We start from the raw sequence: 57,245 nt of genomic DNA on the forward strand, positions 1-57,245 counted from the left end.
CACGCGAAGGAATTCGGCGGGCAGGGTGTATTCCTCGCCCGACGCATATTTCAGCGACAGGGTTTTCGAGGCTTTGTGCAGTTTGATGTCGGTGGGGATCATGACCGGGTATCCGTCTGTAGGCGTGTGGTCAGCCCCCTGTAGGAGCACGGCTTGCCGGCGATGGCGATTTCAAGTGCGCCATCGCCAGCAAGCTGTGCTCCTACAGGAGGTCACATGGCTTACAGGATATAACGGGACAGGTCTTCGTTCTGCGCCAATTCACCCAGGTGGCTGTTGACGTAGTCGGCGTCGATCAGGATCACCTTGTCGTCATGGGCGCTGGCCAGATCACCGGCGCTGAACGACACCTCTTCAAGCAGTCGCTCAAGCAAGGTGTGCAGGCGACGGGCACCGATGTTCTCGGTCTTCTCGTTAACCTGCCAGGCGATCTCGGCAATGCGCTTGATGCCGCTCGGCTGGAACTCGATGCCCAGGCCTTCAGTCTTCAGCAGTGCACAATATTGCTCGGTGAGCGAGGCATGCGGCTCGCTGAGAATGCGCTCGAAGTCTTCAGGCGTCAGCGCCTTGAGCTCGACACGAATCGGCAGGCGGCCTTGCAGCTCTGGCACCAGGTCGCTCGGCTTGCTCAGGTGGAACGCACCGGAGGCAATGAACAGGATGTGGTCGGTCTTGACCATGCCCAGCTTGGTGTTGACGGTGCAGCCTTCGATCAGCGGCAGCAAATCGCGCTGTACGCCTTCGCGGGACACATCGACACCGCCGGAATTGCCGCGCTTGGCCACCTTGTCGATTTCGTCGATGAACACGATGCCGTGCTGCTCGACCGCTTCCAGTGCCTTGGCTTTCAGCTCTTCATCGTTGACCAGGCGGCTGGCTTCTTCGTCGCGCACCAGTTTCAGCGCTTCCTTGACCTTGAGCTTGCGGCTCTTGCGTTTGCCCTTGCCCATGTTGGCGAACAGGCTTTGCAGCTGGTTGGTCATTTCTTCCATGCCAGGTGGCGCGGAGATGTCGACGCCGGACACTTCGGCGACTTCGATTTCAATTTCCTTGTCGTCCAACTGACCTTCACGCAGACGCTTGCGGAACAGCTGGCGGGTGTTGGAATCGGCCGAGGGTGCTTCATCGTTGTTGAAACCCATGCGTGCCGGTGGCAGCAGGGCGTCGAGAATGCGCTCTTCGGCAGCGTCTTCGGCGCGGTGGCGCACCTTGGTCATTTCCTGTTCGCGCAGCAGTTTGATGGCTGCGTCAGCCAGGTCACGAATGATCGATTCCACATCGCGGCCGACATAGCCGACTTCGGTGAACTTGGTCGCTTCAACTTTGATGAAGGGCGCGTTGGCGAGTTTGGCCAGGCGACGAGCGATCTCGGTTTTGCCGACACCGGTCGGGCCGATCATCAGGATGTTCTTGGGGGTGACTTCAACGCGCAGCTCTTCAGGCAGCTGCATCCGGCGCCAGCGGTTGCGCAGCGCAATGGCGACGGCGCGCTTGGCATCGTCCTGGCCGATGATATGGCGATTGAGTTCGTGGACGATTTCACGGGGAGTCATGGACATAGTATTTAGCGGACCTCAAGCAAGAATGAGCCGTGGCGCGATGGCCAACACGGGCTTACTCGGCGCAGTCCTGCTCCTCAATGGTCTGGGTGTGATTGGTGAATACGCAGATATCGGCAGCAATGCCGAGGGCGGTTTCGACGATTTCCCGGGCCGACAGATCGGTCTTTTTCAGCAGTGCGCTGGCCGCGGCCTGGGCGTAACCGCCGCCGGAACCCATGGCGATCAAGCCTTCTTCGGGTTCTACGACATCGCCATTGCCGGTAATGATCAGGGAGGCGTCTTTGTTGGCAACGGCGAGCATGGCTTCGAGGCGGCTCAGGGAGCGGTCGGTGCGCCATTCTTTGGCGAGCTCGACGGCCGCGCGAACCAGGTGACCTTGATGTTTCTCAAGCTGGCCTTCGAAACGCTCGAAGAGGGTGAAGGCGTCAGCGGTGGCCCCGGCAAAACCGGCGATCACCTGGCCGTGGTACAGGCGGCGAACTTTCTTCGCGTTGCCTTTCATCACGGTATTGCCGAGAGAAACCTGGCCGTCGCCGCCCATGACGACTTTGCCGTGGCGGCGAACTGAAACGATGGTGGTCAAGGGAAGAGTCTCCACGCAGCGGGGCGAAAATGCCTTATGCCAACTCATATGGGGGTGGTGGAGGATTTTTCAACTGCGGGGCGGGAGAGGGGACGAGTGGTGTGAGTCAGATGGGATGTGTGGTGTTTATCAGAACGCTTTCGCGGGCAAGCCCGCTCCCACAGGGATAGCGCATATCCTGTGGGAGCGGCGGTGCGACGATTCGACTTGCCCGCGATGAACGATGACGCACAGATCCTGCCGGGAAATCAGCGGCTCTGGCGTTGTTGTAACAACAGGTTGCTGAACCCGGCACCCGACAGTTGTTTCTGTGCGGTGGTCAGTTGTTCGCGGTTGCTGAACGGCCCGACCAGAACGCGATACCAGGTCTCATCCTTCACCGTGCCGGACTCAACCGCCACGGCCTGGCCCAGCAGAATGATCTGCGCACGAACCTTGTCCGCATCAGCCTCTTTGCGGAACGAGCCCGCCTGCAGGAAGAACTTGGTCACCGGCGCGGCTTTGGTGACGGGCGGCGGTGGCGGTGGTGTTATCCCGGCCAGGGCAGCCTGCGCGCGCGCCGTGTCGATCTTCGCCGCTTCCGCCGGTGTCACCGGGGTGGTCGGAATGGCTGGCACCTGTGGCGTCGGCAGGGTTTTTTCCGGCACGGCATCCGGCGGTACGATCACTTCCGATTCCGGCAGCAAGGTATAGAAGTCGTATTTCGGCTTCACCGGTTGCGTCGGGCTCGGCGGGGTCTTGTTGGCCTCGGCGATCTTGGTGGCTTTCTGTTGCTGCTCCACCTTCTCGCGCTTGACCGTGTCGCTGCCCTTGCCCGGTTCCAGTTTCATCAGGAAAACGATGAACGCGCCGACCGTCAGGCCGATGGCCATCCACAACCAACCCGGGATCGGTTGCTTTGCTGGAGCTTGGTATCGGCTGGCGCCACGCTTGGGTGCAGGTTTTTTCTTGGCAGCCAACTTACATACGCTCCAGAGTTTCCAGACCCAAGAGTTCCAGGCCTTGCTTGAGTGTGCGACCGGTCAGTGCGGCGAGGCGCAGACGGCTTTGCATTTGCGCCGGGGTGTCGGCGCTCAGGATCGGGCAGTTCTCATAGAAACTGGAGAACAGGCCGGCCACATCGTACAGGTAGGTGCACAGGATGTGCGGCGTCCCTTTGTCGGAAACGTTGTTCAGTATTTCGCCGAACTGCGCCAGTTTGGCGGCCAGTTCATGTTCGTGCGCCGCTTCCAGCACGATCTGGCCTTCGACTTCGGTGAAGTCCTTGCCCAGCTTGCGGAACACGCCGGCAACGCGAGTGTAGGCGTACAGCAAGTAAGGCGCGGTGTTGCCTTCGAAGTTCAGCATCAGCTCGAAGTTGAAGCTGTAGTCGCTGGTGCGGTGCTTGGACAGGTCGGCGTATTTGACCGCTGCAATGCCCACCACTTTGGCGATATTGCGCAGTTCCTCTTCAGCCAGGTCAGGATTCTTTTCCTTCACCAGCGTATAGGCGCGCTCTTGCGCTTCGACCAGCAGATCGATCAGCTTCACGGTGCCGCCGTCGCGGGTCTTGAACGGCCGGCCGTCCGGGCCGTTCATGGTGCCGAAGCCCATGTGTTCCATTTCCATCGGGTGCGTCACGAAGCCGGCCTTGCGCGCCACGGCGAACACTTGCTGGAAGTGCAGGGCCTGGCGCTGGTCGACGAAGTACAGCGCGCGATCGGCTTTGAGCTTGCCGCTGCGATAACGCACGGCCGCCAGGTCGGTGGTGGCGTAGAGGTAGCCGCCGTCCGCTTTCACGATGATGACTGGCAGCGGATCGCCGTCGGCGTTCTTGAACTCGTCGAGGAACACACACTGGGCGCCGTTGCTTTCGACCAGCATGCCGGCGGCCTTGAGGTCGTTGACCACGTTGATCAGGTCGTCGTTGTAGGCACTTTCGCCCATCACGTCGGCCATGGTCAGTTTGACGTTCAGCAGTTCGTAGATTTTCTGGCAGTGCGACAGCGAGATGTCTTTGAACTTGGTCCACAGCGCCAGGCAGTCCGGGTCGCCGGCTTGCAGCTTGACCACCAGGCCACGGGCACGATCGGCAAACTCTTCGGATTCGTCGAAGCGCTGCTTCGCGGCACGGTAGAAGTTTTCCAGGTCCGACAGCTCGTCGCTGGTGATCGGGTTTTCCTGGAGGTACGCCATCAACATGCCGAACTGAGTGCCCCAGTCGCCCACGTGGTTCTGACGGATCACTTCGTCGCCGAGGAATTCCAGGACTCGCGCGACACCGTCACCGATGATGGTCGAGCGCAAATGGCCGACGTGCATTTCCTTGGCGAGGTTCGGTGCCGACAAGTCGATGACCGTGCGCTGTGCCGGGCCGGCCTTGCGCACGCCAATCTGACTGTCGGCCAGTGCGGCGTCCAGGCGCGAGGCCAGGGCCTGGGTGTTCTGGAAGAAGTTCAGGAAGCCCGGGCCGGCGATTTCGGTTTTGGTGATGTTTTCATCAGCCGGCAGCGCGGCGATGATTTTCTCGGCCAGGTCGCGCGGCTTCATGCCGGCCGGTTTGGCCAGCATCATGGCGATGTTGCTGGCGAAGTCGCCGTTCTTCTTGTCGCGGGAGTTTTCCACCTGGATCGCCGGCGACAGGCCTTCAGGCAACACACCTTCGTTGACGAGTTGGGTGATGGCTTGTTGGATCAGCTGGCGAATGGTGTCTTTCATGGTCTTCTCTTTCGACCGCAAGCGCGGCGGCGCTTCGATGCGCTGGTGGAAAAACTGGGCATTATCCGTTGCGAAGGCGGGCTTGCCAACCTTAGCAGGCAGGATGTGGATATGTGGTGACAAATGTCTTCGTTTGTAGGAGCAAGGCTTGCCTGCGATGGCGCCCTTGAGATCGCTATCGCGGGCAAGCCTTGCTCCTACACATTCAACGACGATCTTCAGGTCAATACAAATCGACGGGATCGACATCCAGCGACCAGCGCACCGCCCGTCCGCTCGGCATCTGCTCCAGCACCAGCAACCAACTGGCCAGCAACCGATGCAGCGGCGCCCGCGCCGTGGCCTGCAATAATAGCTGTGCACGATAACGTCCGGCGCGGCGTTCCATCGGCGCAGGCACCGGCCCCAGCAGTTCGATTCCGCCCAGATTCTGTTCGTCCACCAAACGTTCGGCCTCGCTGCATGCTTCATCCAGGAAACTTTCGGCCTGCCCCGGCTTGTGCGCTTCGGCCCGCAGCAGCGCCAGGTGTGCGAAGGGCGGCAGGCCCGCCGAGCGACGTTCGCTCAAGGCCTGTTCGGCGAATGCGAAATAGCCCTGCTCCGTCAACTGCACCAGCAGCGGGTGGTCTGCCAGGTGCGTCTGGATGATGACTTTGCCCGGCTCTTCCGCCCGCCCGGCCCGCCCGGCCACTTGAACAATCAACTGCGCCATGCGTTCGCTGGCGCGGAAATCACCGGAGTACAACCCGCCGTCGGCGTCGAGAATCGACACCAGCGTCACCCGTGGAAAGTGATGCCCTTTGGCAAGCATTTGCGTGCCGACCAAAATGCACGGCTGGCCCTTTTGGATGGTGGCAAACAGCTGATTCATCGCGTCCTTGCGTGACGTACTGTCGCGGTCGACCCTCAGCACCGGGTAGTCCGGGAACAGAATCGCCAGGCGTTCCTCGGCGCGCTCGGTGCCAGCACCCACGGGGCGCAAATCGACTTTGCTGCATTTCGGGCAGCGCCGGGGCACGCGTTCGACGTAGCCGCAATGGTGGCAGCGCAACTCACCGGAGCGCTGGTGCACGGTCATCCGCGCATCGCAACGCTGGCATTCAGACATCCAGCCGCAGTCGTGACACAACAAAGTCGGCGCAAAGCCACGACGGTTGAGGAACACCAATACTTGCTGGCCGGCTGCCAGCGTCTGACCGATGGCTTGCTGCATCGGCCCGGAAATACCGCTATCCAGCGGGCGACTTTTTACATCCAGGCGCAGGAAACGCGGCTGCTTGGCACCACCCGCCCGCTCGTTCAGGCGTAGGAGGCCGTAACGGCCGGTGTAGGCGTTGTGCAGGCTTTCCAGTGAAGGCGTGGCGGATCCAAGGACAATCGGGATGTTTTCCTGCCGGGCGCGGACCAACGCCAGGTCACGGGCGTGATAACGCAAGCCTTCCTGCTGTTTATAGGAGCCGTCGTGCTCTTCGTCGATGATGATCAGACCGGGGTTTTTCATTGGCGTGAACAGCGCCGAGCGCGTGCCGATAATAATGTCGGCGTCACCGTCCCGAGCGGCGAGCCAGGCTTCGAGCCGCTCGCGATCATTGACCGCCGAGTGAATCAGCGCGATGCGTGCATTGAAGCGCTGCTCGAAGCGCGCCAGGGTCTGCGGGCCGAGGTTGATCTCCGGGATCAGCACCAGCGCTTGTTTACCGGCTTCGAGGGTTTCGCGGATCAGCTGCAAATAGACTTCGGTCTTGCCGCTGCCCGTGACACCGGCGAGCAGAAAGGCGTGATAACTGTCGAAGCCGGCGCGAATGGCTTCATAGGCGGCGCGCTGTTCCGGGTTGAGCGGCAATTCCGGTTGCGCCAGCCAGTGTTCGTGGCGTGCGCCGGGGGCGTGCTTGCGAATCTCCACTTGCACCAGATCCTTGGCCAGCAGCAAGTCCAGACTGTCTTTGCTCAACATCAGTTTGCTCAACAACTGATGGGCGACGCCGTGGGGATGCTGGGCCAGTGTCGCCAAGGCTTCGCGTTGGCGCGGGGCGCGGGCGATGCGAGGGTCATCGAGGCTGGCGCCGGGCGCCGCGGACCAGAAGCGTTCCTGGCGCGCCTCGGCCAGTTCACCCTGACGCAACAATACCGGCAACGCCCAGCTCAAGGTGTCGCCGAGGCTGTGCTGGTAATACTGGGACGTCCATAAACACAGTTTGAACAGCGCCGCCGGTAGCGGTGGCGTGGCGTCCAGCAAGGCCAGGGCCGGTTTGAGTTTTTCCACCGGCACTTCGCTGGTGTCGGTAACCTCCACCAGTATCCCGATCATTTCTCGACGACCGAACGGTACCCGCAAGCGCATGCCCGGTTGCAGCTGGGCGCGCAGGACCCCGGCCGGGGCGCGGTAATCGAACAGGCGGCGCAGGGGCGAAGGCAGGGCGAGGCGCAAAATGGCGTCGGGCACGCGGGGGGATCTCGATCAACTAACAAAAAAGGGCTTGGTACATACATCTGTAGGGGTCGCGTAATGGGTCGGGAGCCTAGCAGACGGTCGGTAGAAGCGACAGCTTGCGCGATTGCAAAGGTCTGGTAGAATCCGCGGCCTAATTACGTGCGGTATTCAACAATAGTGTTGAGTGGCGGCACGCTAGCCTGAGGAATCATCATGAAAGCCGATATCCATCCAACATACGAAATCACCGCAGTTACCTGCAGCTGTGGCAACAAGTTCGAAACTCGTTCGAACCTGGCCAAGCCTCTGGCGATCGACGTATGCAACGAGTGCCACCCGTTCTACACCGGTAAGCAGAAGACTCTGGATACTGGCGGTCGTGTACAGCGCTTCGCAGACCGTTTCGGCGCTTTCGGCAAGAAAGCTCCAGCTGCTGCAGAGTAAGGTTGAAGGGCCCGATGGGCTTTTCCTTGCTGTTGAAAAAGGCGTCCCTCGCGGGCGCCTTTTTTGTGTCCGCGATTTGGCTGTCAGGCGCCCAGGCGTTCTGCTCGACGCCGAGCGAGCTGGAGTCGGTCACCGTGCAGCGGGTCGTGGATGGCGACACCTTGCGCCTGAGCGATGGCCGCAGTGTGCGCATGATTGGTTTGAATACGCCTGAGCTGGGCAAACAGGGCCGCTCCGACGAGCCGTTTGCCGTGGTTGCGCGCAAACGCCTTGAAGCGCTGGTGGCTGCCAGCGATGGCCGCGTCGGTTTGCTGCCGGGTAAAGAAAGCAAGGACCATTACGGTCGCACGCTGGCCCATGTCTATGGCGCCGACGGTGCCAATCTTGAAGCACAGATGCTCGCCGAAGGCCTCGGTTTTCAAGTGGCGGTGGCACCCAATGTTGATTTGGTCAGCTGTCAGCAAGCTGCTGAACGCAATGCCCGTCAGGCCGGGCTTGGTATATGGCGGCAATCCCCTGTACTGAAAGCGGAGCAGATCGAGGCTTCCGGGTTCGCCGTGCTCAGCGGTCGTGTGAGCAAGGTTCAGCGCAATCGCGGCGGGGTTTGGATCGAGTTGCAGGATTCGGTTGTATTGCGCGTTGCACCCAATATGCTCAACAGGTTCGATGTCGCGGCGCTGGAAACGCTTCAAGGCGCGCAAATTGAGGCGCGTGGCTGGGTCCAGGACCGCTCGCGTCGCGGTGGATTGAAACCCGGGCAAGCACGCTGGCTTCTGCCGCTGACGGATCCTTCGATGCTGCAAGTGACGCCACAATAAAAATTGTAGACATTTTTTCTAGCGATTGTGAACAGTCTACCCCTTGTGTTCCGTGGCTCTTGGCCCAAAGTCTTAGGGCTGGGCGCTTGACAGGGGTGACCGGTCAGTCTTGTGGGGATTTTGCGAGGCGCGTATCCTCGCTGACCAGTCTGTCCAACAGTAAAAGCGGAATGCCAAAATGTCTGATCTGAAAACTGCCGCTCTCGAATATCATGCCCATCCTCGTCCAGGTAAGCTGAGTGTCGAGCTCACCAAGGCCACCGCTACCGCCCGCGACCTGTCGCTGGCCTACAGCCCCGGCGTAGCCGAACCAGTACGCGAAATCGCCCGCGATCCTGAACTGGCCTACAAATACACCGGTAAGGGCAACCTGGTTGCAGTCATTTCCGATGGCACCGCCATTCTTGGCCTGGGTAACCTCGGCCCATTGGCTTCCAAGCCAGTAATGGAAGGTAAAGGCGTGCTGTTCAAGCGCTTCGCCGGCATCGACGTTTTCGACATCGAAGTCGATTCCGAAAGCCCGCAAGCCTTCATCGACACCGTCAAGCGTATCTCCATCACCTTCGGTGGCATCAACCTGGAAGACATCAAGGCACCAGAGTGCTTTGAGATCGAGCGCGCTCTGATCGAGCAGTGCGACATTCCGGTGTTCCACGATGACCAGCACGGCACTGCGATCGTTACCGCAGCCGGCATGATCAACGCCCTGGAAATCGCTGGCAAAACCCTCGCTGACGCCAAGATCGTCTGCCTGGGCGCCGGTGCTGCCGCCATCTCCTGCATGAAATTGCTGGTGAGCATGGGTGCCAACATCGAAAACATCTTCATGGTTGACCGTACCGGCGTGATCCACTCCGGCCGTGACGACCTGAACCAGTACAAGGCTGTCTTCGCTCACGCGACTGACAAGCGCACCCTGGCTGACGCGCTGACCGGTGCTGACGTGTTCGTAGGCCTGTCCGGCCCGAACCTGTTGAGCGCTGAAGGCCTGAAATCCATGGCGGCCAACCCGATCGTGTTCGCGTGCTCCAACCCGGATCCGGAAATCTCCCCGGAACTGGCCCACGCCACCCGTGACGACGTGATCATGGCGACCGGCCGTTCGGACTACCCGAACCAGGTCAACAACGTACTGGGCTTCCCGTTCATCTTCCGTGGTGCCCTGGACGTTCGCGCCAAGCGCATCAACGAAGAAATGAAAGTGGCTGCCGCCAACGCCCTGCGCGAACTGGCCAAACTGCCAGTGCCTCAGGAAGTGTGCGACGCCTACGGCGGCATCAAGCTGGAATTCGGTCGTGAGTACATCATTCCGAAACCAATGGATGCCCGTCTGATCACCCTGATCTCCGATGCCGTGGCCAAGGCCGCGATCGAGACCGGCGTAGCGACCCTGCCGTATCCGAAGAACTACCCGCTCAAAAGCGTGGATGACGTGTTCAACGGCTAAGCCGTTGTAGCGCTTCAACCGAAAGCCCTGGCTCGTGAGAGTCGGGGCTTTTTTTTGCCTGTAGGTGATCGTGGTGATCGTTCCCACGCTCCGCGTGGGAATGCCTCTACGGACGCTCTGCGTTCGGCTCTGGATGGGACGCGGAGCGTCCTGGGCGGCATTCCCACGCAGAGCATGGGAACGATCAGTGCAACAAAAAGCCCCGCGCTTCTCACGAAGGCGGGGCTTTTTGTTGGCGCTGCGATCAGAACAAATCGATCGGCGCCGCTTCGTCCGCTGGCAGTGGGCTGCCCGGCGCATTGCCGTTACCCAGTTCATTCATCGACGGAGGTGTGTCCTCGGCCTTGAACAGTTCGAAGTAAGCGCCTGGCGTGCCTGGCGTCGCCGCACGACCGCTGATCGGGTCAACCCGCAGGCTCAGGATGCCTTCGGGCTCTGGCTGCGTATGCGGCGGCTTGTCTTTGAGGGCGGCGGCCATGTAGTTCATCCAGATCGGCAGCGCGACAGTGCCCCCGAATTCCTTGCGGCCCAGGCTTTCAGGCTGGTCGAAACCGGTCCAGACCGTGGTCACGTAGTCCGCGTTATAGCCGGAGAACCACGCGTCCTTGGATTCGTTGGTCGTGCCGGTCTTGCCCGCAATATCGCTACGGCCCAGGGCCAGCGCGCGACGGCCGGTCCCGAGTTTGATCACGTCCTCCAGCATGCTGTTGAGGATGAAAGTCGTGCGGCCATCGACGATGCGTTCGGCTACGGCTGGCGCCTGCGGCGCAGTGCCTGGCGCGGCTGGAACCTCACCCGGGGTGGCGTTGACCGTGAAGGTTTGCGCGGCAGGTGCGGCAATACCGTCGGTGGCCGTATCGCCTTTTGGAACGCTCGCCGGGTTGGCGACGAACAGCGTGTCACCGTTGCGGCTTTCGATCTTGTCGATGATGTACGGGGTGATCTTGTAGCCGCCGTTGGCGAACGTGCTCCAGCCGGTGGCGATCTCCATTGGCGTCAGGGTCGCGGTGCCCAGTGCCAGCGACAAGTTGGGCGGCAGGTCCTGCTTGTTGAAGCCAAAGCGGGTGATGTAGTCGATGGTCTTGCCAACGCCCATCGCTTGCAACAGGCGGATCGACACCAGGTTGCGCGACTTGTAGAGCGCCTCGCGCAGTCGGATCGGGCCGAGGAAGGTGTTGGTGTCGTTCTTCGGACGCCAGACCTTGTCCAGGTATTCGTCGACAAACACGATCGGTGCGTCGTTCACCAGGCTGGACGCGGTGTAGCCGCTATCCAGCGCGGCACTGTAGACGAAGGGCTTGAAGCTCGACCCCGGCTGACGCTTGGCCTGCAAGGCGCGGTTGTAGTTGCTCTGTTCGAAGGCGAAACCGCCGACCAGCGAGCGAATGGCGCCATTCTGCGGGTCCAGTGAAACCAGCGCGCCTTGTGCTTGCGGGATTTGGCTGAATTTCAGCGAGTTGTCCGGTTGACGCTGCACGCGAATCAAGTCACCTACCTGAGCCACGTCCGAAGGCTGTTTCGGGTTGGCGCCCATGCTGTTGGTGTTCAGGAATGGTCGCGCCCATTTCATGCTGTCCCAACTGATGTGCCCGTCACCGGTGCGGGTCATCACCTGCAGGCCGTTTTTATCGACCTGAGTGACGATGGCGGGCTCAAGGCCGCTGATGGTGCGTTGTTTGGTCAGCTCGGCGGCCCAGGCTTCGCGCGTCTTGCCCGGCAGGCGTGACTCAGGGCCGCGATAACCGTGGCGCTGGTCATACGTCATCAAGCCTTCGTGGACCGCTGTGTTAGCCATTTCCTGCAGGTTGCTCGGCACGGTCGTAGTAACGCGGAAACCTTCGGTGTAAGCATCGGCGCCATAGCGACCGACCATTTCGGCCCGGGCCATTTCGGCGATGTACGGCGCGTTCACTTCCGGCGTTGGCACGTGATAGCTGGCATTCAGCGGCTCGTTGATCGCCGTGGTGTAGTCGGCTTCGGTGATTTTTCCGAGTTTGTACATACGCCCCAGGATCCAGTCGCGGCGTTCTTTGCTGCGGGCCGGATTGGCCAGCGGATTGAAGCGCGACGGTGCTTTCGGCAGGCCGGCGATCATTGCCATCTGGGCAAGGCTGACATCGCGAATCGATTTTCCGTAATAAACCTGCGCCGCCGCCTCGATACCGTAGGCGCGGTTGCCCAGGTAGATCTTGTTGACGTACAGCTCAAGGATTTCGTCCTTGGTCAGCTGCCGTTCGATTTGCAAGGCCAGGAGAATTTCGGTGGTTTTGCGCGAGAAGCTGCGTTCGCTGGTCAGGAAGAAGTTCTTCGCCACCTGCATGGTGATGGTGCTGCCGCCGGACTGAATGTGCCCGCTTTTGACCAATTGGGTGGCGGCACGCATCAGGCTGCTGGGGTCGACGCCGTAGTGGTTGGCGAAGTTGTCGTCTTCAGCACTTAGTAACGCATTAATGAAATTGGGGGGAATGTCGGCGAAACGGATCGGTGTGCGGCGCATTTCGCCAAATTCTGCGATCAACTTGTTGTCGCTGCTGTAGACCCGCAATGGAATCTGCAACTGGATGCTTCTGAGAGCCTCCACGGACGGTAATCCGGGACTAAGGTAAAGATACGCGCCACTCAGACCCAGAAGCAGTCCGCAGAAAACGGCGACGATGGACCAACCGAAAAATTTCAGCAGACGAATCAAGGCTTTTGGACATCCAGGGCAAAGAATGAATTAGGCATCAGGGTTCAGAAACAGGGAACGACCCGCGCTTGAAGTAAAAACCGGAAAAAAACGCTGGGCATTATAAGCATTTTTCGGCGAGGAGCGTCATTGGCGCTTCTGTCAAGACGGGGTGAATGAACGCAATGGATATTACAGAGTCCGTAAGACACGGATAGTCATAGGGAATTGGTAGTGCTAGGACTCTTCAATAAAAAATCCAACTCGTTGTTGGGGATCGACATCAGCTCGACATCGGTAAAGCTTCTGGAACTCAGCCGCCAGGGCGATCGCTATCGGGTCGAGGCCTACGCGGTAGAGCCGTTGCCTGCCAATGCCGTGGTCGAGAAAAATATCGCCGAACTCGAAGGTGTCGGGTTGGCGCTCTCACGGGTGCTGCTCAAGGCCCGGACCAGCCTCAAGAGCGTGGCGGTGGCCGTGGCCGGTTCGGCGGTGATCACTAAGACCATCGAGATGGACGGCGGACTTTCCGATGACGAGTTGGAAAACCAGCTGAAGATCGAGGCCGATCAGTACATCCCCTATCCGCTGGATGAAGTCGCCATCGACTTCGAAGTCCAGGGCGTCTCTGCGCGTAACCCCGAGCGCGTCAGTGTATTGCTGGCGGCCTGTCGCAAGGAAAACGTCGAGGTCCGTGAAGCGGCGCTGGCCCTGGCCGGCCTGACTGCGCGCGTAGTCGATGTCGAGGCCTACGCACTGGAGCGTTCTTTCAGTTTGCTGTCGACGCAACTGCCCGCCCCTCGGGAGCGCCTGACGGTCGCGGTGGTGGACATCGGCGCGACCATGACCACCCTCAGCGTGTTGTACGACGGGAAGATCATCTATACCCGCGAGCAATTGTTCGGCGGTCGGCAACTGACTGAGGAAATTCAGCGGCGTTATGGTCTGACGGTCGAGCAGGCAGGGCTGGCGAAGAAGCAGGGCGGTTTGCCGGACGACTACGTCAGCGAAGTCTTGCAACCGTTTCGCGAGGCGCTGGTGCAACAGGTTTCGCGCTCGTTGCAGTTCTTTTTTGCCTCCGGTCAGTACAACGCGGTCGACCACATTCTACTGGCCGGTGGCACGGCGGCGGTGCCGGGGCTTGACCGGTTGATCGAGCAGCGCCTGGGCACTTCCACTCAGGTGGCCAACCCGTTTTTGAACATGACCTTGAGCAGCAAAGTTAACGCCGGTGCCCTGCTCAGTGATGCGCCAGCCCTGATGATTGCGTGCGGGCTCGCCCTCAGGAGTTTCGACTGATGGCGCGGATCAATCTTTTACCCTGGCGCGAAGAACAGCGAGAAGAGCGTCGCAAACGCTTTTTGCTGGCGTTGGTCGGTGTGCTGGTTTGCTCCGTAGGGGGGGTACTGGTCGCGGACCAGGTCATTAGCGGCGCCATCGATCGGCAAGCTGCCCGTAATGGGTATATCGCCAAACAGATTGCAGTAGTCGACGAGCGGATCGCCCAGATCAGTGACCTCAAAGCCCGCCGTCAGCAACTGGTCGAACGCATGCGAATCATTCAGGACCTGCAGGGCAACCGACCGATCAGTGGCCGGATCTTCGATCAATTGGCTCGCGCGCTGCCGGACGGCGTGTATTTCACCGAAGTGAAAATGGTCGGCAAAACCTTGTCCATCACCGGCGCTGCCGAGTCAAACAATCGCGTGTCGGATCTGATGCGCAATCTGGATGCGTCCGACTGGTTCGATGCCCCAAGCCTCACCGAGGTCAAAGCGACAACCGCCGGTCAGCTGGATCAGGCCAACGTTTTTCAACTGACCGTTCGTCAGACGCAGCCCGCAGCCGTGGAGGGCGATCAATGAGTCCGTCCCAATGGTTTGCAGGCCTGCGCAATGTTGATCTCAACGATCTGGACACCAGCAACATGGGGTCCTGGCCTCCGGCGATCAAGGCGTTGGTGGGTGTTCTGTTGATGCTGCTGGTGTTGGCACTCGGGTACACCTTTTACCTCAGTGACCTGCAAGACCAGCTCCATCTCAAGCGCGAGGAAGAACTGACCCTCAAGGAGCAGTTCGCCACCAAAGCCCGCATGGCCGCGAATCTGGAACTGTACACCCAGCAAATGAAGGAAATGGAGACCTCCTTCGGGGTGCTGCTGCGGCAATTGCCCAGCGATACCGAGGTCCCGGGTCTGCTGGAGGACATCACCCGCACCGGGCTCGGCAGTGGTCTGGAGTTCGAAGAGATCAAACTGTTGCCGGAAGTCACCCAGCCGTTCTACATCGAGCTGCCGATCCAGATCACGGTGACCGGCGCCTATCACGACCTGGCGACCTTCGTCAGTGGCGTGGCCGGGCTGCCCCGGATCGTTACGCTGCATGATTTCGACCTTGCTCCGGCCAATCCCGAAGGCGGTGCGAAGTTGCGCATGAGCATCCTGGCCAAGACCTATCGCTATAACGACAACGGGGCACAGAAATGAGCCCGGTTCGTTGTTTGTCGATGGTTGTTTTGTTTGCCAGCCTGTCCGCATGTGACAACAGCAACGATGTCGGCGACCTGGATGCCTACCTGAACGAAGTGCGTCTGCGGGCTCCGGGCAAGATTGAACCAACGCCGACGTTTCGGTCTTATCCAACGTTCACCTACAGCGCTGCCAACCTGCGCAGTCCGTTTTCCCGGCAGATCAGAGTGGACCTGGCTGGCCAGAAGCGCGGCTCGCGGAACGTCACGCCCGACCTCAATCGGGTCAAGCAGTACCTCGAAGGCTTCAACATCGAGCAGTTTGAAATGGTCGGCACGATTTCCAATGCCACCGGCTCCTTTGCGCTGTTGCGCGGGGCGGGCGGTGTGCATCGGCTGAAAGTCGGCGATTACCTGGGGCGTAACGATGGACGGATCGTCGCCATCAGCGGCTCCCAAGTCGATGTGATCGAAATCGTTCCCGATGGCGAGGGTGCCTGGCTGGAACGACCTCGGACCCTCCCTTTGAAAGAGCACTCATAGTGGAACTCGAATAATGAACAGGATTTTCTCAACCCTCGGTATTTCGCTATGGATAGCGTTGTTGCCGCCGATGGTGCTTGCGACCAACCTCAAAGCGCTGGATGTCGCCGCGCTACCGGGTGATCGCGTCGAGTTGAAGTTGTCTTTCGACGGGCCGCCACCAGCGCCCCACGGGTATACGACCGAACAACCGGCGCGGATTGCCCTGGACCTGCCCGGCGTGGTCAGTCAGCTGGCGAGCAAGAGTCGTGACCTGGGCGGCGGCAATGCCCGCAGTGCAACGGTGGTGGAGGCCCAGGACCGGACGCGGCTCATCATTAACCTGACGCAGTTGACGCCGTATAGCGCGAAGGTCGAAGGCAACAATCTGTTGGTGGTGGTCGGGCAGGGGGCCAATAGCAAGGCATTGAAACCGGCGGCGAGCGCCCCTCGCGTTGCGATGACAACGCCAGCGCCGGCAAAAACCTACGCCCCGGCGAGCAAGGCTATTCGCGGCGTCGACTTCCAGCGCGGCACTCAGGGCGAAGGAAATGTGGTTATCGATCTGTCCGATCCGTCCATCGCACCAGACATCCGGGAACTCGACGGCAAAATTATCCTGGGTTTTGCCAGGACCCAATTGCCCGAGCAATTGCGCGTGCGGTTGGACGTCAAGGATTTCGGCACCCCGGTGCAGTTCGTCAACGCCAGCGCCACCGGCGACCGGGCCACAATCAGCATCGAGCCCGGCGGTACCTTCGACTACTCAACTTATCAGACGGACAACAAGCTGACCGTCAGCATCCGGGCGATGAGCGTCGAGGATCTGCAAAAACGCAACGCCGAGCGCATGGCCTATATCGGTGAAAAACTTTCGCTGAACTTCCAGGACATCGATGTGCGCTCGGTGCTGCAACTGATCGCCGACTTCACCAACCTCAATCTCGTGGCCAGCGATACCGTGCAGGGCGGTATCACCTTGCGGTTGCAGAATGTGCCGTGGGACCAGGCGCTGGATCTGGTGCTGAAAACCAAGGGGCTGGACAAACGCAAGATCGGCAATGTCCTGTTGGTGGCGCCTGCCGATGAAATCGCCGCCCGAGAGCGTCAGGAACTGGAATCGCAGAAGCAGATCGCCGAACTGGCGCCGTTGCGTCGGGAGCTATTGCAGGTCAATTACGCCAAGGCTGCTGATATCGCCAAGCTGTTTCAATCGGTGACCAGCGCCGACGCGAAAGCCGACGAGCGGGGCTCGATCACGGTGGATGAGCGGACCAACAACATCATTGCCTACCAGCCTCAGGATCGCCTCGATGAACTTCGGCGCATTGTTACGCAACTGGATATCCCGGTGCGCCAGGTCATGATCGAAGCGCGAATCGTCGAAGCCAACGTCGATTACGACAAAAGCCTCGGCGCGCGCTGGGGTGGTTCGGTGCGCAATCAGGGTAACTGGAACACGTCCGGGGTCTCCAATGGTTCGTCGACTACCCCCAGCACCAACTCACCGTTTGTCGACCTGGGCGCGGCTGGCAATACGTCGGGCATCGGCATCGCATTCATCACCGACAATGTGTTGCTGGATCTGGAGCTGACGGCGATGGAGAAAACCGGCAACGGCGAAATTGTCTCGCAGCCCAAGGTTGTTACCTCCGACAAGGAAACCGCCAAAATCCTCAAGGGCACGGAGATTCCCTATCAGGAGGCCAGTTCCAGTGGCGCGACCTCGGTGTCATTCAAGGAGGCCTCGCTGTCTCTGGAAGTGACACCGCAGATCACGCCGGACAACCGGATCATCATGGAGGTCAAGGTCACCAAGGACGAACCGGACTACCTGAACAAAGTGCAGGATGTACCGCCGATCAAGAAAAACGAGGTCAATGCCAAGGTCCTGGTCAACGATGGCGAGACCATCGTCATTGGCGGGGTTTTCTCAAATACTCAGAGCAAGGTTGTAGATAAGGTGCCATTTCTCGGCGATGTGCCGTATCTTGGCCGCCTTTTCCGGCGTGACGTGGTTTCGGAGAAAAAATCCGAGCTGCTGGTATTTCTCACTCCGCGTATCATGAACAATCAGGCGATTGCTGTGAGTCATTGATTCTGTGCGAAATTTGATTCTTGTTGGACCGATGGGCGCTGGTAAAAGCACCATCGGCCGGTTGCTGGCCAAAGAGCTGCGCCTGCCGTTCAAAGATTCCGATAAGGAAATTGAATTGCGCACGGGCGCCAATATCCCGTGGATTTTCGATAAAGAAGGCGAGCCGGGCTTTCGTGACCGCGAGCAGGCGATGATTGCCGAGCTGTGCGGCTGCGACGGCGTGGTGTTGGCGACCGGTGGCGGCGCGGTGATGCGCGAAGCCAATCGTCGGGCGTTGCATGCCGGTGGTCGGGTGGTCTACTTGCATGCTTCTGTCGAGCAGCAAGTGGGTCGTACGGCCCGTGATCGCAATCGACCCTTGTTGCGTACCGCCGATCCAGCCAAGACCCTGCGGGATCTCTTGGCGATCCGCGATCCGCTTTATCGGGAAATCGCCGACCTGGTGATTGAAACCGATGAGCGGCCGCCGCGAATGGTGGTGCTCGACATTCTCGAGCGCTTGCAGCAGCTACCGCCCCGTTAAAGCAGAGCGCGAAATGCGCTATCCTCGGCGTCCTGTCATGATCGCCCAAGGTTGTGGCGGAGGCTACCGAACGGCGTCGCACCAGCAGACGCCGTGGACATTCGATAACTCAAGGCAGGACGCCTGATTCCATCTTCACTGTGGGGACACATGCAGACACTCAAGGTCGATCTAGGCGAGCGCAGCTACCCGATTCACATTGGCGAAGGTTTGTTGGATCAACCCGAGCTGCTGGTCCCGCATATTCGCGGTCGGCAAGTAGCGATCATCTCCAACGAGACCGTAGCACCGCTCTACCTCGAGCGTCTGACCCGCAGTCTGGCGCAGTTCTCGGTGATTTCCGTGGTGCTGCCCGATGGCGAAGCCTTCAAGACCTGGGAAACCCTGCAACTGATTTTCGACGGTCTGCTGACCGCACGGCACGACCGCCGCACCACGGTGATCGCGCTCGGTGGCGGTGTGATTGGTGACATGGCCGGCTTTGCTGCCGCCTGCTACCAGCGCGGCGTCGATTTCATCCAGGTGCCGACCACGCTGCTGTCGCAAGTCGACTCTTCGGTCGGTGGCAAGACCGGTATCAACCATCCGCTGGGCAAGAACATGGTCGGCGCGTTCTATCAGCCGAACGTGGTGCTGATCGATACCGCGACCCTCAATACCCTGCCGGCCCGCGAACTGTCCGCCGGGCTTGCCGAAGTCATCAAGTACGGGCTGATCTGCGACGAGCCGTTCCTGACGTGGCTCGAAGAAAACGTTGATCGCCTGCGCGCCCTGGATCAAGTCGCCCTGACCTACGCCATCGAGCGCTCTTGCGCGGCCAAGGCGGCGGTGGTCGGTGCCGACGAGAAAGAGACCGGCGTGCGTGCCACATTGAACCTCGGTCATACGTTCGGTCACGCCATCGAAACCCATATGGGCTATGGTGTCTGGCTTCACGGTGAAGCGGTCGCTGCTGGCACCGTAATGGCGTTGGAAATGTCCGCGCGCCTGGGCTGGATCAGCGAGCAAGAGCGTGATCGTGGCATCCGCCTGTTCCAGCGTGCCGGACTGCCGGTCATTCCGCCTGAGGAAATGACCGAAGCCGATTTCCTTGAACACATGGCAATTGACAAGAAAGTGATCGACGGTCGTTTGCGCCTGGTGCTGCTGCGCCACATGGGCGAAGCGGTGGTGACCGACGATTATCCGAAAGAGATTTTACAGGCCACGCTGGGAGCGGATTACCGCGCCCTGGCTCAGCTTAAAGGTTAATAAGATCCCGATGACTAGTTTGCATGCCGACGAGGCTTTCCTCGGCCATTACCAGTTAAGTCATGACCCTTTTGCTCCACGGGTGCCTGGCTTCAAATTTTTCCCGGCCCAGCGCAAACCAGTGCTGGGGCAACTGCATCACCTGGCGCGTTACAGCCAGTTGCTGCTGGTGGTCACCGGTCCGCAAGGCAGTGGCAAGACCCTGTTGCGCCAGGCCCTGGTAGCCAGCACCAATAAGCAGTCGGTGCAGAGTGTTGTGGTTTCCGCTCGCGGTGCTGGCGATTCGGCGGGCATCTTGCGCCAGGTGGCTCAAGCGCTGAACGTCGAGCAAGCCGAGATCGGTGCAATCCTGGCGCAGGTGGTCCAACTGGCGTTGACCGGCCAGGAAGTCTATTTGCTGGTGGATGACGCCGAGCAGCTCGACGAGTCCGCGCTGGAGGCCCTGATGGCCCTGGCCGCTGGCGCACCGGAAGGTCGTCCGCACGTTTTCCTGTTTGGCGAGTCGTCGCTGATCGCTCAACTTGAAGCGCTGAGCCTTGAGGAAGAGCGTTTCCACGTCATCGAATTGCAGCCTTACACCGAAGAAGAAACCCGCGAATACCTGGAGCAACGCCTCGAAGGCGCCGGCCGGGGTATCGAACTTTTCACCGCGGATCAGATCTCTGATATTCACGAAAGCTCCGACGGTTGGCCTGGCAACATCAACCAGGTCGCCCGCGATGCAATGATCGAAGCCATGATTGCCAGCCGCTCAGCGGTGAAGCGTCCAAGTATGGGGTTCAACATGCCGAAGAAACACGTGTTGGCGATTTCCGCCGTTGTCGTGGTCGCGGTAGCCGCCGCCTGGTTGATGCCGGGCCGCAGCAAAGCACCGACCACCGGCGCACCTGCCAACGAACAGGCACAATTGCCACTGGGTCAGGGGTCGCCACAACCTAACGGCGGTGCGCCATCCGTCGAATTCGCCGGTAACTCACAGCCGATGCCATTGCCGCTGGTCGGCAACTCGCAACCGGTCATGCGCGGTCCGTTGGCCGAAGCGGCCGGGGGCATCACTGAGGGCGACGACGGCGTTCCGGTCGAGGGTTCCAGCGCTACACCGCCAACCGTGACCACCGTCGCACCGCCAGCGGGCATTCAGCCAGGGCCTGCACCGACGCCAGCCGCCAAACCGGTGCCTGCGCCGACCCAGGTAGCAACGGCCAAGCCTGCGCCAGTGCCTGTTGCCAAGCCTGCCGCGGCACCGGCGCCAGCCAAGCCCGCTGTAGCCGCCAAGCCTGCCGAGAAACCAGCCCCCGCTGCCAAGGCTGCTGGCGGCACGTGGTATGCCGGGCAACCGACGAGCAACTATGTGGTACAGATCCTCGGCACCAGCTCCGAAACGACTGCGCAAAACTTCGTGAAAGAACAGGGTGGCGAGTACCGTTATTTCAAGAAAGTCCTCAACGGCAAGCCGTTGTATGTCATCACCTACGGTAACTTCGCCAACCGCGATGCAGCCGTTACCGCTATCAAGGCCTTGCCAGCGAAGGTTCAGGCTGGTAAACCTTGGCCTCGCACTGTCGCCAGCGTCCAACAGGAACTGGCAACAACTCGCTGAAGATTCGGCGGCCTTACCCAGGCCGCCTCTCCAAGCACCTCAAAATTTCTACAAGTGCGCGCCGTCTCTACAGACTGCGTGCCTTGTGGTGTCTGCGTCACAGTAGTCTTTGAGTCGTTGCAGTCAAAATTAAAAAAAGTTTTGACTAGCACAGCAGATCGCTTTAAACCTTTCACAAATGCGACATAGATTTGCGACATTTCGTCGTCAAATTTGTGAGCGTAAGTGTCGGTGTGTACAATGACCTCCCTTTTGCCCCCGCAAAGCTGGCATACGTTCGGCGCGGACGGTAACTGATTGAATTGAAAAGAAATTTGCCTCGGTAAGAGGCAGCCTGGTGAGAAAGTGTCTATGAAAGCAGGTCTGTACCAACCAGATGAATTCAAGGATAACTGCGGTTTCGGCCTGATAGCCCATATGCAGGGCGAGCCCAGTCATACCCTTTTGCAAACGGCCATCGAGGCCCTGACCTGCATGACCCACCGCGGTGGGATCAACGCCGACGGCAAGACCGGTGACGGTTGCGGTCTGCTGATTCAAAAGCCGGACGTGTTCCTGCGAGCGATCGCCCAGGAAACCTTCGGCGTCGAACTGCCCAAGCAATATGCGGTGGGCATGGTCTTCTTCAACCAGGACCCGGTCAAAGCCCAAGCCGCTCGCGAGAACATGAACCGCGAGATCCTGGCCGCTGGCCTGCAGCTCGTCGGCTGGCGCAAAGTGCCGATCGACACCAGCGTCCTCGGCCGCCTGGCCCTCGAGCGCCTGCCGCAGATCGAGCAGGTGTTCATCGGCGGTGAAGGCCTGAGCGATCAGGACATGGCCGTAAAGCTGTTCACGTCCCGTCGTCGCTCGTCCGTGGCCAACGCCGCCGACGTCGATCACTACGTTTGCAGCTTTTCGCACAAGACCATCATTTACAAAGGCCTGATGATGCCGGCGGATTTGACCGCCTTCTATCCAGACCTCAGTGACGAGCGCCTGCAAACCTCGATTTGCGTGTTCCACCAGCGCTTCTCCACCAACACCCTGCCGAAATGGCCGCTGGCTCAACCGTTCCGCTTCCTGGCGCACAACGGCGAAATCAACACCATCACCGGCAACCGCAACTGGGCCGTGGCTCGTCGCACCAAGTTCACCAACGACTTGATGGACCTGGAAGAACTCGGCCCACTGGTCAACCGCGTCGGTTCCGACTCCTCGAGCATGGACAACATGCTGGAGCTGATGGTCACCGGTGGCATCGACCTGTTCCGTGGCGTGCGGATGATCATTCCGCCAGCGTGGCAGAACGTCGAAACCATGGACCCGGACCTGCGTGCGTTCTACGAGTACAACTCGATGCACATGGAGCCGTGGGACGGCCCGGCCGGCGTGGTAATGACCGACGGTCGCTACGCGGTGTGCCTGCTCGACCGTAACGGTCTGCGCCCGGCGCGTTGGGTCACCACCAAAAACGGTTTCATCACCCTGGCCTCGGAAATCGGTGTCTGGAACTACCAGCCTGAAGACGTGATCGCCAAAGGCCGTGTGGGCCCGGGCCAGATCTTTGCCGTGGACACCGAAACCGGTCAGATCCTCGACACCGACGCGATCGACAACCGCTTGAAGTCCCGCCATCCGTACAAGCAATGGCTGCGCAAGAATGCCCTGCGCATCCAGGCGACCATGGAAGACAACGACCACGGTTCGGCGTTCTACGACGTAGACCAGCTCAAGCAATACATGAAGATGTACCAGGTCACGTTCGAAGAGCGTGATCAGGTGCTGCGTCCGCTCGGCGAGCAAGGCTACGAAGCCGTCGGCTCGATGGGCGACGATACGCCGATGGCCGTGCTGTCCCAGCGCGTGCGCACGCCGTACGACTATTTCCGTCAGCAGTTCGCGCAGGTCACCAACCCGCCGATCGACCCGCTGCGTGAAGCCATCGTCATGTCGCTGGAGATCTGCCTCGGTGCCGAGCGCAACATCTTCCAGGAGTCGCCGGAACACGCCTCGCGCGTGATCCTCAGCTCGCCGGTCATTTCCCCGGCCAAGTGGCGTTCGCTGATGAACCTCGATCGTCCGGGCTTCGAGCGCGCGATCATCGATCTGAACTACGACGAAAGCGTCGGACTCGAAGCGGCAATCCGCAACGTCGCCGATCAGGCTGAAGAAGCCGTGCGCGCCGGTCGTACCCAGGTTGTGTTGAGTGACCGTCACATTGCCCCGGGCAAGTTGCCGATCCACGCTTCGCTCGCCACCGGCGCGGTGCACCACCGCCTGACCGAAAAAGGCCTGCGTTGCGACTCCAACATCCTCGTGGAAACCGCGACCGCTCGCGATCCGCACCACTTTGCCGTGTTGATCGGTTTCGGCGCCTCGGCGGTCTATCCGTTCCTGGCCTACGAAGTGCTGGGCGACCTGATCCGTACCGGTGAAGTACTGGGCGACCTCTATGAGGTGTTCAAGAACTACCGTAAAGGCATCACCAAGGGGCTGCTCAAGATCCTGTCGAAGATGGGCATCTCGACCATCACCTCGTACCGCGGTGCGCAGTTGTTCGAGGCCATCGGCCTGTCTGAAGAAGTCTGCGAGCTGAGCTTCCGTGGCGTGCCGAGCCGCATCAAAGGTGCGCGTTTCGTCGACATCGAAGCCGAGCAGAAAGCCCTGGCCACTGAAGCCTGGAGCCCGCGCAAGCCGATCCAGCAAGGCGGCCTGCTGAAGTTCGTCCACGGTGGCGAATATCACGCGTACAACCCGGACGTGGTCAACACCCTGCAAGCCGCTGTGCAGCAAGGCGACTACAGCAAGTTCAAGGAATACACGTCGCTGGTGGACAACCGCCCGGTGTCGATGATCCGTGACATGTTCAAGGTCAAAACCCTGGACACACCGCTGGACATGAGCGAGATCGAACCGCTGGAATCGGTGCTCAAGCGCTTTGACTCCGCGGGCATTTCCCTCGGCGCCTTGTCGCCGGAAGCTCACGAAGCCCTGGCCGAAGCCATGAACCGCCTCGGTGCGCGTTCCAACTCCGGCGAAGGCGGCGAAGACCCGGCGCGCTACGGCACCATCAAGAGCTCGAAAATCAAGCAAGTGGCGACTGGCCGTTTCGGTGTGACCCCGGAATACCTGGTCAACGCTGAAGTGCTGCAGATCAAAGTCGCCCAGGGCGCCAAGCCCGGCGAAGGTGGTCAGTTGCCAGGTGGCAAGGTCAACGGTCTGATCGCCAAGCTGCGTTACGCGGTGCCGGGTGTGACCCTGATCTCGCCGCCACCGCACCACGACATCTATTCGATCGAAGACTTGTCGCAGCTGATTTTCGACCTGAAACAAGTCAACCCGAAGGCGCTGGTCTCGGTGAAGCTGGTGGCAGAAGCGGGCGTCGGCACCATCGCCGCCGGTGTGGCCAAGGCCTACGCGGACTTGATCACCATCTCGGGCTACGACGGCGGCACCGGTGCATCGCCGCTGACGTCGATCAAATACGCGGGCGCTCCGTGGGAACTCGGCCTGGCCGAAACCCACCAGACCCTGCGCGGCAACGACCTGCGTGGCAAAGTCCGGGTGCAGACCGACGGCGGCCTGAAAACCGGCCTCGACGTGATCAAGGCAGCGATCCTCGGCGCTGAAAGCTTCGGTTTCGGCACCGCGCCAATGATCGCGCTGGGTTGCAAATACCTGCGTATTTGCCACCTGAACAACTGCGCCACCGGCGTCGCGACTCAAAACGAGAAGCTGCGTAAAGATCACTACATCGGCACCGTCGACATGGTGGTGAATTTCTTCACCTACGTCGCCGAAGAAACCCGTGAGTGGCTGGCCAAGCTGGGCGTGCGCTCCCTCGAAGAGCTGATCGGTCGTACCGATCTGCTGGAAATCCTCGAAGGCCAGACCGCCAAGCAGAACCATCTGGACCTGACCCCGTTGCTTGGCAGCGATCACATCCCGGCAGACAAGCCACAATTCTGCCAGGTTGACCGCAACCCGCCGTTCGACAAGGGCTTGCTGGCCGAGAAAATGGTCGACCTGGCCACCTCGGCGATCAACGACATGAGCGGCGCCGATTTCGCCCTGGATATCTGCAACTGCGACCGTTCGATCGGCGCGCGGATCTCCGGTGAAATCGCTCGCAAACACGGCAACCAGGGCATGGCGAATGCGCCGATCACCTTCCGCTTCAAAGGGACGGCCGGTCAGAGCTTCGGTGTGTGGAACGCTGGCGGCCTGAACATGTACCTGGAAGGCGACGCCAACGACTACGTCGGCAAAGGCATGACCGGCGGCAAACTGGTCATCGTTCCGCCCAAGGGCAGCGTCTACAAGACTCAGGACAGTGCGATCATCGGTAACACCTGCCTGTACGGCGCCACAGGCGGCAAGCTGTTCGCCGCCGGCACCGCGGGCGAGCGTTTTGCCGTGCGTAACTCCGGTGCCCACACGGTTGTGGAAGGCACTGGCGATCACTGCTGCGAGTACATGACCGGTGGTTTCGTCTGCGTATTGGGCAAGACCGGTTACAACTTCGGCTCTGGCATGACCGGCGGTTTCGCCTACGTGCTCGACCAGGACAACACCTTCGTTGACCGGGTCAACCACGAACTGGTGGAAATCCAGCGGATCAGCGGCGAAGCGATGGAAGCCTATCGCAGCCACCTGCAACGCGTGCTGAACGAGTACGTCGAGGAAACCGACAGCGAGTGGGGTCGTAACCTCGCTGAAAACCTCGATGACTACCTGCGTCGTTTCTGGCTGGTCAAGCCCAAGGCTGCCAACCTGAAATCGTTGCTTTCCAGCACTCGTGCCAACCCGCAGTGATATGCGCCTGAAGAGTTTGATGAGGTTTTAACAATGGCTGAACGTCTGAATAACGACTTCCAGTTCATCGATGTCGGGCGCAAAGATCCGAAGAAGAAACTGTTGCGTCAACGCAAGAAAGAGTTCGTGGAGATCTACGAACCGTTCAAACCCCAGCAGTCGGCCGACCAGGCCCACCGCTGCCTGGGTTGCGGTAACCCGTATTGCGAATGGAAGTGCCCGGTGCACAACTTCATTCCGAACTGGCTGAAGCTGGTGGCCGAGGGCAACATCCTCCAGGCTGCCGAGCTGTCGCACCAGACCAACACCCTGCCGGAAGTGTGCGGCCGGGTGTGCCCGCAAGATCGTCTGTGCGAGGGTGCCTGCACCCTCAACGACGGCTTCGGCGCGGTGACCATCGGTTCGGTCGAGAAGTACATCACCGACACCGCGTTCGCCATGGGCTGGCGCCCGGACATGTCCAAGGTCAAACCGACCGGCAAACGTGTTGCCGTCATCGGCGCAGGCCCGGCGGGCCTGGGTTGTGCCGACGTGCTGGTGCGCGGTGGCGTGACCCCGGTGGTGTTCGACAAGAACCCGGAAATCGGCGGCTTGCTGACCTTCGGCATCCCCGAGTTCAAGCTGGAAAAGACCGTGCTGAGCAATCGCCGCGAAGTCTTCACCGGCATGGGCATCGAGTTCCGCCTGAACACCGAAGTGGGCAAGGACGTGACCATCGAGCAACTGCTCGAAGAATACGATGCCGTGTTCATGGGCATGGGCACCTACACCTACATGAAGGGCGGTTTTGCCGGTGAGGACCTGCCGGGCGTGTATGACGCGCTGGACTTCCTGATCGCCAACGTCAACCGCAACCTGGGCTTTGAAAAGTCGCCGGAAGATTTCGTCGACATGAAAGGCAAGAAGGTCGTGGTACTGGGCGGCGGCGACACGGCGATGGACTGCAACCGTACCTCGATCCGCCAGGGCGCCAAATCGGTGACCTGTGCGTACCGTCGTGACGAAGCGAACATGCCGGGCTCGCGTAAGGAAGTGAAAAACGCCAAGGAAGAAGGGGTGAAATTCCTCTACAACCGCCAGCCAATTGCGATCGTCGGTGAAGACCGCGTCGAAGGCGTGAAAGTGGTCGAGACCCGTCTCGGCGCACCGGACGCCCGTGGCCGTCGCAGCCCTGAGCCGATCCCGGGCTCCGAAGAGATCATCCCGGCCGACGCCGTGGTCATCGCGTTCGGTTTCCGTCCAAGCCCGGCGCCGTGGTTCGAACAGTTCGACATCCAGACCGACAGCCAGGGCCGTGTAGTGGCTCCGGAACAAGGCAAGTTCAAGCACCAGACCAGCAACCCGAAAATCTTTGCCGGTGGCGACATGGTTCGTGGTTCTGACCTGGTGGTGACGGCGATCTTTGAAGGCCGCAATGCGGCTGAAGGGATCCTGGATTACCTGGGCGTCTAACACCGATTGCGGGCAACCTCACTCCTGTAGGAGCTGAGCTTGCTCGCGATAGCATCACCGCAGAAATCAGGTTAACCGAGGCGCCTGCATCGCGAGCAAGCTCGGCTCCTACAGGGATTGAGGTTGTTTCGCGACGTGGTTCCCCCCGCGACAAATTGACCCGATAGACAAAAGGTGCGGCACTTGCCGTGCCTTTTGCGTCGCGCTCTGAGAAAATGCCCGCACTTTTTTTCCGGATGCCGACATGACTGCCCTGAAGAACGACCGTTTCCTTCGCGCCCTGCTCAAGCAACCCGTAGACGTCACCCCTGTGTGGATGATGCGTCAGGCCGGTCGCTACCTGCCTGAATACCGCGCCAGCCGTGCCAAGGCCGGCGACTTCATGAGCCTGTGCATGAACCCGGAGTTCGCTTGCGAAGTCACGCTGCAGCCGCTTGACCGCTATCCACAACTGGACGCGGCGATCCTGTTCTCCGACATCCTGACCATCCCCGATGCCATGGGCCAAGGCCTGTACTTCGAAACCGGTGAAGGTCCACGCTTCAAGAAAGTCGTCAGCACCATGGCCGACATCGAAGCGCTGCCGATTCCTGATCCGCACAAAGACCTCGGCTACGTCATGGACGCAGTCAGCACCATCCGCCGCGAACTGAACGGCCGCGTGCCACTGATCGGCTTTGCCGGCAGCCCGTGGACGCTGGCCACCTACATGGTCGAAGGCGGCTCGTCGAAAGACTACCGCAAGACCAAAACCATGCTCTACGACAACCCGCAGGCCCTGCACCTGCTGCTGGACAAGCTCGCGCAGACGGTCACCAGCTACCTCAACGGCCAGATCATGGCCGGCGCGCAAGCGGTGCAGATATTCGACAGCTGGGGTGGCAGCCTCTCGGCGGCGGCGTACCAGGAATTCTCCCTGGCCTACATGAAGAAAATCGTCAGCGGCCTGATCCGCGAGCACGAAGGCCGCAAAGTGCCGGTCATCCTGTTCACCAAAAACGGCGGCCTGTGGCTGGAAAGCATTGCCGACGCTGGCGCGGATGCCTTGGGCCTGGACTGGACCTGTGACATCGGCAGCGCCCGTGATCGTGTCGGCAGCAAAGTCGCGCTGCAAGGCAACATGGACCCGACTGTGCTCTACGCCAAACCAGAAGCCATCCGCACCGAAGTCGGGCGCATCCTAGCCAGCTACGGCAAGGGCAGCGGCCACGTGTTCAACCTCGGCCATGGCATCACCCCGGAAGTTGATCCGGAGCATGCTGGCGCCTTCCTGCGCGCGGTGCATGAGTTGTCGGCGCAATATCACGAGTGATCGTCGCCCAATAGAAAACGCCCGGCTTATGCCGGGCGTTTTTGTTTGTGCTGGATTTCAACGACCGAGGAGTTGTTCGGCGTAGCGGGCGATGATGTGGTCGAAAGCGTCATGCTGGCCATTCTGCGGTTGGCGGTATTGTTGAATGATCGCTTCGAGTTCTTTGACAGAAAAATCGGCCAGGAAGTCGTCATCGAAGATGCCCTCCAGTTTCTCTTTACGGCGATTGTTGAGAAAACTGATGTCGAGGGCGAGTATGTCGATCATGTTCTCGGCAGACGTGCCAGTTTTCGCGCTTTCTATCTGGCCAATCAGCGTGTATCTGAAATGGCTCTCGCAGTTTTCGTCCAGCGGCGATACATGAGCGTCTTCGGAGAATCTATTACCCTTGTTGTGCCCGCAGTGGGCAGGTTTTGGTTCTTCGGTTTCGCCTTGGCAGGAGGCATGGAGATTTGTGTACACCAGACCCAAATGGTCGAAGGGTTTTTGAGGACGAAAGTGCTCTATGTGACTGGTTTGCAGAGTTACTTTGTTCCCGCAATAGCAACATACAAAACCCTGTTCACGGATCAGGCTTTCATGTAGTTCTTGTTTCTCTGGATTTCGCAATATCGAATAAGAGGGACTCCACTCTTCACTCGCTAACGCTTTCCACCGGATAAATGAAGCAGGCTCAGTTCCTTTGATCACTCGCTTCATCGGCCAATAATCTCCTTACGCCTGAGCAATGCTTCGGCTCTCAGGAATTCGGGCAGATCCGGAGCTTTTTTCTTGAGTGCCTGAAGCAGCAGCTTGGCTTTTTCAAGGTCGTTATCTTCAAGAGTGGAAAACAGTTCCGAGAGCATTGCTTCAATCTTTGGTTCGCGTTGAGAAACGTCCATGACCTCCTCAAGAATGCTGCTAGAGTCCAGCCCGTAAGTGACTCGAGGATGGTGAGCATCACCATCACTTAGAACTATGACTTCTTCAGGTCTCAGGCTGCCGATGATCTGAGGTGAGTGGCTCGCGGTGATGAATTGGACTTTGGGAAATGCCTGCCTCAATGCCGAGACAATGCTGCGCTGCCAGGCTGGATGAAGATGGATATCCAGCTCGTCGATGATGACGACCCCCGAAGTTTTTTTCAGGACGTCCTTGCCCATGTGCGGGTTAAGGATGCACATGCGGCGGGCGATATCGGCGAAGAGGGCGACCATGCCGCGTTGGCCATCGCTCAGCAGATTGAAAGGAAGGGTTTGCCCATTGTTCATATCTACGAGCAAACACTGCATCCGGAGGTCGTAACGTAAGTCCGTCGATTGTGGCAGTGCAAACTGAATCGCTTGGTTTACCCATGCTAATTCGTCGTCAAATGGAGCGGACGTCATTCCCTCGTCCAGCAAGGTTTGCATTCGCTCCAGCGTCTTGGCGATCAGCCAGCTTTCGAAGTCCTTTAGATCCGTGACTGCGTCATACCAGTTGCTATAGCTATCAAAGCGGGAAACTTTTTGCTGGGCTGCGAACTCTGCCGAAATATTTGCACTCTTCCAGCGTCGGTCCGCGCGGTAAAACGAAAGGACGGGGAGGTCCGGAATCGTTTTTGCTTCAGATAAGGCAAGTACTTGGTCAACCTTATTTTTCAGCTGTTTATTCGAAGCTGCAGGTGAATCCTCAACAAGGCTGAACGTTTTCCATTCGTTTGCACCCAAAACATCCCCTGTACTCACTATCCAAAGAGGGAATTTTTTTTCGTAACGAGTTCTGCCTTGGAATTTATCAACAACAACACGAACATCATCGTTTATTGAGAAGGTTCGGTCGGATGTCATTGCGTTGGAAAATTCAACGAATGATGCAGCCACCGCCTGCAACAACGAAGTCTTCCCACTCCCGTTAACCCCCACCACCAGGTTGAAACCTGGCTGAAAGTCGAAAGTGGCATCTTCGTAGCAACGAAAATTCTGAATGTGGAGACGGTCCAGGCGCATTCTGGCTTCCCTTTACCAAGACTGGCGAATGTCGTCAGTGTACCTTGGCTCGCGATTACCGCTAGGGCGCAGTTGTGGCTAAACCAGTGCGGTGCCTGGCAACGGCGGCAACTTCGCCAGTTTCAACGCCACCAGCAGCGCAATCACCAGCAACCCGCCGACAAACAAGCCGATCCCGTTCCATCCGCCCAAGTGCCAGAACACCCCGCCCGCCGTCCCGGCAATACTCGACCCGGCGTAGTAGCTGAACAGATAAAGCGATGACGCTTGCCCCCTGGCCTTGATCGCCCGGCGCCCGATCCAGCTGCTCGCCACCGAATGCGCGCCAAAGAAACCAAAGGTGAAAATCAGCATGCCGATGATCACCAGCGGCAGCGGTGTAAACATCGTCAAGGCGAGGCCGGCGAGCATCAGCACGATGGTCGACCAGAGCACCTTGCGGCGGCCAAGCTTGTCAGCCAGCGAACCGATTTTTGCCGAACTGTAGATCCCCGACAGGTACACCACCGAGAGCAGTCCGACGAAGGTTTGTTCCATGTGGTACGGCTCGGCCAGCAAGCGGTAGCCGATGTAGTTGAACAGCGTGACGAACGCGCCCATCAGCACAAAGGCTTCGAGAAACAGCAGCGGCAAACCGGCATCGCGAAAGTGCATGGTGAAGCCGTCAATCAAGCTGCGTGGGTGCATTGAGCGGGCGCGGAAATTGCGCGATTCAGGGAGGATTTTCCAGAACACCGCTGCGGCGATCAGGGCCAGGCCGCCGATTACCAGCATCGCCGTGTGCCAGCTGACGAAGTCGATCAACACGCCGGTGATCAAGCGCCCGCACATCCCGCCAATCGCATTGCCGCCGATGTACAAACCCATGGCCAGGCCGATGTGCTGTGGGTGGATTTCTTCGCTCAGGTAAGTCATGGCCACCGCTGCCAGGCCACTCAACGACAACCCGATCAGTGCGCGCATGATCAACACGCCTTCCCAGCTCGGCATCATCGCGCTGGCCATGGTGCACAGCGCGGCGGCGAACAATGCAGCAACCATCACCGGTTTGCGGCCGACACGGTCGGAGATCGGACCGGTGATCAGCAGGCCAATGGCGAGCATGCCGGTGGCGACCGACAGGATCAGGCTGCTCTGCGCCGCGTTGATCGAATATTCGTGGGACAGCAACGGCATCATCGGTTGCACGCAATAGAGCAACGCAAAGGTCGCGAAGCCGCCGGAGAACAGCGCCAGCACCGTGCGCATGAACATCGGCGTGCCTTTTTCGATGTAAATCTCCTTCAGCTCGGCGACGATATCGTTCGCCGCAGCAGGCGGAACTTCATGGGCGAGTGGAGCGACAGCAGTTTTCACGTTGGACCTCGGAGGGACGCAGCCGGGCAGGCAATGAAAAAATCATATAGCTGCCTAATGATTCAATCCAATATATTGTTCGACCTGTTTAAGAGCTTTTACGACCTAATGGGGTTTTCATGGAATTGCGTCACCTGCGCTACTTCATCGCCGTCGCCGAAGAACTGCACTTCGGCCGCGCCGCTCAGGTGCTGGGCATCTCTCAGCCGCCGCTGAGCCAGCAGATTCAGGCGCTGGAGGCCGAGGTTGGCGCTCGCTTGTTCGAGCGTACCAATCGTCGGGTCGAGCTCAGCGAAGCCGGTCGGTTGTTTCTGCAAGAGGCTCGATTGGTGCTGGCACAGGTCGACAAAGCCGCCGACGTGGCGCGGCGTGCGCAGCTGGGTGAGCTCGGTGAATTGAAGATTGGCTTCACCTCCTCGGCACCGTTCAACTCGACCATTCCCCAGGCGATTTTCTCGTTCCGCCAACGCTTTCCGGCGGTGCACCTGAATTTGCGGGAGATGAGCAGTACCCAGGTTGCCGATGCGTTGGTCGACGAGTCGATCGAGGTCGGCATCATGCGGCCGCTGGGGTTACCGGACTCCCTCAGTGTCGTGGAGCTGATGCGCGAACCATTGGTGGCGGTGCTCAGCTCCAAACACCCGCTGGTTAATGACAGCGAAGAAGGTTTGTTCCTGTCGGCACTGGCCCTCGAACCTTTTGTGTTTTTCCCGCGCAGTTATGGCAGTGGCCTGTACGCACAATTGCTCAGCCTGGCCCGCGATGCCGGTTTCAGTCCGCACTTTGCGCAGGAGGCGGGTGAGGCGATGACGATTATTGGTTTGGTCGCGGCGGGATTGGGCGTGTCGGTGCTGCCGGCGTCGTATCAGCGGATGCGCATCGACGGTGTGGTGTATCGACCGTTACTGGATCCGGCGGCGGTGTCGGCGGTGTGGCTGGTGCAGCGCAAGGATCAGAAGTCGCCGATGGCCAAGGCGTTTGTTGAGTTGTTGACGCGTAAGGTTGAAGGGGCTTGAGAGCAAAGACATTTCGCGTAACGGATCCGCTTTAGGGATTCACCCTGGTACAGGGCGATGACAAGCCGGCCTGTTTGTGAAGGGGCGCCGAAAGGCGCCCTTTGTCGTTTTAGCATGACCCTCCTCAGTCAATCTGTACCTGATCCCCACGCAACACCACCCCTGACGCTGTCGCCTTCAGCACTTCTGATAGCGCGCAAACTCGCGCCCTGGGGGCTTGCCATGTTTTTTTGATGCATCCCTTCGCCTTTTTTCTGATCAGCCGATAACAGTTTCGGACTCATCACAAACAATGGAGATACAGGATGTTCAAGCAGCTAACCCTCACCGCTTTGCTGGCCGTAGCCGCACTCACCGGTGGTTGCGCTTCGGTAAAAATGGCGGATGACACGCAGGACGCTCAGGCGAAGACCTTCCAGGTCGCCCCGGACAAAGCCAATATTTATGTTTATCGCAACGAGAGCATGGGCGCCGGGGTGAAAATGCCGGTGACGCTCAACGGTAAACCGGTCGGCCAGACCGTCGCCAAGTCGTACCTGATGTTGGCCGTTCCGGCCGGTCAGCAGACTCTGGTGTCCTCGGCGGAAAACGATTCCGAACTGAAACTCACCGCAGAAGCCGGCAAGAACTACTTTGTCTGGCAGGAAGTGAAAGTGGGCTTCATCAAGGCACGCAACAGCCTGCAAGTGGTTGATGACCACACCGGTCGTGCTGGCGTTGCTGAAAGCAAGTTGATCCAGGCTCAGTAAGTGTTGGAACGGCCTCTGCGCCAAGCGCAGGGGCCGTTTTCACACGTGTTGGAAACCCGTCCGTCCACACCGCTAACGCCGTTACGACTCGGCCGGCGCTGGTCTTGATTTGCTTTGCTGCGCCGAAACTTGCTCCTGCAATCGTCGCCCGACGACATCCAGCAAATCACAACCATCACGCAATGACGTCACCAACACCCGCGCCAGCTCACTGTAAACGCCCTCACCAAACGCAAAACTCTCAAGCAGCTGAGTCGCAGTGCGGATGCGGTAAGCCGCTGTTTCGTGCAACACGTCCAGCGGTGCTTCGGTGTCGATCACCAGCGAAGCGATGGTGCAATCGATGCCGGTGATAGGCATGTATCTATCCATGACAAAAAACCTCCATTGCGTAAGAGAGCGCGATTACTTATTGGTGACTGTTGGATGGCGCCATAGACAACCCACTGGGAGGGTCAAGAATGTCCAGGGCCCGGTTGACCATCAGCTCGGCCAGCACGATCAGTTGCTGAATGGCCAATGCCTCGTTGCGGCGCGAGCCTTCGAGCTCGCAGGCGAGGTCGGTGGTCATCACATTCAGTGAGGCGAGGGTTTCAGTGGCATGACAGAGCAAGGACTCCGTATCGACAGACGGGTTGATGCTAAATACATGGCTGACGGGGTCGGGGCGGTTTGGATTGCGCAAGCGCGCGCTGACGGTGCGCTCGGTGGTTTCGGAGAGTTTGGCTAGATCGGCGGTGTCAGCGGTATCAGTGTCTTTCTGGCCTGGCGATTGCGGACGATCGGGATTGATTTTTTTCATTGTGGAGCTCCCTTATTTTTTTAAAGAAAAGCGGCATCCTTTCCGGCTATTCATAATTGATCGGCAGCGATATATGGGCTGCCGATACCGATAGATTTATAACTAAAAACGTCATCCTTATTGTTCAAATAAGTGAACATTTGTGTAATTAAATGATTCTCTAGAAATCTCTGTAAGTAAGTTCGTTTTATATTGTGGGATTCGTCTACTGCATGGCTTGCAGAAATAAACGTCGAATTAAACGTTATTTAATGAATGTATAATCAGGTTGGGTGTGTCTGTTTGTACGCCAAGCAGGCGGGCCTGGTGATAATCACAAAAACAAATAGCAATGCTCGGTTTGAGTGATCAAATTTATTACAGGTGATTGGAAGGTATTTAATGCACAAAATAGAAAAAACAGAAAATTTAAAGAGGAATATTAAGTACCTTATAAAAAGCCGGGGAGAAACTCAGATATCGTTGTGTAATTCAGTTGGGTTGACCAGGACTACTATCTACAACATTCTGGAAGGGAGGGTTGTCAATGTTCAGCAATCTACTATTCGTAAAATTTCTGATTTTTTTGGTGTGTCCTATAAGGAAATAGAGACTGTAGATTTTGAAGAGCGGGAAATAATAGAAAGTAGTAGTTCGCTACAAGGAAATATGAATCCGGCAGCGGTGCCAGTAATTAAGGAAAGCATGCTGCTCCAAAACCTGGACAAAAGAATAGGTGAGCTGGCTGTTTCGCATCCTTTGACTTATTATTTTGGCGCTGCCTGTAACTTAATAGGCGTGCTATTGGAAAATGATATCGGTGGTGTTAATGAAACGGGTGACCTCTTGATCATAAAGAAAGGGGTGTCAATTAGTCGTGGCGAAAACTTGGTGTGCGACAAATTAACTAAAAAGCTAAATATAGTCAAAGGCTCTGACTTTGACTCTGATGTTGATTTTGTTTTGGGGGAAATAGTAGAGGAGAGATTCAATGGGCAATGATAGTGATGTGGAGAATAGCAGATATAAGTTACTAGGGTTTGATAAAAATAAAAGCCTTGCTGTAGTGATGGTGATCTCTACGGGAAAAATAATAAAACTGAAGCTGGGTGCGGTGTTGAAGAGTGAAATAATTGATAATTTAAGTAAGGCAGAAGTGAAGGATATATATAGGAAATATTATTCCGGTGGCGCTGCATCAACTGCGTATGAAGTAAATGACCGTCACGAAAGATCGTGGATGATTTACGTTGCTCTTAATGTGTTTTTACTTGCGCTTTATATATTTACCAATATCGCTGCGACAAAGCTTGTTTATGTCGATGTGCTTGATGCCGTGGTACCGCCAGCCGTTTTTCTTTATCCTTTGACGTTTTTAGTGGTGGACTTGTTGAATGAAACCTATGGACTCAGGCTGGCAAGAAGGGCGCTACTGTTTGCTTTCGTAAGTAATGCGCTAATTGTCATATTGCTGAATGCAGTAACCTATCTTCCTGGGTTGCCTGGCTGGAAACTTGATGTTTCTTATGCTGAAGTAGTTACTCATGTCTCATCGGTGTTGGTTGCGTCCTCTATTTCCTTTCTTTTCTCTGAAAATGTAAATTCATATTTGCTGTGTAAGATAAAAGAACTAACAAGCTCAAGATATTTGTTTTTGCGAGTGTTCTTTAGTACTTTTTTTGCGGTGATTATAGATAGTCTGCTTTTTTGTTTCATTGCTTTTTATGGGGTAATGCCAAGCAGTGACATACTAAATATGGTTTATGCTCAAATAGCGATAAAGATGTGTTTTGCCGTATTTAATATTTTTCCCGCCTATGGAGCGAGGTCTCTATTTAAACGGTATATATCTGGGGCAAAAACTGCGTAGATGTAATGGTGGGCTGCCGTTTGATAGTCCACCCTATTTAGTGCTTAAATTCTTTATAGTTCTATTTTTGCTTTCAGGCTTTTCATTGTCTTCGTCCTGTGTTGAAAGAACTCATCTAGTCCTTTTGCTCGCAAATGACAAGCATCGCAGTTGTAGCACCCACTCCCCTTTATTCCGTTATAACAAGAAAGTGTTTGGTAGCGAACCAAATCCATCTGTTTGTGGTGATCCGCTAAGGCCCAAGTCTCGGCTTTATTTAATCGCATCAGAGGTGTCTCGATATGTAGTGTATAGTCCATGCCTAATTCGATGGCATTATTCAAACTTTTGACAAAGTCATCACGGCAATCCGGGTAGCCTGAGCACTCAGTTTCAGAAACACCAGTTATTACAGTCTGCGCTTGTACTTGATAGGCATAAATAGAGGCCAAGGTTAAGAACAGAATATTCCGGCCGGGCACAAAGGTGCTTGGCAGACTTTCTCCTGAGCTATCCACACCGGGTACTGGAATGTTATCGCGCGTCAAACTACTGATTGCCAGTTCATTCAACAACGTAGTGTCCAGCACCTTGTGCACGGTCACGCCAAGCTCTTTCGACAGCTGCTGCGCGACCTCGATTTCCGCGCGGTGGCGCTGGCCATAATCGAACGTAATGCAGTGGATTTCATCGTAGAGCGGCAACGCGTGGATCAAGCAGGTGGTGGAGTCCTGCCCACCGCTGAAAACGATAACGGCCTTTTTAGTCATGGTTCGTTCGTCCTTGTGATGCCCCGACATATCACGGGGCATTGAACCTAGCGCAAAGCCTCAATTCTGGTTGTGGGACGTTTCCGAAATGATGTATTCCAGCTTCCCTTTATTTCATTCCTATCCTCGGAATGGACGTGTGTTGAGCCCATTCTCCACCTCACTCAATCCGCACCAACTCCCCACGCAACACCACGCCAGACACTTGCACCTTCGGCAAACACTGATAGCTCCCGCTGTCGCTGCTCAAATCGCGTTTGCCAGCCCCCGCAATATTGATCACCGCATTGGCCCCGGCCTTTTTCGCCTTGCTCTGCAACGTCGCCAGCGTCGATTGCAGTGCCCAGAAGCAGGCGTCTTCATCCGACACTTCTTCGTTATGGGTGATTCGACTGCTGCTCACGGTGTTCAGCTTGCTGACGTTGGCCGGTAGCGCTTCTCCTGCCAGGTAGAACTTGACGCTGCCGTCCAGCAAGCCGATCTCGGTGGCGCGTTTCACGCCTTCACGGAAGTTCTGGAAGGTGGGTTCGTAGGCATTTTGCAGGGCGACGAGCTGGTCGCGGTCCGGGTCGGCGGCCAGTTGCTGGATCACGTCATCGCGCAGGTAGGTGATCCAGCGGTTGTAGGTGCCGTGGATCCGGCCGTCCTGGTAGTCCAGGCCGCGGCTGTCGCGGTAGTCGATTTCGAACGAGGTGGGTGTGTAGAGGATGTCGATTTCGGCGTGGTGTTTGTCACGCACGGTGACGGCCGCTTTGATCATGCCGGGACGCGCCGACTGCACTACCCATTGGCGTTCGATCAACGCGGTGACGATGGCGCGGCTCATGCGGTCGTTGGTCAAGCCTCGGTCACTGGGGAAGTGTTCCTTGGCGGTGTACACCGGATTGCCGGTGCAACCGCCCAGCGCAACGGCCACGGCGAACAACGCGACGATGCGCTGGGACAGAGTCATTCCTTTTACTCCAAACGTGTTTCAGGTCAGTGCCAGCGACGGAAGATCAACGAGGTGTTGACGCCACCAAAAGCGAAATTGTTGTTCATCACGTATTCGTTGCTCATCTGCCGGAACTCGCCTCGCAGGTAATCCAGTTTGCCGCAGTGCGGGTCGACCTCGTCGAGGTTGAAAGTGTGTGCGTACAGGTCGCTGTTCATCATTTCAATGCTGAACCAGGACTCCAGCGCACCGCAGGCGCCCAGGGTGTGGCCGAGGAAGCTTTTTTGCGAACTGATCGGCATGTGCTCGCCGAACAATGCGCTGGTAGCCAGTGTTTCGGCGATGTCGCCCTGTTCTGTCGCGGTGCCGTGACCGTTCACGTAGCCGATGTCCGAAGGCTGAAGCCCGGCGTCTTCGAGGGCGAGTTCCATGGCCCGGCGCATGGTGAGTTGCTCCGGACGTGTGGTGTGTTGGCCATCGGCGTTGCTGCCGAAACCGACGAGTTCAGCATGAATGCGTGCACCGCGTGCCAAGGCATGTTCCAGCTCTTCCAGCACCAGCATGCCGCCGCCTTCACCGATCACCAGGCCGTCGCGACCCTTGTCATAAGGACGCGGGGTGGTTTGCGGGGCGTCGTTTTTCAGGCTGGTGGCGTAGAGCGCGTCGAAGACCATCGCTTCGGTCGGGCACAGCTCTTCGGCGCCGCCGGCGAGCATCAGTGGCAATCGGCCGAACTTGATCGCCTCGTAGGCATAACCAATGCCCTGGCTGCCGCTGGTGCAGGCGCTCGACGTCGGGATCAACCGACCGGTGAGGCCGAAGAAGATGCTGATGTTCGCGGCCGTGGTGTGCGGCATCATCCGCACATAGGAGTTGGCGTTCAGGCCTTCGGCCACCGAGTTGAGCAGCATGTTGCCGAACGCCTTGATCTCGTCGGTGCTGCCGGTAGATGAGCCGCAAGCGACGCCCATGCGCCCGTCCTTGATCGACTCGTCGCCCAGTAATCCGGCGTCGGCCAGTGCTTGCTCGGCAGCGCCCACAGCAAGCCGCGACACGCGGCCCATGCTGCGCAGTTGCTTGCGGGTCCAGTGGCTCGGGACTTTGAAGTCATCAATGGGGCCGGCCAGGCGTGTATTGAGTTCGGTAAAGCGATCCCATTCGTCCATACGCCGGATGCCGCTGCGGTTGGCCGCGAAGTTGCCGGCGATGGTTGCCCAGTCGCTGCCCAGTGAGGTGATGCCGGCCATGCCGGTGACGACAACGCGCTTCATCAGCACAGGCCTCCATTGACGGCCAGAACCTGCCGGGTGATGTACGACGCTTCCGCCGACATCAGGAAATTCACCGCGCCGGCCACCTCTTCAGGGGTGCCCATGCGTTGTGCGGGGATCATTTTCATCAGTTCTTCCACGGGCACGTTTTCATCGAGCATGGCGGTGTCGATCAGGCCGGGTGCGACGCAATTGACGGTGATTTTGCGTTTGCCCAATTCAATCGCCAGCGCCTTGGCCGCACCGATCAGACCGGCCTTGGAGGCACTGTAGTTGACCTGGCCACGATTGCCGATCAACCCCGACACCGAAGTGATGCAGACAATCCGCCCGGCAGCGCGACGACGAATCATCGGCATCATTACCGGGTGCAGCACGTTGTAGAAACCATCGAGGTTGGTGCGCATCACCACGTCCCAATCATCCTCGCTCAGCGCCGGAAAAGCACCGTCACGGGTCAGGCCGGCATTGAGCACCACGCCGTAATAGGCGCCGTGGGTGTCTACGTCGGCTTCGAGAATGGCTTTGCAGCTGGCGCGGTCGGAGACGTCGAATTGCAGGACACGCGCGTTGCGGCCCAAGGCTTCGATTTCGGCTTTGACGGCAATAGCGTCCGTCAGACCGCTGCGGCAATGCAGCACGATGTCATGCCCGGCCTGGGCCAGACGCAAAGCGATGGCGCGGCCGATGCCGCGGCTGGAACCGGTGACCAGTACGGATTCAGTCATGACTGGACTCCTTGGGGTTCATGAAGATATTGAGCGGCCTGAGGCGGACGAAACACGTTCAGGCGTGCGGTGGCGTGGATGCCGGGGGCGTTGATATGGCATTCGAACACGCCCATGCCGTTGTCGTCTTCCAGTGACCGAATGCCATGGATGGTCAGTTCGGTGTCGACCGGGAAGTGCTCGACGTTGCATTCGAATTTGCGGCTGCCGAGCAGAAAGCCCAACTCCACCTCATCGCCGCGCTGGCGCGCATGGCAACCGGCGTAGGCGGCGACACTCTGGGCCATTATTTCAATGCCGACCCAGGCCGGCAGGCTGCCGTCGGGACGGTTGAACAGACCGCCGGGCCTGACGGTCATGCGGGTGTGAATCTGCTCCTCGTCGAATGCAAGGATCTGCTCGATGAGGATCATGTCGCCAGCGTGTGGCAGCAACTCGGCGAGCGGCCAGTCAATCATGGTGCGTCTCCGATAATCAGGCTGACGTTGTTGCCACCGAAGGCAAAGGAATTGCTCATCAAATAGCGAGGTGCAATGGACGTCAGGCGATCGGCCGGGGTCACCCAATGCAAGGCGGGCAACAGCGGGTCGGGCTGGCCGTCCCAGACGTGGGGCGCCAGGCTGTGGTCGAGGTTGTCCGGGCCCAGGCTCAGCCAGCAGAACGCGGCTTCCAGGGCACCGGCGGCGCCGAGGGTGTGACCGGTCATCGGCTTGGTCGACGAGCAGGGCACGCCTTGCGGGAACAGCGCGGCCACGGCAAGGCTTTCCATGGCGTCGTTGTGCTGGGTCGCGGTGCCGTGCAAGTTCAGGTAATGGATTTGCTGCGGTTGCAGGTTTGCGCGGCTCAGGGCTTTGCTCATGGCTTGCAGCGCGCCACGACCGGTCGGCTCTGGCGCCGAGATGTGGTGGGCATCGGAACTGGCGCCGCTGCCGAGCAGGGCGATGGCGTGGTCATCGCCAGCGGTTTTGCTCATCAAAAACAACGCGGCCGCCTCGCCAATGTTGATGCCGTTGCGGTTGACCGAAAACGGATTGCAGCGCTGCGCGGACACCGCTTCCAGGGCCGAAAAACCGTTAAGGGTCAGTTTGCACAGGCTGTCGACGCCGCCGCACAACACCGCGTCGCACAGGCCCAGATCCAGAAGGCGCTGGGCACTCATCAGCGCCCGTGCGCTGGAGGTGCAGGCGGTGGAAATCACATAGGCCGGGCCACTCAATTGCAGCCAGTCGGCAAGGAAGCTGGCGGGCGCGCCGAGTTCTTGCTGCTGATAGTCGTAGTCAGCGGGAAATTCGTCTTCGCGGATGTAATGGGCCAACCCGCGGCTGGCCTCATCGATGCCCGACGTGCTGGTGCCCAGGATCACGCCGATGCGATCGCGGCCGTAGGTCTGGATTGCCTGATCGATCTCTTCGCGAATTTGCAGGGCGGCTTCCAGCAACAATTGGTTGTTGCGGGTGTTTTGCTTTTTCAGCTCAACGGGGATCGATGCCAAATCGCCGCTGACCGCCGCCACCGGCAACGAGCGCTCTGGCACCCAGCCGGTTTCGACGCGCAGGCCTGAGCAATCGCCGGCAAACAGATTGGCGGCGACTTCGCGTTTGCCACGACCCAATGCGCAGATCACCCCGAGGGCATTCAAATAGGCGGTCATGGTGCCTCCCCGCTCAGCGGCGTGACTTCATACCGGGGCCCCTTGGGCAGGTTCAACTCAAAGGTCATGGGTTGTGAATAAAGGACATCCCAGTGTGTTGGCAGGGACCGTTGCCTGCCGTGTTGCCAGGCAGTGGGGTAGTTGCCCGACAGCTCATCTTTGGGGGTCAGGGCAAACAGTAACGCGGCGAACAACTCCCGGGCTTCCGGGTTGGGCGGCAACAGACCGTCGGCCTGCCACTTTCCATCGGTCAATATCTGCCGCGCCTGCGGAATGCCCAGCAAATCCATCATCGACCAGCGAAGCCCCGCTTCTTCATGCTGGATCACCAAAACCCAGTCCTGACGTTGCGCGGCTTCCAGGCGCTGGATGTGCAATTGCAGCGGCAACGACAGCTTCGGGATGTGCTCGGGCAGCGGTGCCTGGCTGGCGCAAGCACTCAGCAACAGCAGGCAGCCCAGGAGCAGAAAACGGATCATCAGGCATTACCTTCAAAGGATGTGCGCCGCACACTAGCGGTCCTGTCATTCATGTGACATCTCTTGCGCAGAGTTCTGACAACACCCGCAGCCGGCGCTTGGGTTCACTGACGAACGGGTTGCGTTCGTCCCAGGCATAACCGGCGAGAATCGCGCTGATCATGCGGCGGATGTCCGGTGAGCTGCCTGGATGGTAGATCACATCCTGGAACGTCCCGGCGTACCAGCCTTCGACGTAGCAGCGGAAAGTGTCGACGCCGCGCTTGAGTGGTTCGGCGAACTCGGTTTGCCAGTCGACGCGTTCACCTTGCAGTTGGCGATGCAGAACCCCGGCGGCCATGCTCGCCGAGCGCATGGCGATGGTTACCCCGGAAGAGAACACCGGGTCGAGGAATTCCGCTGCGTTGCCGAGCAGCGCAAAGCTGGGGCCGTGCAGGGTTTTGACGTTGGCCGAGTAACCGCCGATGGTGCGCGCAGGCGTATCCCATCGCGCATGTTCAAGCACGCCGGCCAGGCTCGGCGTTTCAGCGATGAACCCGCGCAGGCATTCATCCAGATCCTCCATGCGGCCTTCGAAATGTTCGGCGGCGGCCACTACCCCCACCGAGCAACGGCCATTGCTGAACGGGATGGTCCAGAACCAGATGTCGCGATGGATCGGGTGGGTGGTAATGAGGATTTTTTCCCGCTCGAAGGTCGGGCTGTCGATGTTGTCTTCGATGTGGGTAAACACGGCCTGACGCACCGGGAAATTGGAAGGCGCTTCAAGGTCCAGCAGGCGTGGAAGCACACGGCCGTAACCGCTGGCATCGAGCACGAAATCGGCTTCGATGCGGTACTCGCTGCCGTCCTCGCGGCGCACGTCGAGCTGCGGTTTTGGCAAACTGAAATCCACGCTGACGATGGCTTCGCCGTAACGAACGTCCACGCCTTGCAGTGCGGCCTGGTCGGCCAGCAGCTTGTCGAAATCGGCGCGCTGGACCTGGAACGTGGTCGGTTTGCCGTGGCTGAACGTATCGCCGAAATCAAAGGCGCTGTACTGCTCGCCCCAGGCGAACGCGGCTCCGTTCTTGACCTGGAATCCCGCAGCGTTCACGGCATCGAGCATGCCGGCTTCTTCAACGAAATCCAGGCAATGCGACAACAGACTTTCGCCGATGGAAAACCGGGGAAAGTGTTGACGCTCGATCATCAGCACATCGTGACCGTTGCGCTTGAGCAGCGCGGCCGCGATCGCCCCTGAGGGGCCCGCGCCGATGACGACGACTTGTCGACGTTCCATTTCAACTGTTGGCACGGGGGCTCCTTGCCGGGGCGGCGATATTCAAAAGGGGGCTATGCAGGCCGGCGAGTGCCGGCAGCAGGGTCGCGATCAGACCCATCACCATCAACGCAAAGTACAGCGCCGGGCTGATGAGCTGTTGTTGCAGCAGCAGATTGAGAAAGACGATCTCGCTCAAACCGCGAATATTCAGCAGCAGGCTTTCCCGCCAGCGGCTGGCACCCTCAAAGGAGGCGCCGGCCCAACGGAGTCCCAGCCAGTTGCCCAGCAGCTTGCTGGCAATCGGCAACAGCAACAGTGCCGCCAATTGGACCCAGCCGAGGCTGGCCATGGCCGCGTGAACGTTAATCTGCACGATGCCGAACGTGAGGATCAGCGGAATAGCGATCCATGTTTGCAGGCGGCTCATCCAGATCGCGGGGACGGGCAACACCAACGGTACTTTCAGCATGGCCATGCACAGCAGATAGCCAATGCCGAAAATCAGCGCATTGAGTTTGAAGTGCTCGGCGACCACCAGCAGCGCAAAGAAGCCGCCGCTGTGCAGCAATGGCTGACGCAAACCAATCAGACGCAGCAGCAACGGCAGGCAAGCGCCGGCCAGCGGCAGCAGCAGGCTGCTGACGTGCAGACTGCCTTGGGCAAAACCGAACAACGTCCAGCAGGTCAGGTCGATGAGGATCGCGGTCTGCACTAGACGCCGGGTGGCCGTGGGCGGGTAGTTGATGTGCCGCAGGTACAGGTACAACACCGGGATCGCGGTGATGGCGAACACCAGCCCCACTGCCAATGAACTGATCCACGGTTGCGCCGGCAGCAGCCATGCCGCCGTCGCCAGCCCGCCAGCGAACGGAATGGCAAAACTCGGCAGGGCAATTTTCAGGCTCTGGCGATCCAGCCGCAGATCGATCACGTCGCTGAGAATGTTCCCCAGCAGCAAGGCAAAGCTCAGGCTGTAGAGATTCTTCAGCCATGCCGGCGAGATCAGTTCGGCGCCGCTGAGCTGCCAACCGGGTTCGATCCAAAAATACATCAGCAATGGCAGGCCGAAGGTGGCCAGCAGCAACTGGCTGACGATTGGAATCAGCCCGAAACGGCGACCCACACGCGTCGCCACGGCAAACATCACGAGGGCCATCAGCCAAAACAGGACGATCATCATGCTGCCGGCTCCGCAACCGCAACGTCGTGGGCCTGGCGACCGGCCCACGGCGCCAGGATGAAGCTGAACGCCAGGCCAAGGCTCACCGCCAACCCGAAGTTGCTCACCGCCGGTGTGCTGGACACCGCGAGCAGACCGAACGACAGCCATGTGGTCAGCGCCGCCAGCAAGGTGCCCAGCAGGCTCACCGCTGCGCCACCGACCTGTTCACGCATGAGGATTGCGTAATCGACGCTGATCGCCGTCACCAGCAACAGGCCGAACAGGCTGAACAGTGTCAACGGTTGCCCCAACCAGCCGAGGCTGGCCAGGCTGCACAGCGCGGCCAGCAACGGCAGCGCGACGATTCGCAGGGCGCCGCCGAGACCAAAGGGCAGAATCAATACCAGCACGATCAACACGCAGGAAGCGAGCTTGAGTTCCGCGGCGCTGATCTGGGTCGCCGCAAACACGTCGTTCAATTCACCGAGACGATCGACCAGTTCGACCCCCGGCAAGTCCAGCGCCTGCACGCGCAGCAGCGCCGGGTTGTTCAGGCCTTGCAAGCTGACCATCGCCGCCACATCACCGTCATCGGTCACGCCCAGCCACAGTGGGCGGTAGGGCTCGGCCAGCGGCCCGGTCAGCGCAGCGTCGATGTCTTCGGTGGGCAATGCCTGAAGTGTTGTCAGCTCTTCTTGCAGTGCTTGCACCGGTACGCCGATGTCGAGCAGTGGTTGCCAGTATTGCGGCAACCGGGTCAACGCCTCACGCACTTGCAGCTGGTCACTTGGCTGGCTGACCAGTTGATTCAGTGACAGGTAGCCCTTGAGTTTTTCCAGGCTGACCAACTGATCCAGGCGCTCGCTCAACGCCGTTTGGCGTTCCAGCAGCTCCTGCTGATTGGCACCGCGCACCAGGAAAAACTGGCTGGTTGGTTGAAAACCGGTGATCCGCGCAATGGTCCGGGCTTCGTCAGTCATTTGCTGCGGTGCACCGATCCACTGGCGGATGTCATTGCGGCTTTCGAGTTGCACCAGGCCACCCACGCAGAAGGCAATCAGCAGGGCCAGCAACACGGGTGTGCTGGCATGTTTGAGTAGCGCTTCACGCAGGTTCAGCAAAAATTCACAGACCCGTAGCGGCCATTGCGCCGGACGGATATCCGCGCCCTTGAGCAGCGCCGGAAGCAGGCAGACGGCGGACAGGTAAGCACCAAGCAGGCCGGCGGCGGAAAACACGGCGATCTGGGTCAGGGCCGGAAATGGCGTCCAGGCCAACGCGAGGTAGCCGATGCAACTGGTGATCAGGCTCAATGTCAGGCCCGGCAGCGTCAGGCGCAATGCAGGCCAACTGTGCCAGGGTTTCAGGCTCCAGCTTTTCGACAGGTAATGCAGCGGGTAGTCGACGGCTACGCCGATCAGGCTGGAGCCGAGTACCAACGTCATCACATGCATATGGCCAAACAGCGCCACGCAAGCCACCGCGCCAAACAGCATGCCCACCACGACCGGCACGAACGCCAGCAACACCCGCCAACGCCGGAAGGCCAGTAACAGCAGCAACAGAATGCCGAGCGTGGCGCCGCCACCGACCCAGGTCATCTCGCGGGAGGCTTGTTGCTGACCGTTGGCGGCGTAGAGCAATCCGCTGGCGGCCAGCAATTGCACGTCAGACTGAGCCGCCTGTTCGCGGCTGTGTTTGAGAAGGTCTGCCACTTGCAACGGCAGGTTCATGTCAAACGCATTGCCTGTGGCTTTTGCCCGCAGCAACACCCAGCTCATGCCGTCGGCATCGGCGATCAAGGCGCCACTGCCGATGTCCAGTTGCACGGTGCCGCGTTGCGGCTGGCTGTTCTGGATGCGCCCGGTCAGGCCCAGCCAGTCATCCTGGCTCGGCACCAGGCTGAAACCGGTGAACGGGTCGAACAATGCTTGTACCCGCTGCTGGATGAAGGTGTCGGGGTGCTCAACCAGTTGCTTGCGATCCGCCTCGGACAGCATCGCCAATCGGCCTTTGAGCAGTTGTGTACGCAGGGCGGGCAAGTCGGCCTGCAACGTCCACTGGACTTTCTCGAACAATCCGCTGGCCTGCCATTGCTCACCCAGTTTCTGCGCCATGGCGATAGCGTGTCCGCGATCCTTGTGGCCGACCAGCATCAGCATTTCGCGGTTCAGCGGTTCTTGCATGCGTTGTTCGGCGCGCAGTTCCAGTGCGTCCGGCGCCGTGCCCGGCACCAGGTCCATCAGGTTGGCCGACAGGGGCGCGCCGCCACGCCATTGCCAGCCGGCGAGCGCGAGCACTGCCAGCAGCAGGATCAGGAACAGCCATGGCAGTCTGCGTTCACTCGGCAAAGTCATGTTGCTCCGCGGTACTCAACGGTTCGGCGCTGGTGGTGTCCTGCATGCGCAATAGCGTGCTGTCGCCCTGGGTTTCCAGCAGTTCGATGCTGTGCACCAATTCTCCGCCAGTGATGTTGATCTGGTTGAACACCTGCTTGAGCAGCAATGAGCGCGGGGTCAATGTCAGTGTCCAGTTCTGTGCCTCGCCACTCAGGGACAGCTCGAAATCCCGTTGCAGACCGCTGCTGTCGCCTTGCAGGACGGCGAGGAACAAGCGGTTTTGCTCGGCGCCGGCGCTTTTGCCCGGCAGCATTTGCCAACCGTTGGCGTCTCGCCGGGCTATGCCCTTGGTGGTGATGCGGTAATCCTGCTGCAACGGCGTTTTCAACAACCACAACAGGCCATTGTTTTTCGCGAGTACGAAGGTGCCCTTGCTGGTCAGCGGCTGGGGCAGGGCGCGCAGGTGTTTCTCCTGGATGAACTGGCCGTGGATCACATCGGGCCTGGCCAGTTGATCGCTGAGTTGTTGCAGGTCGAAAGCCTGCGCCCACGAAGAAAAGCCAAGCACCACCACAAACATGTAGCAGCTGCCGAGCCCGCGAGGCTGCGTCCGGCGGCGAAGCCGTCGCAAAACCTGAGCATTCGGTGCATCAAGCGAAACGCCAGGCGTCTGCTGCGCAGCCGGACGCAGGCTTCGCCAGCTGCTACAGGTCGAACGCAGGCTGCTACAGAGGGTCTTCAGCAGGTTCATGCGAGCATCCTTTCGACGGCGTCGATGAAAACCTTCGGCGAGGCCAATTGCATTTCGCGGCTGGCCATGTCGACGGCGACTTGCACGGAGCTGGCGCGGGTCAGGCGTTCGCCGGTGTCCAGGTCACTGATCAGGTAATTGATCTTCAACCGGTTCTCCCACTCCACCAGATTCGCCCGCACGTTCAGCTTCTGCCCGAACACCGCGCCGCGCACGTAGCGCAGTTGCAAGTCGATGACCGGCCAGGCGTAACCCGACTCGGACATCGCCGTGTAGTTGTGGCCGATCTTGTCCAGCAGTGCGCAGCGGGCCACTTCCAGGTATTTGACGTAATGGCCGTGCCAGACCACCTGCATGGTGTCGACGTCAAAGAACGGCACGAGGATTTCCGTATCGGTGTGAAGCACTCCCTTGCTACGCATGCAGCCTCCAGTGTTGCTCGGCGATTCGTTTCAGGCACAGGCGCAATTCGCCTTCCAGGGCGCGATCTTCGATGACCGGCGGGAAGTCTTTGGCCAGCTCGAAGTGCATGGCGGCAAGGGCCGGCGGCAACGGGCGCGCGTCTTCAGCCTTGCTGCGCAGCCAGACGCCCTGATTGGCGGCAAGCAGGGTCGCCGCGGCGACCTGTTCGGTCAGCTCCAGCACGCGAATCGCATCGCGGGCGGCGATGGTGCCCATGCTTACCTTGTCCTGGTTGTGGCACTCGGTGGAGCGCGAAAAGACGCTGGCCGGCATCGTATTTTTCAGCGCTTCGGCCGTCCAGGCGCTGGTGCCAATCTGCACGGCTTTGAAACCGTGATTGAGCATCGCCCGATCTGCGCTGGCGCCGGACAGATTGCTCGGCAAGCCATGGTTGTATCGCTCATCCACCAGCAGCGCGAGCTGGCGATCCAGCAGGTCGGCGACGTTGGCCACCAGGTTCTTCAGGCTGTCCATGGCGAACGCGATGTGGCCGCCGTAGAAATGCCCGCCGTGCAGCACGCGCTCGGCTTCGGCGTCGATGATCGGGTTGTCGTTGGCGCTGTTGAGTTCGATTTCGATGAACGAACGCAGCCAGTTCAGGCTGTCGGCCAATACGCCGAGGACGTGGGGGGCGCAACGCAGTGAGTAGCGATCCTGCAGGCGATGCAGCGGTGCGGTCGGCGCGTCGATCGCCAGATCCTTGCGCAGCCACGCGGCAACTTGCATCTGCCCCGGGTGCGGTTTGGTGGCGAACAGGCGCTCGTCAAAGTGTTCCGGGTTGCCCTGCAAGGCGACGACGTTCAGCGCGGTGATGCGCGTCGCCAGTTGCAGCAGGTAGTCGGCGCGGGCGAAGGCCAGGCAGGCAAGGCCGGTCATCACGGCGGTGCCGTTCATCAGCGCAAGGGCTTCCTTGGGGCGCAAGACCAGCGGCTGCCAGCCGAGTTCGCGGTGGACGTCGGCCGCCTGTCGGCGTTCGCCACGGAACATCACTTCGCGCTCGCCCGACAGGGTCGCAGCCACATAGGACAACGGCGTCAGATCACCGCTGGCACCCACCGAGCCTTCCTCCGGGATCAGCGGCAGAATGTCGTGTTCGAGGAACGCTTGCAGGCGTTCCAGCAGCTCTACGCGAACCCCGGATACGCCGTGGCACAGTGACTGCAAACGCGCGGCGAGCACTGCGCGGGTAGCCTGTTCGTCGAGCAATTTGCCCAGGCCACAGCCGTGGAAGGTATACAGATGACGGGGCAACGCCTCGACGTGATGCAGCGGCACCGCGACTACGCAGGAGTCGCCATAACCGGTGGTCACGCCATAGATCACACCTTCCTTGTCCAGCAGGGAGTCGAGGAATCGCGCGCCCTTGGCAATACGCTCGCGGTACGCGGGATCGCCCTGCAACTGCGTCGGCACCTGACGATTGGCCAGGGCCAGCACGTCTTCGATGCGCAAAGGGAGTTCGCCGAAGGTTACCGGCTCATGCATTGGCGTCGTCATCGCTCTTCCAGAAAGGGTAAAAGTTGAACCATTGTTGGGGCGCTTCAAGGCAATAGTGACCCAGGCGCGCGGCGTAGCGGGATGCCCACTGATGAATGACCTGCTCGCGGTCGCTGCGTTTCCACGTCACGGCCTCGGCGAAGGGTTCGAGGGTCACTCGATACTGGCCTGCCGGTTTCTTCAGGCACATCAACAGATTGATCGGGCACTTCAGCAAACCGGCCAGCAGCCATGGACCTTGAGGGAATGCTGCCTGATGGCCGAGAAAGTCCACGGTCACTGTGCGTGCGCCGTGCAGCGGCACGCGGTCGCCGGCAATCGCCAGCCATTCACCGCGCTCAAGGCGTTCGTGCAGTTGCAGCATGATCACCGGGTCCAGCTCGCTGACCTGGATCAGCCGCAGATTGGTCGCGCCGGCCTCGCCCAGCAAGCGGTTGAACTGCTCGGCGTGCTTGGTGTGTACGAGGACGTTCATCGTGACTTTTTCGCCGATTTCCGCCAGTGCGCGGCAGACCTCGAGATTGCCCAGATGCGCGCCCACCAGCATTTGCCCGCGGCTGCCACGCAGTTGATTGCGCAGCAGTGCCGGGTCGATGATTTCGATCTGGTCGATGCTCAGCTTGCCATTCCATACGTCGAGCTTGTCGAGCATGGAGTCGGCGAACGCCATGAACTGACCGAACACGCGCCAATGCGTGGGGCGCAATTCGTTGCGCGCGCTCCAGTCGGCGAGCCGTTGCTGGTACTGCCAGGCGCTGTGGCGGGCACTGCGGCCGAACAGGAAAAAGTACAGGACGATGCCGTACAAGACCGGACTCAACAGGCGTCGACCCAGTACTTTGGCACCGAACGCGGTGAGCTTCATCAGCCAGAAGCTGCCGCGCTCCTGGCGGTCGGCCCAGTGTTTCTTGTCTACGTTGCTGCTCATGCTCGCCACCGTCGCCAGAGGATCACCGGGGCCCGCAGCAACATGCCGAAGAACAGCCGGGTGTGCATGCTGGAAATCAGCACATTGTCGTGAAACAGGCGGAAATGCGAGACGCCGTCCAACGGGTAGTGAACCCTGGTCGGCAACCACTGCATCGGCACGTTGCGCCAGGCCAGGCGCACAAGGATGTCCGAGTCGAAGTCCATGCGCTTGCCTATCTTCGCCGAGTCGATCAGTGCCAGGATGGGCGGCAATGGGTAGACGCGAAAGCCGCACATGGAATCGCGAATCTGCAAGGACAGCGTGTTGATCCAGACCATGACGTGCGTCAGGTAGCGGGCATACAGGCGGCCCTTGGGTACGCTGGCGTCATATTGTGGGTAGCCGCAGATCACCGCGCTCGGCTCGGCGCGTGATTTTTTGATGAACAGCGGCACGTCTTGCAGGTCGTGCTGGCCGTCGGCGTCCACTTGTAACGCATGGCTGAAGCCCAGGCGTGACGCTTCACGCAAGCCGGTCATGACCGCACCACCCTTGCCCTGGTTGGCGGCCAGGCGGATCAGGTAAACCATTTCGCGCTGGGCCAGTCGATCGAGCACCCTGGCGCACGCCGGACTGCTGGCGTCGTCCACCAGAATGCACGGCAGGTTGCTGGCAATCAGCGCCTCGACCACCGTGCCGATCGCGGTTTCATGGTTGTAGACCGGGACGATTGCGCAGGGGTTATGCATCGCTGGCCGCCTCCAGCAGAATCCGCCCACTGGAGCAGGTGGCGGTCTCGTTGCGATAGGCGAAATACAGTTTGCTGCGCTCTGGGTCAAAGCGCAGGTGCAACTGGATTTCGTCGCCCGGGCGCACCAGTTGCTGGAACTTCAGCACTTCCATGCCGGCGAATTTTGCTGGCAGGTCCATCAATTGTTGACCCAGGCTCAGCGCCCAATCCACCTGCACCACACCGGGCAATACCGGGGTTTGCGGGAAGTGGCCGCTGAAGTAAGCGAGGTCTGGCGGGACTGCGAGTTGCAGGCTCCATTCGCCCTCGACTTCGACCTGTTCGAGCACTTCGGGTGCTTTGACCCGAGGTGCCAGCAACAGGGCCTCGACGTCGGCCTGCGGCAGTTTGCCTTGAGCATTCAGTGGCAACTGTCGCAGCAATCGCCAGCGCCGGGGCAGGGCGAGGGCTTCGCAATGCTGGCTCAGGTGCTGACGCAGTGCTTCTGTAAGGGTGCGCCGACCCTGATTGCGCAAGGTATGCAGCCCTGATTCGCTGAGCACCAGCAGTGCACCCAGTGAGGCGCGGTTTTCCTGGACCACACCGAGGCGCGTCTCCGCGACCCACTCATGCGCCATCAGCGCTTTTTCCAGCATGGGCAGCGAGATGCGTTTTTCTTCCAGTTTGACGATCCGGTCCAGGCGTCCCAGCAATTCGAAACGGCCATTGGCTGCGATTCGCGCCGCATCAGCGGTGTGTTCGATGTGGCCGACCGGCAAGTAGGGAGATTTGATCAACAGCGCGCCGTCGCTGTCCTGGCTCAACTCGACACCGGCGAACGGCTGCCAGAGATCGCTGCCCTGACGCCAGGCGATGCCGCCGGTTTCTGAACTGCCGAGGATTTCTGTCGGCCATTGGCGCAAGCGTTGGTGCAGGCTTTGCGCGGCCTCGGCGGGCAAGGCGCCGCCCGAGGAAAACACCCGGCGCACAGCGCTCAAGGCAGGCCAGTCGAGGTTATCGCCCATGCGCTTGAGCAGCGCCGGACTGGCGACCCAGGCGAACACCGGGTGTTCGCGACTGGTGCGCTGCAGGTCTTCCGGGAACGCCAATTGCTTGCGCACGAACGGCCGCCCGGCGCACAGCGGCCACAGCACGCGGAACAGCAAGCCATAGATGTGTTGGGTGGCGACGCTGCCAACAATGCAAGCCTGACCCAGATCAGCGCCCCAGAGTTGCTCCAGTGCCTGAACTTCATTGGCCATTTGCCGCAGGGTTTTGTCGATGCGCTTGGGGTCGCCACTGGAGCCAGACGTGCAAAGGCTCAGTTGGCAAGTGTCCAGATCCAGTGCAGCGGCAGTGAGAGGCGGATGGCGGTAATCGCTCAGGTGCGCATCATCGGCCAGATCAGTCAGCCACAGATCGACTTCACTGGACCAGCGTTGGCGGGTCTGGAGTTGTAGATCGGCCGGCAGTAGCACGCTGACGCCGGCACGCCAGGCACCGAGCAGGGCAATGGCGAGGTCGGCGGCGTCTTCAAGGTGCACGGCGATGCGCTGCACGTTTTGCGCTTGCAGGCCGGCCGCCAGGCGCAGGGCCTGTTCGCACAGTTGTGCGTGATTCAGCGCCGGTTCGGCTGTGACGGCACGCTCCGGCTGAGCCTTGAGCAACAGTTGCTCAAGTGTTATCCAATTCATCAGTGGCCTCGTACCCGTTGTCGTATCAGCCATTCAATGGCAAACAGCAGGCCCATCAACCCGTAGGAAATCAGGCCGGTGTACAACATCCACCAGCTCAGCGGCGCCCAAAGAGTCAGGGCAGCGGTGAGCAATCCGTTAAAGACGAAAAACACACACCAGACGATCGTCACCTGGCGGGTATAAATAATGGCCCTGGCCGGCAGGTGCGGTTCACGCAGACGCGCCAGACGCTCGACCATCGGCGGGCCGAACCAGAGGCTCAAACCAAACAACCCAAGCATGAACACGCTGATCAGCACCGGGTACCAGCGCAGCAACAGCGGACTGTCGAACAGGGCCAGCAACAGGCAAAAAACCATTGCGGTGATCGCCATCCACAGGCTGCCGGGACGGCGTGCACCGAGCAGCGCTCGCGCCAGCCACAGGCTGCCGAGCAACAGGCCGAACTGCCACGGAGCAAAATGTTCCATGCCGAAATACACCGCGAAGGGGTACAACAGGCCTGCGAGCAGCAGGCCAAGGCCGACCAGTCGGCTCATGCGGCAGGTTGAACCAGGCGATAGACGGCCTCGACCACGTCGCTGACGGTACGCACCGATTTGAACTCTTCGGCGGCGATTTTTTTGCCGGTCTGGCGCTTGATGTGATCGATCAGGTCGACGGCGTCGATGCTGTCGATTTCCAGATCCTGATACAGGTTCGATTCCAGGCTCACGCGCGCAGGGTCCAGCTCGAAGAGCTCGACCAAAGCATCGCGCAGAGTGTTGAAAATGTCGTCACGAGTTTGCATGGTCCGGTCTCAAGCTGCCTGTTTTGCAGTGACGAACGCCGCGAGGCTCGCCACGTTAGTGAAGTGATCACGGGTGTCTTTGGCGTCGGCGTCGATTTTGATGCCGTATTTTTTCTGGATGGCCAGACCGAGCTCCAGTGCGTCCACCGAATCCAGACCCAGGCCTTCGCCGAACAGTGCCTGATGGCTGTCTATGTCTTCGGCACTGATGTCTTCGAGGCCGAGGGCATCGATGATCAGTTCTTTGATGTCACGGTGCAGATCGCTCATCTTCGGCGAGCTCCTTGATAAAGTAAGTATGCAAATAATCGTTGAGCTTGCGCGAAGCCTGAGGTGCCGGGCCTAGCGCTGCGAAAGCTTGTGGGTCTATATCGGCCCCGACACGGAAACTGAAGTGCACGCGGCGTTTCGGGATCCGATACCAGGGCTCGGCCTTGGTTAACGTCGTAGGGCTGACCTTGATGATCACAGGGGTGAGGATTTTCGCACCGCGCAAGGCGATTGCCGCGGCCCCCCGATGAAAGGCCGGTGCCTCGCCAGGCTGGGTGCGCGTGCCTTCGGGAAAGATGATCAAGGTCTGGCCGTCTTTCAACGCGTTGGCAGCGGCGTCGAGCATGTCCATGCTGCCGTCGTTGCTGATGTATTCGGTGCGCCGTAGCGGGCTGCGGGTAAAGGGATTCTCCCAAAGGCTTTGTTTCACGACGCAATTGGCGTGACGCACCAAGCCGATCAGAAACACGACATCAATCAGCGAGGGGTGATTGGCAATGATCATTTGCCCGGGGCGGCCCAGTTTTTCCGCGCCCTGGATGTCGTAGGTCAGGACGCCGGTGCGGGCCATGAACCGGACAAATAACCAGAAGCAGCGACTGACGGTCTGTCGCGCGCGCAGCCGATGGGTCCGCGCATCACCGGGAAAGCAATTGAGCAACGGAAAAACCACCAGTCGCAGGCACAGGCCACCCAACCCGAACAGGGTGAAGCTTGCGGCAGTGGCCAGCAGGCGCCAGTAATAGGCGTCGCGGTTTTTTTCCGTTACGGAGTGCGATGCCAGGTCCATACACGATTCTTCCAGGCATGTTGGCAGGTGGTTTGCTGGCCGAGCAGGGTGCGAACCAGATTCAGGGCATGGGGCCAGTGGGCGTTGGACAACTCATCCGTCGCGCTGTTCAGCATCAGCTGCCAGTCGGTACCGGGTGTCAGTAACAGACCGACGGCATACGGAAACGGGACATCGTCGATCCATGTCTCATAGGCATTGGGCGGTTGTTCTTCGGCGATAATCAACAGGACGGCAGGCGCGCCTTCGTCCAGCATTGCAGCGGCCTCCAGCATGCCGTGTTCCAGCCCGTCACCGGCGGCGGCGAGGGCGGTCATTTCGCTGGTTTCGCCGCGCATGATCGACCAAAGCCCAATGACGGCGTTGTGCACGGACAAACTGAATTGAGTCGGCGACAGCGGTTGGTCGGCGGCCAGATCGCTGAGGATTTCAAACGTGCGCGGGGTTTCGCCATGTCGGGAAACAAACACCAACGGCAAGTCCTGGCGACCCTCAGCCAAGGGCCAGCCGACACTGAATGCCATGCGCGCCAATCGGCTGAGTCGTCGGCGCTGCATGGCGGGCAGAAAAGACACGTCGGGTGCGACATCGCTGCTCGCAAGCACCACCGGTTGTCGGCTCCATGCCTGCCATTCGTCCACGCTTTCGAGCCCAGGAGCCCATGCGCGCCATTGGGCGATGTTGAAATTAATCACAGACATACATCCCGCCCTGCAGGGCTTCGTTGACGCGGTGAGCCGCAAAAACAGCGGCAGACCTTACGTGACGCGTAGCGCCGAGTGGCGCGCATTATCCCGGTGCTACGGGCGCGTAGCAAATACTGGTTACATTTTGCGCAATGAATGTACCGTCCGGTTCGCTAAAAGCTATCGTTTCGCCATTATCCATAGCTGGATGTTCACGTCTGTCGGCCTTTTGCCCGGAGTAACGGTGAGATTGCGGCTTTTCAATTGGGATATTGGAGCTGACCGTGTAGTCCTTGCGCCAAAGCGGTAGCTAAGCAATGCCGTGGACTACTACACTCGGTCATTCCTGGATACACGGAGGTTTTGACATGCGGCGCGTGGTGTTTAATCAAAAAGGTGGCGTGGGCAAGTCCAGCATTGCCTGCAATCTGGCGGCGGTCAGTGCCAGCGAGGGCTATCGCACCCTATTGGTGGATCTCGATGCCCAGGCCAACTCCACTCAGTACCTGACGGGGCTCACCGGTAATGACATCCCGATGGGCATTGCCGATTTCTTCAAGCAAACCCTTTCCTCCGGTCCGTTTTCGAAGAAAAACCAGGTCGATATCTACGAAACACCGTTCGACAACCTGCACGTGGTCACCGCCACTGCCGAGCTGGCAGATTTGCAGCCCAAGCTTGAAGCCAAGCACAAGATAAACAAGCTGCGTAAGTTGCTTGAAGAGCTTGGGGAAGATTACGACCGGATCTACCTGGATACGCCGCCCGCACTGAATTTTTATGCGGTATCGGCCTTGATTGCCGCGGATCGTGTATTGATCCCTTTCGATTGCGACAGCTTCTCGCGTCAGGCGTTGTACGGTTTGCTGGCGGAGATCGAAGAATTGAAGGAAGACCACAACGAAGGCCTGGAAGTTGAAGGCATCGTGGTCAACCAGTTCCAGGCCCGCGCCAGCCTGCCCCAGCAAATCCTCGACGAGTTGATCGCCGAAGGCTTGCCGGTCCTGCCGGTGTATCTGGCCAGTTCAGTGCGAATGCGCGAATCTCACCAGGCCAACACGCCGCTGATCCACCTTGACCCCCGGCACAAGCTGACCCAGCAATTCGTCGAACTGCACGCGCTGCTGGAAAATGCTTGACCCCAGCTAGTGCCACCGAGCAAATGTGGGCGTGAGCAGGCTCCCACATTTGATTCGAACTGGTTTAAATCCCCTGGCTACGCAACCAGCTCATCAATTGAGGTAACGGAAAAGCCCCGCTCTGGCGCGCCACTTCCCGGCCGTTCTTGAACAGAATCAGGCTCGGAATCGAGCGAATCCCCAACTGCGCCGACAACTGCTGGTTTGCCTCGCTGTCCAGTTTCGCCAGCCGGCACTTACCTGCCAATTGCCCCGCTGCCTGCTCGAACACCGGCGCAAACGACTTGCACGGCCCGCACCAGTCCGCCCACACGTCAACCAGCAACGGCAGGTCGCCTTTGATCTGGCTGGCGTAATCGCCTTGCTTCAATTCAAACGGCTTGCTCAGCAAGACCTCGGCCTTGCAGCGACCGCACTTTGGATGATCGTTGAGGCGCTCGGCGGGGATGCGGTTGAGGCCGTTGCAGTGGGGGCAGGGGATGAGGAGTGGGTCGGTCATGGTTGGCTCTGAGTTGGACAGTCTATGTGCCAGTTCT

53 protein-coding genes (1 of these 53 running past the window's edge) are annotated in these 57,245 nt (G+C 59.4%); 19 read left to right on the top strand and 34 right to left on the bottom strand.

The genetic code is table 11. From position 1 onward, the window contains the following. From BMS17_RS27985 to BMS17_RS28010, 6 genes are all read right to left on the bottom strand, one after another. Positions 1-102, bottom strand: the start of a protein-coding gene (locus BMS17_RS27985) for a gamma-butyrobetaine hydroxylase-like domain-containing protein (protein WP_046031182.1). Its footprint begins 270 nt before the window's first position; only the first 102 of its 372 coding nucleotides appear in the window; its start codon is at positions 100-102; its stop codon lies off the left edge, out of view. 119 nt (positions 103-221) lie between these two features. Further along, positions 222-1,559 carry an HslU--HslV peptidase ATPase subunit gene (gene hslU / locus BMS17_RS27990; RefSeq protein ID WP_046031181.1) on the bottom strand — a complete coding sequence of 446 codons (1,338 nt, stop codon included), beginning with the start codon at positions 1,557-1,559 and terminating at the stop codon, positions 222-224. 55 nt (positions 1,560-1,614) lie between these two features. Further along, positions 1,615-2,145 (bottom strand): ATP-dependent protease subunit HslV, encoded by a 531-nt coding sequence (hslV, locus tag BMS17_RS27995; RefSeq protein WP_046031180.1) that lies wholly within the window; start codon positions 2,143-2,145, stop codon positions 1,615-1,617. A 248-nt stretch (positions 2,146-2,393) separates the two neighbouring features. Then, positions 2,394-3,104, bottom strand: a complete 711-nt coding sequence (locus BMS17_RS28000; protein ID WP_046031179.1) for an SPOR domain-containing protein — start codon at positions 3,102-3,104, stop codon at positions 2,394-2,396. A gap of 1 nt (position 3,105) precedes the next feature. Then, positions 3,106-4,842, bottom strand: coding sequence for an arginine--tRNA ligase (gene argS, locus BMS17_RS28005; RefSeq protein ID WP_077432314.1), 1,737 nt, complete (start codon positions 4,840-4,842; stop codon positions 3,106-3,108). 223 nt (positions 4,843-5,065) lie between these two features. Continuing rightward, positions 5,066-7,285, bottom strand: a complete 2,220-nt coding sequence (locus BMS17_RS28010) for a primosomal protein N' (protein ID WP_077432315.1) — start codon at positions 7,283-7,285, stop codon at positions 5,066-5,068. 201 nt (positions 7,286-7,486) lie between these two features. Between BMS17_RS28010 and rpmE the strand changes: the two genes are divergently transcribed. The 3 genes from rpmE (at position 7,487) to BMS17_RS28025 (ending at position 9,982) form a co-directional block, all read left to right on the top strand. Then, positions 7,487-7,717, top strand: coding sequence for a 50S ribosomal protein L31 (gene rpmE, locus BMS17_RS28015; protein WP_007899231.1), 231 nt, complete (start codon positions 7,487-7,489; stop codon positions 7,715-7,717). Between the two features lie 14 nt (positions 7,718-7,731). Continuing rightward, positions 7,732-8,535, top strand: coding sequence for a thermonuclease family protein (locus BMS17_RS28020; RefSeq protein WP_046031176.1), 804 nt, complete (start codon positions 7,732-7,734; stop codon positions 8,533-8,535). Positions 8,536-8,713: 178 nt separating this feature from the next. After that, on the top strand, positions 8,714-9,982 hold the full coding sequence (locus BMS17_RS28025; protein ID WP_046031175.1) for a malic enzyme-like NAD(P)-binding protein: 1,269 nt from the start codon (positions 8,714-8,716) through the stop codon (positions 9,980-9,982). A gap of 244 nt (positions 9,983-10,226) precedes the next feature. On the opposite strand, the gene BMS17_RS28030 is transcribed toward BMS17_RS28025, so the two are convergent. After that, positions 10,227-12,668, bottom strand: a complete 2,442-nt coding sequence (locus BMS17_RS28030; protein WP_371916746.1) for a penicillin-binding protein 1A — start codon at positions 12,666-12,668, stop codon at positions 10,227-10,229. Between the two features lie 216 nt (positions 12,669-12,884). Here BMS17_RS28030 and BMS17_RS28035 point away from each other — a divergent pair, with 216 nt between their 5' ends. The 11 genes from BMS17_RS28035 (at position 12,885) to hemE (ending at position 28,671) form a co-directional block, all read left to right on the top strand. Continuing rightward, positions 12,885-13,949, top strand: a complete 1,065-nt coding sequence (locus BMS17_RS28035) for a pilus assembly protein PilM (RefSeq protein WP_077432316.1) — start codon at positions 12,885-12,887, stop codon at positions 13,947-13,949. Beyond that, the gene (locus BMS17_RS28040) at positions 13,949-14,515 is read left to right on the top strand and encodes a PilN domain-containing protein (RefSeq protein WP_046031172.1); all 567 of its coding nucleotides are present in this window, start codon (positions 13,949-13,951) and stop codon (positions 14,513-14,515) included. Before BMS17_RS28035 ends, BMS17_RS28040 begins: the two co-directional genes overlap by 1 nt. Further along, a complete protein-coding gene (gene pilO, locus BMS17_RS28045) occupies positions 14,512-15,135 on the top strand; it encodes a type 4a pilus biogenesis protein PilO (RefSeq protein ID WP_046031171.1) in 624 nt (207 codons plus the stop codon). Before BMS17_RS28040 ends, pilO begins: the two co-directional genes overlap by 4 nt. After that, on the top strand, positions 15,132-15,659 hold the full coding sequence (locus BMS17_RS28050) for a pilus assembly protein PilP (protein ID WP_077432317.1): 528 nt from the start codon (positions 15,132-15,134) through the stop codon (positions 15,657-15,659). The genes pilO and BMS17_RS28050 overlap by 4 nt, the downstream gene beginning before the upstream one ends. A 13-nt stretch (positions 15,660-15,672) precedes the next feature. Then, positions 15,673-17,736 carry a type IV pilus secretin PilQ gene (gene pilQ, locus BMS17_RS28055; RefSeq protein WP_077432318.1) on the top strand — a complete coding sequence of 688 codons (2,064 nt, stop codon included), beginning with the start codon at positions 15,673-15,675 and terminating at the stop codon, positions 17,734-17,736. 4 nt (positions 17,737-17,740) lie between these two features. Further along, positions 17,741-18,259 carry a shikimate kinase AroK gene (aroK, locus tag BMS17_RS28060; protein ID WP_046031168.1) on the top strand — a complete coding sequence of 173 codons (519 nt, stop codon included), beginning with the start codon at positions 17,741-17,743 and terminating at the stop codon, positions 18,257-18,259. 150 nt (positions 18,260-18,409) lie between these two features. Beyond that, entirely contained in the window at positions 18,410-19,510 is a 1,101-nt protein-coding gene (aroB, locus tag BMS17_RS28065) for a 3-dehydroquinate synthase (RefSeq protein WP_046031167.1), read from the top strand. A 10-nt stretch (positions 19,511-19,520) separates the two neighbouring features. After that, a complete protein-coding gene (locus BMS17_RS28070; RefSeq protein WP_046031166.1) occupies positions 19,521-21,110 on the top strand; it encodes an AAA family ATPase in 1,590 nt (529 codons plus the stop codon). Between the two features lie 351 nt (positions 21,111-21,461). Further along, on the top strand, positions 21,462-25,907 hold the full coding sequence (gene gltB, locus BMS17_RS28080) for a glutamate synthase large subunit (RefSeq protein ID WP_077432319.1): 4,446 nt from the start codon (positions 21,462-21,464) through the stop codon (positions 25,905-25,907). A gap of 33 nt (positions 25,908-25,940) precedes the next feature. Next, positions 25,941-27,359, top strand: coding sequence for an FAD-dependent oxidoreductase (locus tag BMS17_RS28085; protein WP_077432321.1), 1,419 nt, complete (start codon positions 25,941-25,943; stop codon positions 27,357-27,359). 244 nt (positions 27,360-27,603) lie between these two features. Further along, positions 27,604-28,671 (top strand): uroporphyrinogen decarboxylase, encoded by a 1,068-nt coding sequence (gene hemE / locus BMS17_RS28090; protein ID WP_077432322.1) that lies wholly within the window; start codon positions 27,604-27,606, stop codon positions 28,669-28,671. Positions 28,672-28,728: 57 nt separating this feature from the next. On the opposite strand, the gene BMS17_RS28095 is transcribed toward hemE, so the two are convergent. From BMS17_RS28095 to BMS17_RS28105, 3 genes are all read right to left on the bottom strand, one after another. After that, positions 28,729-29,370, bottom strand: a complete 642-nt coding sequence (locus BMS17_RS28095) for a retron system putative HNH endonuclease (RefSeq protein ID WP_077432324.1) — start codon at positions 29,368-29,370, stop codon at positions 28,729-28,731. After that, entirely contained in the window at positions 29,367-30,638 is a 1,272-nt protein-coding gene (locus BMS17_RS28100; protein WP_046031161.1) for an AAA family ATPase, read from the bottom strand. Before BMS17_RS28100 ends, BMS17_RS28095 begins: the two co-directional genes overlap by 4 nt. A 78-nt stretch (positions 30,639-30,716) precedes the next feature. Further along, positions 30,717-31,994, bottom strand: a complete 1,278-nt coding sequence (locus BMS17_RS28105) for an MFS transporter (protein ID WP_077432326.1) — start codon at positions 31,992-31,994, stop codon at positions 30,717-30,719. 119 nt (positions 31,995-32,113) lie between these two features. Between BMS17_RS28105 and BMS17_RS28110 the strand changes: the two genes are divergently transcribed. Together BMS17_RS28110 and BMS17_RS28115 are read left to right on the top strand one after the other, a co-directional pair. Continuing rightward, positions 32,114-33,010, top strand: coding sequence for a LysR family transcriptional regulator (locus tag BMS17_RS28110; RefSeq protein WP_046031159.1), 897 nt, complete (start codon positions 32,114-32,116; stop codon positions 33,008-33,010). Between the two features lie 305 nt (positions 33,011-33,315). Next, on the top strand, positions 33,316-33,759 hold the full coding sequence (locus tag BMS17_RS28115; protein WP_046031158.1) for a DUF2846 domain-containing protein: 444 nt from the start codon (positions 33,316-33,318) through the stop codon (positions 33,757-33,759). 81 nt (positions 33,760-33,840) lie between these two features. Here BMS17_RS28115 and BMS17_RS28120 read toward each other — a convergent pair whose 3' ends face one another. Together BMS17_RS28120 and BMS17_RS28125 are read right to left on the bottom strand one after the other, a co-directional pair. Further along, positions 33,841-34,131 carry a hypothetical protein gene (locus BMS17_RS28120; protein ID WP_046031157.1) on the bottom strand — a complete coding sequence of 97 codons (291 nt, stop codon included), beginning with the start codon at positions 34,129-34,131 and terminating at the stop codon, positions 33,841-33,843. Between the two features lie 37 nt (positions 34,132-34,168). Then, entirely contained in the window at positions 34,169-34,561 is a 393-nt protein-coding gene (locus BMS17_RS28125) for a DUF6124 family protein (RefSeq protein WP_046031156.1), read from the bottom strand. Between the two features lie 381 nt (positions 34,562-34,942). Between BMS17_RS28125 and BMS17_RS28130 the strand changes: the two genes are divergently transcribed. Both BMS17_RS28130 and BMS17_RS28135 read left to right on the top strand, forming a co-directional pair. Next, positions 34,943-35,542 carry a helix-turn-helix transcriptional regulator gene (locus tag BMS17_RS28130; RefSeq protein ID WP_046031155.1) on the top strand — a complete coding sequence of 200 codons (600 nt, stop codon included), beginning with the start codon at positions 34,943-34,945 and terminating at the stop codon, positions 35,540-35,542. Then, positions 35,532-36,410 carry a queuosine precursor transporter gene (locus tag BMS17_RS28135; protein ID WP_046031154.1) on the top strand — a complete coding sequence of 293 codons (879 nt, stop codon included), beginning with the start codon at positions 35,532-35,534 and terminating at the stop codon, positions 36,408-36,410. The genes BMS17_RS28130 and BMS17_RS28135 overlap by 11 nt, the downstream gene beginning before the upstream one ends. A 53-nt stretch (positions 36,411-36,463) precedes the next feature. On the opposite strand, the gene queC is transcribed toward BMS17_RS28135, so the two are convergent. The 21 genes from queC to BMS17_RS28240 all read right to left on the bottom strand — a co-directional run bounded on the left by queC (position 36,464) and on the right by BMS17_RS28240 (position 55,585). Beyond that, entirely contained in the window at positions 36,464-37,159 is a 696-nt protein-coding gene (gene queC, locus BMS17_RS28140; protein WP_046031153.1) for a 7-cyano-7-deazaguanine synthase QueC, read from the bottom strand. Positions 37,160-37,319: 160 nt separating this feature from the next. Next, positions 37,320-38,111, bottom strand: coding sequence for a hypothetical protein (locus BMS17_RS28145; protein WP_046031152.1), 792 nt, complete (start codon positions 38,109-38,111; stop codon positions 37,320-37,322). 26 nt (positions 38,112-38,137) lie between these two features. Further along, complete coding sequence (locus BMS17_RS28150) at positions 38,138-39,364, bottom strand: beta-ketoacyl-ACP synthase (protein WP_046031151.1); 1,227 nt, start codon at positions 39,362-39,364, stop codon at positions 38,138-38,140. Continuing rightward, positions 39,364-40,092: a 3-oxoacyl-ACP reductase FabG gene (gene fabG / locus BMS17_RS28155; RefSeq protein ID WP_046031150.1), complete on the bottom strand. Its 729-nt coding sequence runs from the start codon at positions 40,090-40,092 to the stop codon at positions 39,364-39,366. Before fabG ends, BMS17_RS28150 begins: the two co-directional genes overlap by 1 nt. After that, complete coding sequence (locus BMS17_RS28160) at positions 40,089-40,550, bottom strand: hotdog family protein (RefSeq protein ID WP_046031149.1); 462 nt, start codon at positions 40,548-40,550, stop codon at positions 40,089-40,091. Before BMS17_RS28160 ends, fabG begins: the two co-directional genes overlap by 4 nt. Then, positions 40,547-41,743, bottom strand: a complete 1,197-nt coding sequence (locus BMS17_RS28165; protein WP_077432327.1) for a beta-ketoacyl-[acyl-carrier-protein] synthase family protein — start codon at positions 41,741-41,743, stop codon at positions 40,547-40,549. Before BMS17_RS28165 ends, BMS17_RS28160 begins: the two co-directional genes overlap by 4 nt. Continuing rightward, positions 41,740-42,222: a hypothetical protein gene (locus tag BMS17_RS28170; protein ID WP_046031147.1), complete on the bottom strand. Its 483-nt coding sequence runs from the start codon at positions 42,220-42,222 to the stop codon at positions 41,740-41,742. Before BMS17_RS28170 ends, BMS17_RS28165 begins: the two co-directional genes overlap by 4 nt. A gap of 49 nt (positions 42,223-42,271) precedes the next feature. Next, complete coding sequence (locus BMS17_RS28175; RefSeq protein ID WP_077432329.1) at positions 42,272-43,519, bottom strand: NAD(P)/FAD-dependent oxidoreductase; 1,248 nt, start codon at positions 43,517-43,519, stop codon at positions 42,272-42,274. Then, on the bottom strand, positions 43,506-44,666 hold the full coding sequence (locus tag BMS17_RS28180; protein ID WP_077432330.1) for a sodium:proton antiporter: 1,161 nt from the start codon (positions 44,664-44,666) through the stop codon (positions 43,506-43,508). Before BMS17_RS28180 ends, BMS17_RS28175 begins: the two co-directional genes overlap by 14 nt. Beyond that, positions 44,663-47,005 (bottom strand): MMPL family transporter, encoded by a 2,343-nt coding sequence (locus BMS17_RS28185; protein WP_077432331.1) that lies wholly within the window; start codon positions 47,003-47,005, stop codon positions 44,663-44,665. The genes BMS17_RS28180 and BMS17_RS28185 overlap by 4 nt, the downstream gene beginning before the upstream one ends. Continuing rightward, positions 46,989-47,567: an outer membrane lipoprotein carrier protein LolA gene (locus BMS17_RS28190; protein WP_077432443.1), complete on the bottom strand. Its 579-nt coding sequence runs from the start codon at positions 47,565-47,567 to the stop codon at positions 46,989-46,991. Before BMS17_RS28190 ends, BMS17_RS28185 begins: the two co-directional genes overlap by 17 nt. Positions 47,568-47,734: 167 nt before the next feature. Next, positions 47,735-48,160, bottom strand: a complete 426-nt coding sequence (locus tag BMS17_RS28195) for a thioesterase family protein (protein ID WP_046031143.1) — start codon at positions 48,158-48,160, stop codon at positions 47,735-47,737. Continuing rightward, a complete protein-coding gene (hutH, locus tag BMS17_RS28200) occupies positions 48,153-49,697 on the bottom strand; it encodes a histidine ammonia-lyase (protein WP_046031142.1) in 1,545 nt (514 codons plus the stop codon). Before hutH ends, BMS17_RS28195 begins: the two co-directional genes overlap by 8 nt. Beyond that, complete coding sequence (locus BMS17_RS28205; protein WP_046031141.1) at positions 49,678-50,625, bottom strand: glycosyl transferase; 948 nt, start codon at positions 50,623-50,625, stop codon at positions 49,678-49,680. The genes hutH and BMS17_RS28205 overlap by 20 nt, the downstream gene beginning before the upstream one ends. Then, on the bottom strand, positions 50,622-51,356 hold the full coding sequence (locus BMS17_RS28210) for a glycosyltransferase family 2 protein (RefSeq protein WP_046031140.1): 735 nt from the start codon (positions 51,354-51,356) through the stop codon (positions 50,622-50,624). The genes BMS17_RS28205 and BMS17_RS28210 overlap by 4 nt, the downstream gene beginning before the upstream one ends. Beyond that, a complete protein-coding gene (locus BMS17_RS28215; protein ID WP_077432332.1) occupies positions 51,349-53,031 on the bottom strand; it encodes an acyl-CoA synthetase family protein in 1,683 nt (560 codons plus the stop codon). The genes BMS17_RS28210 and BMS17_RS28215 overlap by 8 nt, the downstream gene beginning before the upstream one ends. Continuing rightward, on the bottom strand, positions 53,031-53,573 hold the full coding sequence (locus tag BMS17_RS28220) for a membrane protein (RefSeq protein ID WP_046031138.1): 543 nt from the start codon (positions 53,571-53,573) through the stop codon (positions 53,031-53,033). The genes BMS17_RS28215 and BMS17_RS28220 overlap by 1 nt, the downstream gene beginning before the upstream one ends. Next, a complete protein-coding gene (locus BMS17_RS28225; RefSeq protein WP_007947135.1) occupies positions 53,570-53,824 on the bottom strand; it encodes an acyl carrier protein in 255 nt (84 codons plus the stop codon). Before BMS17_RS28225 ends, BMS17_RS28220 begins: the two co-directional genes overlap by 4 nt. Positions 53,825-53,833: 9 nt before the next feature. Further along, a complete protein-coding gene (locus BMS17_RS28230; protein ID WP_046031137.1) occupies positions 53,834-54,094 on the bottom strand; it encodes a phosphopantetheine-binding protein in 261 nt (86 codons plus the stop codon). Further along, positions 54,075-54,884 carry a 1-acyl-sn-glycerol-3-phosphate acyltransferase gene (locus BMS17_RS28235; protein WP_046031136.1) on the bottom strand — a complete coding sequence of 270 codons (810 nt, stop codon included), beginning with the start codon at positions 54,882-54,884 and terminating at the stop codon, positions 54,075-54,077. The genes BMS17_RS28230 and BMS17_RS28235 overlap by 20 nt, the downstream gene beginning before the upstream one ends. Further along, the gene (locus tag BMS17_RS28240; RefSeq protein ID WP_046031135.1) at positions 54,860-55,585 is read right to left on the bottom strand and encodes a beta-ketoacyl synthase chain length factor; all 726 of its coding nucleotides are present in this window, start codon (positions 55,583-55,585) and stop codon (positions 54,860-54,862) included. The genes BMS17_RS28235 and BMS17_RS28240 overlap by 25 nt, the downstream gene beginning before the upstream one ends. Positions 55,586-55,938: 353 nt before the next feature. Here BMS17_RS28240 and BMS17_RS28245 point away from each other — a divergent pair, with 353 nt between their 5' ends. Next, the gene (locus tag BMS17_RS28245; protein WP_046031134.1) at positions 55,939-56,709 is read left to right on the top strand and encodes a ParA family protein; all 771 of its coding nucleotides are present in this window, start codon (positions 55,939-55,941) and stop codon (positions 56,707-56,709) included. A gap of 64 nt (positions 56,710-56,773) precedes the next feature. On the opposite strand, the gene trxC is transcribed toward BMS17_RS28245, so the two are convergent. Next, positions 56,774-57,208: a thioredoxin TrxC gene (gene trxC, locus BMS17_RS28250; RefSeq protein WP_077432334.1), complete on the bottom strand. Its 435-nt coding sequence runs from the start codon at positions 57,206-57,208 to the stop codon at positions 56,774-56,776. Positions 57,209-57,245: the final 37 nt, after the last annotated feature.

The sequence above is a fragment of the Pseudomonas sp. C9 genome (assembly GCF_002000165.1).
Taxonomy (GTDB): Bacteria; Pseudomonadota; Gammaproteobacteria; order Pseudomonadales; family Pseudomonadaceae; genus Aquipseudomonas.

Excerpts from the sequence above, each read along its gene's own strand:
- BMS17_RS28235 (WP_046031136.1), bottom strand. The coding sequence starts at position 54,884 with ATGGACCTGGCATCGCACTCCGTAACGGAAAAAAACCGCGACGCCTAT.
- pilQ (WP_077432318.1), top strand. The coding sequence starts at position 15,673 with ATGAACAGGATTTTCTCAACCCTCGGTATTTCGCTATGGATAGCGTTG.
- BMS17_RS28185 (WP_077432331.1), bottom strand. The coding sequence starts at position 47,005 with ATGACTTTGCCGAGTGAACGCAGACTGCCATGGCTGTTCCTGATCCTG.
- BMS17_RS28225 (WP_007947135.1), bottom strand. The coding sequence starts at position 53,824 with ATGCAAACTCGTGACGACATTTTCAACACTCTGCGCGATGCTTTGGTC.
- BMS17_RS28150 (WP_046031151.1), bottom strand. The coding sequence starts at position 39,364 with ATGAAGCGCGTTGTCGTCACCGGCATGGCCGGCATCACCTCACTGGGC.
- BMS17_RS28240 (WP_046031135.1), bottom strand. The coding sequence starts at position 55,585 with ATGTCTGTGATTAATTTCAACATCGCCCAATGGCGCGCATGGGCTCCT.
- BMS17_RS28070 (WP_046031166.1), top strand. The coding sequence starts at position 19,521 with ATGACTAGTTTGCATGCCGACGAGGCTTTCCTCGGCCATTACCAGTTA.
- BMS17_RS28195 (WP_046031143.1), bottom strand. The coding sequence starts at position 48,160 with ATGCGTAGCAAGGGAGTGCTTCACACCGATACGGAAATCCTCGTGCCG.
- pilO (WP_046031171.1), top strand. The coding sequence starts at position 14,512 with ATGAGTCCGTCCCAATGGTTTGCAGGCCTGCGCAATGTTGATCTCAAC.
- BMS17_RS28135 (WP_046031154.1), top strand. The coding sequence starts at position 35,532 with ATGGGCAATGATAGTGATGTGGAGAATAGCAGATATAAGTTACTAGGG.
- BMS17_RS28130 (WP_046031155.1), top strand. The coding sequence starts at position 34,943 with ATGCACAAAATAGAAAAAACAGAAAATTTAAAGAGGAATATTAAGTAC.
- hemE (WP_077432322.1), top strand. The coding sequence starts at position 27,604 with ATGACTGCCCTGAAGAACGACCGTTTCCTTCGCGCCCTGCTCAAGCAA.
- BMS17_RS28125 (WP_046031156.1), bottom strand. The coding sequence starts at position 34,561 with ATGAAAAAAATCAATCCCGATCGTCCGCAATCGCCAGGCCAGAAAGAC.
- argS (WP_077432314.1), bottom strand. The coding sequence starts at position 4,842 with ATGAAAGACACCATTCGCCAGCTGATCCAACAAGCCATCACCCAACTC.
- BMS17_RS28110 (WP_046031159.1), top strand. The coding sequence starts at position 32,114 with ATGGAATTGCGTCACCTGCGCTACTTCATCGCCGTCGCCGAAGAACTG.
- BMS17_RS28050 (WP_077432317.1), top strand. The coding sequence starts at position 15,132 with ATGAGCCCGGTTCGTTGTTTGTCGATGGTTGTTTTGTTTGCCAGCCTG.
- queC (WP_046031153.1), bottom strand. The coding sequence starts at position 37,159 with ATGACTAAAAAGGCCGTTATCGTTTTCAGCGGTGGGCAGGACTCCACC.
- BMS17_RS28020 (WP_046031176.1), top strand. The coding sequence starts at position 7,732 with ATGGGCTTTTCCTTGCTGTTGAAAAAGGCGTCCCTCGCGGGCGCCTTT.
- BMS17_RS28160 (WP_046031149.1), bottom strand. The coding sequence starts at position 40,550 with ATGATTGACTGGCCGCTCGCCGAGTTGCTGCCACACGCTGGCGACATG.
- hutH (WP_046031142.1), bottom strand. The coding sequence starts at position 49,697 with ATGACGACGCCAATGCATGAGCCGGTAACCTTCGGCGAACTCCCTTTG.
- BMS17_RS28040 (WP_046031172.1), top strand. The coding sequence starts at position 13,949 with ATGGCGCGGATCAATCTTTTACCCTGGCGCGAAGAACAGCGAGAAGAG.
- BMS17_RS28205 (WP_046031141.1), bottom strand. The coding sequence starts at position 50,625 with ATGAGCAGCAACGTAGACAAGAAACACTGGGCCGACCGCCAGGAGCGC.
- BMS17_RS28120 (WP_046031157.1), bottom strand. The coding sequence starts at position 34,131 with ATGGATAGATACATGCCTATCACCGGCATCGATTGCACCATCGCTTCG.
- BMS17_RS28025 (WP_046031175.1), top strand. The coding sequence starts at position 8,714 with ATGTCTGATCTGAAAACTGCCGCTCTCGAATATCATGCCCATCCTCGT.
- BMS17_RS28085 (WP_077432321.1), top strand. The coding sequence starts at position 25,941 with ATGGCTGAACGTCTGAATAACGACTTCCAGTTCATCGATGTCGGGCGC.
- BMS17_RS28095 (WP_077432324.1), bottom strand. The coding sequence starts at position 29,370 with ATGAAGCGAGTGATCAAAGGAACTGAGCCTGCTTCATTTATCCGGTGG.
- BMS17_RS28145 (WP_046031152.1), bottom strand. The coding sequence starts at position 38,111 with ATGACTCTGTCCCAGCGCATCGTCGCGTTGTTCGCCGTGGCCGTTGCG.
- BMS17_RS28215 (WP_077432332.1), bottom strand. The coding sequence starts at position 53,031 with ATGAATTGGATAACACTTGAGCAACTGTTGCTCAAGGCTCAGCCGGAG.
- BMS17_RS28170 (WP_046031147.1), bottom strand. The coding sequence starts at position 42,222 with ATGATCCGTTTTCTGCTCCTGGGCTGCCTGCTGTTGCTGAGTGCTTGC.
- BMS17_RS28100 (WP_046031161.1), bottom strand. The coding sequence starts at position 30,638 with ATGCGCCTGGACCGTCTCCACATTCAGAATTTTCGTTGCTACGAAGAT.
- BMS17_RS28180 (WP_077432330.1), bottom strand. The coding sequence starts at position 44,666 with ATGATGATCGTCCTGTTTTGGCTGATGGCCCTCGTGATGTTTGCCGTG.
- gltB (WP_077432319.1), top strand. The coding sequence starts at position 21,462 with ATGAAAGCAGGTCTGTACCAACCAGATGAATTCAAGGATAACTGCGGT.
- BMS17_RS28220 (WP_046031138.1), bottom strand. The coding sequence starts at position 53,573 with ATGAGCCGACTGGTCGGCCTTGGCCTGCTGCTCGCAGGCCTGTTGTAC.
- rpmE (WP_007899231.1), top strand. The coding sequence starts at position 7,487 with ATGAAAGCCGATATCCATCCAACATACGAAATCACCGCAGTTACCTGC.
- BMS17_RS28115 (WP_046031158.1), top strand. The coding sequence starts at position 33,316 with ATGTTCAAGCAGCTAACCCTCACCGCTTTGCTGGCCGTAGCCGCACTC.
- BMS17_RS28190 (WP_077432443.1), bottom strand. The coding sequence starts at position 47,567 with ATGTTTGTGGTGGTGCTTGGCTTTTCTTCGTGGGCGCAGGCTTTCGAC.
- BMS17_RS28230 (WP_046031137.1), bottom strand. The coding sequence starts at position 54,094 with ATGAGCGATCTGCACCGTGACATCAAAGAACTGATCATCGATGCCCTC.
- BMS17_RS28165 (WP_077432327.1), bottom strand. The coding sequence starts at position 41,743 with ATGACCGCCTATTTGAATGCCCTCGGGGTGATCTGCGCATTGGGTCGT.
- BMS17_RS28245 (WP_046031134.1), top strand. The coding sequence starts at position 55,939 with ATGCGGCGCGTGGTGTTTAATCAAAAAGGTGGCGTGGGCAAGTCCAGC.
- aroB (WP_046031167.1), top strand. The coding sequence starts at position 18,410 with ATGCAGACACTCAAGGTCGATCTAGGCGAGCGCAGCTACCCGATTCAC.
- hslU (WP_046031181.1), bottom strand. The coding sequence starts at position 1,559 with ATGTCCATGACTCCCCGTGAAATCGTCCACGAACTCAATCGCCATATC.
- BMS17_RS28210 (WP_046031140.1), bottom strand. The coding sequence starts at position 51,356 with ATGCATAACCCCTGCGCAATCGTCCCGGTCTACAACCATGAAACCGCG.
- fabG (WP_046031150.1), bottom strand. The coding sequence starts at position 40,092 with ATGACTGAATCCGTACTGGTCACCGGTTCCAGCCGCGGCATCGGCCGC.
- trxC (WP_077432334.1), bottom strand. The coding sequence starts at position 57,208 with ATGACCGACCCACTCCTCATCCCCTGCCCCCACTGCAACGGCCTCAAC.